Below are 57,671 nucleotides of genomic sequence, written 5' to 3'. Positions count from 1 at the left end.
ACATGGGGCAAACATGGACGCAAACAGCGACCATAAACGGTGCTAAGGGTTACGTAGGGCTAAGTGCTGATGGCTCAGCTATTTTACATACCCCGGAAGATACCAGTACGACCTACCGCAGCACCGATTTTGGTGCGAGCTGGACGCAAGTCGCCAGTTTGAGCGTACAAAATGCGCGTCCCTACGCCGACCCGGTTAATCCGGATGTGATGTATGTTTATAACTCCAGCGGTGGTGTTTTGTGGAAGAGTATCAACAAGGGTGCAACGTTCTCCAACGCCGGGCAACTTTTTAACAATGGTTCGCCAAGGCTGGGTATCGCGCCAGATCGCGAAGGTCATTTGTGGGTGGCACAGTGGTGGGGAGGCATGCAGCGCTCTAGCGATGGCGGCGCAACCTGGACACAAGTGAACAATTTGTCCTACGTTGAAGCGGTTGGCTTAGGCAAAGGGGCTGACGGAGCAAGCTACCCAGCCATTTATATTTGGGCCGACGTGGACGGTGTACGCGGGCTGTTTCGTTCAGACGACGAAGCCGCAACTTGGGTGCGCGTAAATGATGATGCGCATGAGTTCGGTGGGCCGGCTAATGGGGCGTTTGTTGTTGGTGATATGAATGTCTACGGGCGCGTGTACATGAGTACCGCCGGTCGCGGTATTGTGTTCGGTGAGCCCTCCGGTGCCAGTAGCTCTAGCTCCTCGAGCAGTTCCAGTTCGTCTACCAGTAGTTCCAGCTCGTCTAGCAGTAGCTCCAGTTCTTCGAGTAGCTCGAGCATCAGTAGCAGTTCCAGCTCTTCGTCATCGAGTAGTTCGTCCAGCTCCAGCTCCTCTAGCTCCAGTAGTTCTTCGAGTTCTGCTGGTGGCAGCTGTGACGGGGTGAATGTGTACCCAAATTGGACATCTAAAGACTGGGAGGGTGGAGTCTACAATCACGCCAGTGCGGGTGATCAAATGGTTTATGGGGGTGTACTCTATCAGGCGAACTGGTATACCAATACTGTTCCTGGCAGTGACTATTCCTGGTCGAGTATGTTCGCTTGTGGTGCGGCATCCAGTTCTTCGAGCAGCAGTAGTTCAAGCTCCTCATCCAGCAGTTCGTCGTCGAGTAGCTCTAGTTCTTCTTCCAGTAGTTCGTCTTCAAGCAGTTCCAGTAGTAGTTCGAGTTCGTCTTCTAGCAGTAGCTCCAGCTCTTCGTCTAGCGGAGCACAGGGGGTTACTTGCGAAGTGACCAACTTGAATCATTGGGGGGCGGGTTATCAGGTTGATGTCGCCGTAACCAACTCGGGTACTGAGCCTGTTAACGGTTGGACTATAGCGCTAGATTTTGGCGAAGACCCGCAGTTGAGCGGTGGCTGGAATGTAGATCTGAGTGCTTCGGGCAATATTGTTACCGCCAGTAATATTAGCTGGAATGGCAACCTATCGGCCGGTCAAAGCATCAGCTTTGGGTTCCAGGGTGGTTCCGATGGCAGCATGAACACGCCGGTGTGCACCAGCGTGCAGTAATTAAAACAGCTTTAATAAAGTAGCCCTAGCCCCTCCCCACGAGGGGCTTTTTTTTGCACAGGGAAGTGCTTATGCCGCGAAGGCCAAGGGCAGCTCTATTGCATTATTCATGCAATCGCTGCATCCCGTCGACGACCGGTGTTGGCAAGGCTGTGTGCGTACCAAAGAGTTAAGGGGAGCGATGCTGATCAGTGAGGGAGTAGAACCAAAGCCCAAGAGTTGGAGGCGAATTTTATTCTAGTGAAGCTATTAAAAATTTAAAAGGTAGGGTTTGTCGTGTTCGTACATACCGGCTTCAAGGTTGGTGTTTTCGATGACAAATTTTCGGCGGCTGGAAATGTCGAATCGTTTCATTTGGTGGCCGTAGTAAATATTGAATAGCCGGTCGAGTTCACCTGAAGCGTGCAGCGCTTTGAGGCCGAACTCCAATCGAGTTGCTAGTTGAGGTTGGTCTGGAGAAACGTAGTAATAGTTTGGCAGGAAGGTGTAGAGCACTATGTGTTCGTCGAAGGTGAGTGATGGAAATTCTTTGGAGAAGAGTCTCAGTTCTATCGGTATTTCGTTTAAGCCGCGTCCAAGCGTTGCGAACCTACCCTTTGCAAGCATATCGAACAGCGTTTTGTACCCCTGCGAAGTCACTACGTTAAAGCCGTGGTCTCGCAAAATACTGGTTGTGGACCAGCTGGCATTTGAGCCGGTTGGAATCATTTTAAGTTCTTCCAGGTTTTTGATGCTGGCGAGGATATTTTTATTCTGCTCCATTACAAAAAATAGCCGGTACCCGGAAACACCGCGCTGGATAGGAAAGGGGACTCGCAGTAGTTTATTGCGCCATTCTTTTTTGGGCGGTGATACGAGTATGGTTAAAGACTTACCTTTTTCTACCTGCGTAAACTGTCTGTCGCGCTGCATGACCTGCAGCGAGCGTTCAAGTTTGAATCCACCAAATTTTGCTTCCGAAGTCACCAGCGCGGCGTGAAGCAGCGCGTAGTTGTAATCCTGAAGTTTGTCGAATTTGTCTAGAGGTGCCTGTGCTATCGCATGATCTAGCGCTCTCACCTGCGTGGAGAAAGCTAAGGCCAGCGCAATCAGGAGGTGTATAGCACTTATGTGACCGTGGTGCATGGACAGTTTCTTCTCATAGGTTTCTACACAAGTATTGACCGTAGCGAATAGGTTCGCAAACCTTGGTCGATAATGCTAGTTCCCCTGTGCTACTGACTAGTCGGTACTCAGCGCTGAATAGAGTGTTTTTAACACTATATGCAGTAAAGAGAGTTACCGGTTTGACCTGTTGTACACGGGTGTACAGCCAATTAGGCCGTGTCAATTTACTTCAGTGCCGAAAACAAAAACGGCCATCCCCGTTGGGGTGGCCGTTGAAATTGCGGCTAAGCCTCTTTAATAGTTAAGAGGCTAGCAGGCTTTTAACGCCCCAGATAGTCCATTAACCAAGTCATGGCTGGGCGTTGGGTACCGTCGTCATAAATAAGTCCGGTATTGTCGCGCCAGGTAGCGCCAACAACGTAACCCCAGAAGGTAATTCCCGCCACTGCGCTGTGGTCAAAGAATACTGGGAATTGTTCCTGCATGATGCCCAGTTGTTCTTGGTCATCGGCAATATTAATGTCGTACTCAGAAACATAGATGGGGAGGCCTAGAGAGGCAATGCGATTGAGTGCGCTTTGCAGGTCGCCTGCTGTCATTGTTTCGAGGCCGTGGGCTTGCACACCAATAGCATCAACAACACCGGCATCAACTACTGGCTGCGCCATGGCTAGGAACTCGTCGGTATTCCAAATTAGCACGTTGTAGTCGTTAAGGATCAGTGTCGCACTGGGGCAATACTGTCGCGCCAATTCAAACGAGCGAATTATCCAATCACTACCGAATGCGTTTTCGGCAAAAGTCGCCGGCGCGTGGCCTGGAACTGCTTCGTTAACGACATCGATCATGGCGGTTGCGGGGTAGCGAGCACAATAGTCCTTTATCCACTCCTCGATTTCTTCTGCCTGCTCGGTTGCGCTTAAGCCGCCGATCCAATTTGGTGCTTGGCTACCCCAAACGAAAGTGTGTGCTTTAAACGGTATATTGTTGGCAACGGCGTAGGCGTATGCGCGATCCATTCCATCCCAATTGTACACATCACGCGTGCCTTCGATCGAGCCCCATTTACCTTCGTTCTCGGGTGTGAGTTGGTCCCAGAAATCCATGAAGTCGGACCCAACGTTGCCATTGGTGGTGATGTTGCCAACAAAGAAGCCGAAGTCGGGAATGACGACATCGGTTACCTGACCGCCAATGGAAAAATCGTCGGCATAGTAGCTAACGGTTTCGCTTTCTGACTCAATTACAAAGTACTGGAAGGGCGTAGTTTCAATATGCGTGTAGTAACCCTGCAGCAATGTCCATTCCCCTGCAGTAGCGGTGATGGTGCTTACACGAACGTACTCATCGTAGGTTGTGCCATCGTCATCATCAATTTTCTTGCCGGTAAGATTAATAACGCTATCGGGCTCTCCAGCGGCCAGCTTCACCCATACGGCAACGTCGTATTCGTTACCATCGGTTAATGGGTTAACGTTAACAGTGATACCGTACCAGTTTGCGGTGCGGTCGACGATAAGGGCACTGGCCGATCCTGTGCGACTGTCGGCGAAGCTTTGAGTGACTACACTACCTCTGGCACCCCAGCTGGTTATGCCGTCTTCAACGCCGCCGTTAACGGCAAAATCGTTTTCAGGCACTTCGTATCCGCCATCGGACGAAGAGCTAGAACTGGACGGGGAGCTAGAACTGGACGAAGAGCTAGAGCTGGACGAGGAGCTAGAGCTGGACGAGGAGCTAGAGGTGCCGTCACAGGAGCCTTGGTTTGTCCAAGAAAAGTCACTACCGGGCACTGTATTGGTGTACCAGTTAGCTTGATAGAGCACGCCGTCGTAGACCATCTGGTCGCCGGCATTGGCATGGTTATTTGTGCCGCCTTCCCAGTCTTTCGCGGTCCAGTTGGGGTAGACATTTACACCGTCACAAGTGCCTCCGGTAGAGGTGCTAGAACTTGAAGAACTGCTAGAACTTGAAGAGCTGCTAGAACTTGAAGAACTGCTAGAACTTGAAGAACTGCTAGAACTTGAAGAACTGCTAGAACTTGAAGAACTGCTAGAACTTGAAGAGCTGCTAGAACTTGAAGAGCTGCTAGAGCTTGAAGAACTGCTAGAACTTGAAGAGCTGCTAGAACTTGAAGAACTGCTAGAACTTGAAGAGCTGCTAGAGCTTGAAGAACTGCTAGAACTTGAAGAGCTGATAGAACTTGAAGAGCTGCTAGAACTTGAAGAGCTGCTAGAACTTGAAGAACTGCTAGAACTTGAAGAACTGCTAGAACTTGAAGAACTGCTAGAACTTGAAGAACTGCTAGAACTTGAAGAACTGCTAGAACTTGAAGAACTGCTAGAACTTGAAGAGCTTGAGCCGCCGTCGCAAAGCGCACCGGTTACTTGAGGAATTTCGATGGCGCTTCCGGAGTTTCCCTGAAAGCCGAATGAAGCCGTTTGGCCTGGCTGCAGGTTGCCGTTCCAGCCCATGTCACTGGCAGAATAGGGGTTGTTGCCCGATAAATTAGCATTCCACAGATTGGTGATTCGGTCGTCACCGGGGTATTCCCAAGAGACTGTCCAGCCATTTACGGCCGTTGACGTGTCGTTGGTAACGCTGATGCTCGCGGTAAAGCCGGAGCCCCAATCGTTGCTGATGGTGTAATCGCATGCAGCCAGTGCTGAGTGTGATATTGAGGCCAGCGCTAGGCTCGCACAGGCGTACCCAAGGCGTCGTATCAGTGCTGAGCACCTCGAGCCTGAGGGTTTGGTTGAGTTACCCATATTGTTCTCCTGTTATTGTTATTTAATCACTTGCAGTCATTATTGAAAGTGTTGTCGCAGGTTGCCTGCCTTCGTCAAAAGACGTAAGGCATACGAGTATGTCCGTAAAAAATCTATTACTTAGATGATGGCCTGCGGTTATGAAGCGGATAAAATGAGCCGCGTAGTACTACGTAGTACTAAATGAGTGTTTTTTTGGGTGTTACTATCGTAGCTACATAGGTTTTTTTATTATTTATATGTGCTACCCGGCGTAGAAAAGTGTTGATCCGAAAGCGGTTTAAACCGCGTGAAAAGTCGAATAATTACCGGAATAAAGTACTGCTAATGTATTTTTATTTTTCAGACTTAGTTTCTGCTATGCAGGTATACAACGCTCTGCGTCGGGCAAACTATACAATAAGTTTATGATAACTAATAGTCACTGGAACCATTATAGAATTTTTGTGCCTTCCGAGGTAAGAACTTGTATTGTTTAGGCGTTTGTTTTACTGGATTTTCTCGTGTTGTCACATTGGAGTACGAACACCATTGCATCCTGGTAAATTAGAGGTTCTTCTTGGCGATAATATTTATCGACTACGCTGTGCGGCGGCTATCACCGCTTGGCCCAGAGATAAGCCTCCATCGTTGGCCGGAAATTTCTCCGGGATCAATACACAAATATTTTTGTTCGTTAGGCTGGTATTTATCTGTTCTAGCAGTAATGGGTTTTGCATTACACCCCCGCTGAGTACAACCTTATTAAATACGTGTGTACTTAAGAGTTTTTCTACAACCGCCACGACGGCGTTGACAACGCTGTGATGAAAGCGCGCAGCAATTTTCGTGTTGGGTATTGCATTAGCCAAGTCTTCTAAGAGTTCGAGCCAAAGTGGCGTCCAGTCGATCACCAAGCGGGTTTCATGTTGTTGAATACTGAAGGCATACGCGTGTGAACGCTGCGCACCAAATTCACTGGTCGCGGTCGCTTGCAGTGCCATGGCTGCCTGCCCTTCAAAATTATTCTTTTGTCTACAGATGTTTAAGGCGGCGGCCACAGCGTCAAACAGTCGTCCGGCAGAAGAGCTTAGGGGGCTGTTGATATTTGCCTTTATCATCGACTCCATTAACGCAAGCGGTTGTTTTTGCAGGAAGCGCACAATGTCGACTTGCGAGTATTTTTTTTGAATTGCCTGCCATCTGCCGGTGGCGACTAACTGGGCGAAGGTATTGCGCCAGGGTTCGATATTCGATTGACTACCCCCGGGCATGGCAACGGGGTTGAACGATGCTAGTCGCTGGCACGATGTGTAGTTAGTCAATAAAAACTCACCCCCCCAGAGAGTGCCGTCGTCACCAAAGCCTAATCCATCCAGAGCAATACCTAGAGCCGGAGGTGCTTCCCGCGGTATACCGTGCTCAGCCATACAGCTGGCGATGTGGGCATGATGGTGCTGAACCTTCACAGTCCTTTTGAGGTTGTTTTTTGCTAGTGATTGACCGAGCTTACTGGAGTGGTAACCGGGGTGTTTGTCGAAAGCTATCAGCTCGGGTTCAAAATCATAAAGTTGCCGATACAGGAGTAAGTTGTGTTGATACTCTTGGTGGGTTTTTAAGTTTTCAAGGTCACCAATGTGCTGGGAGACAATGGCTTTGCCGTTTTTTAGTATACAAAAGGTATTTTTTAGGTCTGCGCCCATGGCCAAAATACCCGTGGAGTCGCCAAACCCTTCTGGAAGCTGGAGTTGTTTCGGCGTATATCCGCGAGCGCGACGCAGAACTCGGGGTTTGTCTGCACTGATGATTACGACGGAATCATCTAGACGGCTGACGATAGGGCGGTCGTGTAGTAGGAAGTAGTCTGCAATTTGATTTAACTGCTGAAGAGCGTCTTCATTATTGATTACTTGGGGTTCTTCGCTGCGATTCCCGGAGGTTAGCACAATGGGTGAAGTCATATTCTTCATTAGTAATACGTGCAGGGGGGAAGACGGCAGCATAAAACCCAGGGTGTTTTGTTCGAAGGCGATGTTTTGTGCAACCGCGAGCCCTGATTTTTGCACGACAACTATTGGGCTGGCGGTTGAAAGAAGGAGCGCCTTTTCTGCTGCGTTAACGGTAGCAAATTGGCGCACCATGTCTATGTCCTGAGCCATCAATGCTAAGGCCTTGTGGCGGCGGAATTTACGGGTCCTAAGTTCGCGCACAGCATCTTCGTTACTGGCGTCACAGGCCAGCTGAATACCGCCAATACCCTTTACGGCGACTATCAAACCTCGGCGAATGAGTGCCGCTGCCATTTCGATTTCATCGGTATATTGTGCGCAATCAACAAAACGTCCCTGGCGGTCTTCCAGCCACATTTTGGGCCCGCAATTTGGGCAGGCATTGGGTTGTGCGTGAAAGCGGCGGTCGTCGGGATTGTCGTATTCCTGTTGGCACTGTCTACACAGGGTGAAGGTTTTCATGCTGGTGTTACCGCGGTCGTAGGGTATTGCTTCAACAATTGACAGGCGAGGACCGCAGTGTGTGCAATTGGTAAAGGGGTAGCGGTAACGGCGGTTAGCTCGGTTGTGTATGTCGTCTATGCAGTGCTGACAACTGGCGGCATCGGCTGTGATACCTGTGTCTATTTGGCCATAGGTGCTGAACCGAATAGTAAAATCTGAGGGGGCTGCGGACGCCGTTTTAATTGGGGTGCGCGTTAGGGCGTCTAGGTAAGCTAATGGTGGGAGCGTGTGTTGTAGTTCCTGCAGAAACTGATCTATAGCACGGGTGGATGCCCATGCGAATATTTCTACGCCGAGATTGCTGTTTAGTACCCAGCCACGTAGCTTGTAGGTTTGCGCTAGGCGCCAAACGGTTGGCCGGAAGCCAACCCCTTGAACAATACCGCGTATACATATGTGTTCGGCAGGCATGGGGGCTCCACCGCTTTCGGGGTTTAGGTTAACATCAGTGGCCGTAACGGCTATGGATCAAAACCTATAAAATTGGATTCAGTCAATACTTTATGACAAGGCTTTGAGCTATAGGGCAGGGCCTTCCTGATGATCGATAACGCACTGTTTGTTTTGTAAGCTTTTTGGCCAGGGGCTAATCCAATATTTGTCGATATGTGTGGGTACCCAAGCTGGGGCAAATGGGTTGCATATTTTAAATTGGCGGCGTGTTTCCAGCTGAATTTTGTTGAGTGCGGCTACGGTTTCGGGGTGAGTGCTAAAAAACTGCTCAAAACTACCATCTTCAAAAGCTTGAATGAGCCCGTATTCAAGGCGCTCGGCGAGCGTCTGGTTATCTTTGTGTACATAGTAAGCCGAAAAGCTTGGATAGCTGATAACAAAGGATTTTTCGACCTCAATAGGGAGGTGCTCGTAAATTTTCAATTCGGGAATGAGTTGTAATGCACCTCGAGGTATATAGTCGAAGCGATTGTGCGCGAGCATATTCGGTAGTGGTTCAGCCGCATGATTTTCAATTACCTTTAGCCCCGCAAACCGCAGTATGTCGACATCCTTCCAGTATTCGCCTTGGCCTGCGACTAATACTTTTAATTGATTAATGTCCTTAATGTTGGAAAAACGCTCTTGGTCACCTTTGCGAATGAATGACAATCGCATACCCATTAAACCCTTATCTATAGGGATTTTTACCGGCATAAAACGTCGGTCTCTGGCCTGGGTAACGGTGAAATTAATCACTTCAACGTGCTTCTTGCTTTCCAGGTACCGCTCTACCCTACGGATGGGTAAGTTCAGTTTTAACAGGCGCGCTTCGCAAGGGCCGTATCTGTCTTCAGATTTAAGTAGAACCAGTTGCAGTAATTTGTAACTGTATTCTTCTGCCGGTGCTTTGCCTTTGAACTTTGGTGGGAACATAAGGGTCGGAACCGATTCTCCCGCTTTGAGTGTGCAGGCAAAAGAGAGGTTTGCAAACGATAGTGCGAATACCAGCCCTACAAGGGAAATAGCAGTATAGTTAAGGTTTTTACACAGTATTTTTATCACAGATGCCATTATGTTTTTTCTTTAAATCCTACGCTGGGGCGGGACGAAGGCCCTTGGATGTTTCGTTGCCTATTGGAAACACATTGGTTCATTAGGGTGTTGATGCTAAATTCCCCACAGTCGTTTGTTGGCACATTTGTCCTCATACTAGCCTATGAATGCAACTTGGGCATGCACAGCAAAGGATAATTGAGTGTAACTTGCGGCAAAACAATGCGTATTAACAGTTTGATTGACGGCTTAGCTAATTTTCTGCGCGGGGTTGCATAAATGTGCATGAGCGGCCAGTGCTTTGTCCATGGTGGCTATGTGGGTGAGGAACCACTCAGGGACAATAGTGGTGGCAAATTGTCTCCCCATTATGATGGCGCCTCGGCGTACCGCCAAATCCATTGTTTTCAGCTCGCTCAAAAAACGAGCGTGTTCGCTAAGGTGCTCGTTAATGCCTGAAAACTTGGTGTTCAGCATTAAGGTTTTCTCTTCGTTGAAGTGCGCTTCGGTTTGTGCGTAAAGGGCTGAAAAGAGGCGGATGAAGTCTACGGTATCGGCTTTATGCAGCTGGTTTACAAGCTCGCAGAATTCACGGTGATCGTGATCGAGCATGCCAACGCCAAGGGCGTATTTGGGGTTTAGCGTGTCGAGAAGTGTAGTCATACCTCACCTTCTAGTACTGACGAACTCATCAGGATTGAAATATCCATTTCAAAGTATATTTTGCATCACATTTTACTTGAGTGCAGTGAAATAATTCCCTACTGAATCGGCCCCCGTTACTTGCGTGATACTTGATCGGTGGTCTTCCTGAGGCACCGCGCTGGTGTGCGGGACCAGCTTGTAAATTGCGCATAAGCCGCACAAATTCATTTTCTGGAGGTGGCTTACTGAAGCGCTACCCTTGGATCTTTGGCGAACCAGGGTGATCAAGTAATAGAGGTGCCCTGTAGGGTGAATATTTTTCTCACTAATCGATATGCTAACGTCCGCCCTTGGAGGCGGGTTTCTTCGACTAGCAAAGCCTTGAGATGGTACTTTTGATCTAGTCTAGCTGAAAATTCTATACGATAAGGGGGTTACCGACAGCTGAGCCTAAAGAAGTAGTAGATGTCAGCGTTTCTATAACTCTTGGGTATAATGTTTATCTATAGTCGCGCTTTTTATCGTGCGATGGCGCCGTCGAACGGATTGTGAGGGGAGCTGTGCTTGATTGTCACTGGATGGATTGAATTTGCTGTTTGGCGAGGCGATGGGTACCCGTTAGAGGAATAGAGTTACAGATACTGCCCAGTGTGAACTTTCGATATAGAGCACAGCCGCTGTGGTGTTATGTTTTTTGGTGGGCAGGGTTTAAAAATCACGGTTAACGATGCCCGGAACAGTATCGATTTCAGCAAATACTTTTTTTAGCGTGGCACTTTCAATATGGGTTAAGTCGGTGGTGTTCACTTTGTTCAAGGGTTCATTTCCGGCCAGTAGCGCCTGAGCCTGTGCCCTAAAACGCATTTGCATCAGATAATTATAGGCGAGGCTTAGCTCGTCGTAAGTCTCTTGGCTGATGATGTCACTTTTGTGGAGTTTTTGTAGGCGCTGTAGAGTGTTGGTTTCACTATGTCCATAGCGCAGGCTGTACAGACGGCAATATTTGACGATGGGTGTCAGCGCCATCTTAATGTCGATGTTGTTTTCTTTTGAGGTTACATCATTGCCGACAAAATGACCAAATGTCCCCAGGGGAGATTTGTAATTACTCACTGATTCAGCCATACCCTGAAGAAAGGTGGTTTTGTTTCTGGCTTCTTTTGTCACGTATTCTCGTAAGCTTTGGGTTATTGATAGGTCACCGTAAATGCCCCTAAAATCAAAAAATATACTGGCCTCTACAATGTGTTCGATTTCGCTAGAATGCATCCATTCGTTAAAATAATTACTCCAGGTTGTGTAGGGTTGATTCCATTTGGGATTACAGGCCATGATACCGCCTTTACAATAGTTGTAACCTATTTCGTCTAGGGATATCGATAGGTAGTCTCCGAGCTTTAGAAAGTATTGAGTGACTTCGGGCAAACGGTTTTCTTCCACATCCTCAAAAATAATGGCATTGTCCTGATCTGTTGAAAGGGTTTGCTCCATTCGGCCTTCGCTTCCCATTACCATAAACACGAAACGACATGGCGGTTGGCCAAGGTTTTCAATGCCAAGCTCTATCACTCGGCGTGCGAAGGCATCAGAAATCGTGGTAATAATGTCGGTTATGTTTGAGGTTTTGTCTCCACTTTCGATGAGTGCAAGCACCATTGACGGTAACCGCTTATGTGCGTTTACCAGCGCTTGAATACTATTGGCCGATACGATTTTTTTCACAAAATAACTAACCGTATTTTGCTGAAGTTCAATGGTGTCGCGATAGGATATTACCCCGGTAATAGTCCGGCTGCTGTCGGTTACCGCTAGGTGCCCAACTTTGGCTTCACTAAATCTCAGTAGTGCTTCATATAAAGGGCTGTTTTCATCAATGGATATAATGGGGGATGTCATAATTTGGCAAATAGGCAGATGCATATTTTTGTCTTCTGCCAACACACGTTTCAGAAGATCGTTCTGCGTCACTATGCCCAGTAATAGATTGTTCTGTCGTACAAGCAGGCAGGGCTCGTTCTTGCGCGCCATTAATTTTGCTGCGCTTACAATGGTGGTGTTCGCGTCACAGGCGAGAGTTTCTCTAACGGCCGGCTTGATCGGTTGCGTCATGAAAAGTAGCGAGTTTTGCAGGTCGCCGGCGAATTTTTCATTTTCGGCGTCCAGTTCGGCTTTGCGGGTAACTTCTGACAAAGAAACTATATAACCTTCTTGGCCGGAGTATTGTACTTTGGAAATGGCCGCAATCACGGGCTTCAATTGCGCATGCTCACTGATGAGTGTTGTTTCAAATGTGGCACTTGTACTTGGTGGGCTAAGTTTGTGCTTTAGCGTCTCCCAAGAAAGCGCGAGTATGTCGGCTAAAGATTTTGTTTCTATTTGACTGGTACTGTAGCCGGAAAGCTGCGAGAAATTTGAATTACTGAAAATAATTTTTTCTTCAAAAAACATGAGGATGGCTTGATTAGATGCCTCGACGAGGGTTTTGTATTTTTTTCGAGATTGCTTCAGTTCAGTGGTTAGCCGTCGTTTCTTTTTTTCGATTAATAAGCTCTGACGAATAACAAACGATAGAATTAGCGTGATAACAATGGTGATGATTAGCGAAATGCGTAATAGGCCTTGCTTAAGCTGGGTGATTTCGGCTTGTACATCGTCCAAGTAAACGCCGGTGCCAATGATCCATCCCCAGGGTTCAAAGGCTTTTACGTAAGAAAGTTTGGGGGCTACCAAGGTTGAGTCATCTTTTCTTTGCCACATGTAGTGGATGAACCCGCTGCTTTGGGCTTGCACCACCATTACCGATTCCACAAAATGCTTCCTACCCTGAGGGTCGGCATATAGGCTTAAATCACTCCCTTCGAGATCGGTTCGGTAGGGGTGCATGAGCATTGTAGGGGTGTTATCTATTATCCAGAAATAGTCTTTCTGTTCGGCGCCGTAGCGCACCTTTGCGATGTGCTCCAGGGCCCGCTGTTGTGCGTTTGCTAGTGATAGCTGTTTGGCTGTGGCTTCATGCTCGTATTCGTCGATTAAACTCCATACGGTATGGGTAAGCTCGGCGATCATTTCTTTTTTATCGTCAAGTTTGGCCTTCTCGAACGCAGGTATAAAAATGGCGTAAATGGAAAGGATAAACAGCGATATCGCGATTACGGATGGCAGAACAATGCTAAGAAAAAATTTATTGAGTTTTTTGTTTGGCATTTAACCTGCTCGGTTTAGGTTTCGTAACGGCTTAAATTTACATGTCGAATCATAGTCTAGCGCTTTGACTGTTGGCAGTGCTTGCGGGTCGTCAAGCAATGGTTCATAGGGGGCTACCAGCTTAACTTCTGCTAACGCTAACCTGCTAGGGTGTTGCACAGGTAACATGCTTGCCGAATCAAATGTTAACAGACAAAGGGGCACTTCCATAAATCGCCCTGAAAACCCCGAAGGCCGAGGCCCGGCAAACCTTAGAGCAGCGTTGGTGCTTGGAAAGGCAGCCAGCTTTCCTCTGCGCAATCCGCCTTACACTAAGCTAAGGCTTGTTTGGTCACGCAGACGCTAAAATCAATGGGTAGAGCTACCGTTTAATTTGATTCGGCGGGTCAAGATAGTGGGAACTGGCCCGTTTAATCTCGGTCTACATTTTGCTCTTTGGCATTTTAAGGCAATATTTTGCAAGAATTAGTTCATCAGACCACGGCTTGGGCCGGCCAGCATTGGGTGTTGATGGCGCTGGCGATTATTGGTTTTTCTTGGATATGGGAAGACGCTGCGGTATTCCTAGCAGCGCTGTTGGCGTTAGATAACCAAATACCCATACTAGCAGCGGCATTCGCTGCTTTTGTCGGCATCACCTCGGGTGATTTGGCATTGTATCTACTGGGGCGTGTGGGTTATCGCTGGCGTTGGCTAAGGCGCTGGGCACTGGCTTCTCCGAAGGCAAGAGTTCTGCGCAAGCGGTTCCGGCGGAGGATAACCGCTAATATATTCCTTATTCGGTTTGTGCCGGGGTTGCGAACGCTAGGATTTACCCTGTGCGGACTGTGGCGAGTGCCGGTGGTCCGGTTTGCCTTGGTTATGGCAGCCAGTGGTGTTATCTGGGTTGGTTTTGTTTTTATTTTGATCAATGTAGCAGGCATGAGCGATTTGCTGCGAGAGACCCGCTGGAAGTGGACGTTAATGGCCGGCGCAGTAGTGCTTTTGCTGGCGAACAACTATTGGGCGTCGCGCATGATAGCGGCGGATGTTGCACGTGAATCCCAGGTTTCTTAATGACAATAAATAAAACGTATTCGGCTGCAGTTAAAGCTCCGTATACTGCAAATGAGCATTTGTCCGCAGACATATTTCAAGCGGGCGTGAACGCAGGTTTACCGACATTTGAATTTGATGAGAAAACCACGTCTTTTTTTGAGTTTTGGCCAGTTTGGCTAATTTACTTTCCTGTTGCGCTGTATTGGCTTGTTCTTTCTTTGCGATATCGAAGTTTTGGCTTGCCTATGGTGGTTAATCCACGGATTCCACTCGGTGGAATGGTGGGTGAATCCAAAAGCGCTATTTTGAACGACGCTGGGCCTACGCTGAAAGCCCACATTCTTCCCTATATCACCTTTAACGCTCAGCCTACCAAGGCGGCAGAACAAGCTCGCGAACTCGTATCTGAAGCGCAGGCTCGTGGGCTGGTTATGCCCATGGTGGTTAAGCCGGATTTGGGGTGTCGGGGTAGCGGTGTACAGTTGGTTCATTCGGTAGACCAACTAACCGTATATTTGAATAAGTCTAAGGACGGACAGGTGTATTTACTTCAGCAGTTGGCGCCTTTTGGCGCTGAAGCGGGTGTTTTTTATGTGCGTAAGCCTGGCGAGGCTCGCGGGCGTATTGTTTCTTTTACCTTAAAGTACCGTCCTACTGTTAGGGGTGACGGCTTTTCGAGTCTGCGTCAATTAATTGAACAGCACCCACGCGCGCGGAAAATGGCAAGGGTGCACTTAGCGAGCAATAGGGTTTTACTTGACACTGTGCCGATAAAGGGGGAAGAGGTTGCTCTCGCGTTCGCCGGCAGCCATTGTCGCGGTAGTATTTTTAGAAATGGCGCAGCGTATATTAGTACCGAGATGGAGTTGGTGTTCGATGCTTTACTCAAAGAGCTGCCCGGTTTTCATTATGGTCGATTAGATGTTAAGTTTCGCGATATACACTCATTCTCGACAGGCAAATATTTTCACATTATTGAAATCAATGGGGCCAGCAGCGAACAAACGCATATATGGGATAGCCGAACCCGTTTTGTTGACGCCATGGCCACTCTATTTGGGCAGTACAAATTATTATTTGAAATGGGCAGCGGCATGCGTTCGTTAGGTTATGCAGTGCCTTCGGTGGTCACGCTAATTCGTGTTTGGTTACGCGAACTGCAAAGGTAAAACGAATGACATTTGTCTCTAAGTACTATCGTTTGTGGCTGTCTATTTGGATAGCTTTTGTGTTTGTTCAGTCGCTATTTTTTAAGTTCACGGGTTCAAGCGAAACACAATATATTTTTGCTGTGCTGGGGGAGTGGTTGGGCATGAGTTGGTTTGCCTACTATGGTGCTTATATTGTAGGCACTATGGAGCTGATTGCCGCAATTGCGTTGTTTACTCGATGGCAGGCATGGGCTGCGTTACTCGCCTTTGAAATTATGAGTGGTGCAATTGTGTTCCACTTGTTTACACCTTTAGGCATTGTGATGCCTGCTTTTTCTGTCTCGGGGGAAATGGTGGGCAATGATGGCGGGGCACTTTTTTTTATGGCTTGTATAACCTGGGCCAGCGCTACCGGCTTAGTTGTTGCCGATGTGCTTTCACCTCATAGTCGTTTACGCTTTAAACATAAGGGGCAGTGAATGACTCAAACACCTGTGGTACAAGGGAATATTGAAGCGGTGAATCAGTGCTTGAGATTTCTCACGCGAATATCGAGTGAGCAATTTACCTGTGTTCATCGGCCCATTATGAGCAACTCAATAGGCTGTCATTTTCGGCATATCCTCGATATGTATCGCGCCTTGATTACGGCGATGGATAACTTACATGAAGGTGGCCCGGCAATTGTTGATTATGATATTCGCCGTAGAAATGCTGCCTGCGAACGTGAATTACAGTTGGCAAAAAATGAATTGGTAGAGGTGTTGGCGTGGCTGCAGGGGCTGGATATTTCAGACCAAAAAAGCTGCTGTACGGTGCGAACGGAGGTAACTCTGGAAGAAACCTATAGTGCCGAATTGGCGTCAGGTATGGTGCGTGAACTTGTTTTTGTTGCCAGTCATACGGTTCATCATTTGGCTATTATTTCAATCGCTGCTCGCCTTCAAGGTGTGCCAGTGGAAGAATGTTTGGGCGTTGCTCCGGCAACGGTTACCTTTTTTAAGGCACAAACCTCTTAGCGGTACGGGCTAGCAAATGTGTACGATTAGTTGGCTGTACGAAGCCGATAAATACCATGTTTTTTTTAATCGTGATGAACAGAAAACACGGGCTAGTGCGCGACCGCCAGAAAGTATCAGCGAAAATGGTGTGGTGGCCTTAATGCCCATTGACCCTGTAGGCGGGGGAAGTTGGATTTCAACTAATTCTGCCGGTTGTACGCTGGCGCTGCTCAACTTTTATCAAGGGCTCCCGCCCAAGGGCAAGCTGGTTTCCCGGGGGCGAATTATTAGAAGGCTCTGCACAAGTAAAAATGGAGAGGAGATAGAAGCTGAATTGGCGTTATTGACACTGCAAAAGTTCGCGCCTTTCACGTTGCTATTGTTTGAGACTGGTGGAGATAAGCGTGTGACGACGTGGCGATGGACGGGCAGAGCGTTAGAGTTGGGGTACAGCGAAAGCCCACTCATTTCTTCGGCTAAATACTATTTTGAAGTACAGGCTGCACGGCTAGAACGTTACCAAAAGCTCATTGCTGGTAAAAAAAATAATACGGCTGAGGATTTCTGCCGGTTACACCGAGACCATGGCGATAAGCCATCGGCGTTTAGTTTTTGTATGCACCGGGAGGACGCCAGTACGGTAAGCTTTTCTCATATTGAAGTAGGCAATACACGTACATTATTCCGCTACCAAACTGGAGCTCCATGTGAGCAGCGCGCTAGCGTGGAGTCTGAGCTTAGGCTTGCGCAATAGCACCCTTACCAATTCCTTCGAATGCTTTAACTTCAAAGTGATCATTCGGGTTCTCTTGCTTGAGCGTATTGGCAATGTGTTGGGCTATAAATTCTACTGTCGAGTCGGTGCCTATGAGATAACAACGGTTACGAGGGATAGACAGTGAAAATTCACCTTGCCCAGAACAGTAGAAAAAGGCGTAGTTATCGGGGTCGAAGGCCGATTCGCTGGTGGTACTGAGGTCTTCACGCGTACCGATATAGATATCTGCCCACTTTGCCGCCCATTGCGCCATGTCGGTGGGGTTAATCTTACCATTGCGTTTAATTTCTATTTTTGACCGGTGGCCGTGAGCAATACGCTGGCAGTTACCGTCGTGCTTTTTCAAACCGTGGCTGTAGTGGTAGCTGGGGCCAGCAATGACTTCCGATGTAAAATCTAATTTTAAGCTTTTTACAGTGCTGGGGAATTGTGAGCGCAACTGGGTGATACACCATTCGGCAACCGTTACTGGCGAGATGGTTTCTGCATCCACCAAGGTAATGGCCTGCAGAGGGGAAGCGCATTTCAAAATATTGCCGTCTTCGAGGTGCCAGTTAATACCGTGAGAGGCGTGGGTCCTTTGCAACTGTAACGCTGGACTTTTTTCTGGCACCAATAGGCAGTGATCCAGCGTTTGGTCCAGCCATTTACGGAGCTTTTTCTTTACTATACCAAAGTCGCAAACCATGCCTTGAGCATCAAGGGTTCCGTCCAGCTCAATGCTGGCGAGCCAAGTTTCGCCTACCAGCCCGCGCTTGGTGTCCAGATAACTAAAATCAACGTTGGTGAGGTTGTCGACAAATAATCGCATAATGGAAGCTGTGTGGTGGAAGGCGGTCGCTATGTTACACAGCCGTCGTTGCAAAAGTAAGAGAGGGAGGGCACTGAATAGCCATGTACCAGTTTGTTTTTTATGTTCCGGAATCCTATGTTGAGTCTGTGAAGCAGGCGGTATTCGATGCAGGAGGCGGAAGATTAGGTCATTACGATAGCTGCTGCTGGCAAACGCTTGGCGTAGGGCAGTTTCGTGCCAATGCTGGAGCCAACCCTTTTATCGGTGAGCAGGGCCAAATTGAAACTGTTCAGGAGTATCGGGTGGAGTTGGTGGTGCAACAGGAAAGCAAGAAGGCTGTGATTACCGCCATGAAGCAGGCTCATCCTTACGAAGAACCTGCCTGGTCAATGTGGGCGTTGGTAAGCGACTAGTCTACTTTGCGGGTGAAAATTAGCCTACGGGTGAAAATGGAATGACGCGAGCAGCTTCGTTAAGCGCTTTGACCTGTGTGGCGTCTGCGGCGCTGTGGTTGCGTTCAGCGTTAAGGTAGTGGTTCAGCTGGTTAAGAGAGTCGTGCATCATCTTGGATATAGCGACACAGGCGCCCATTGGGGTTTTGTGGATTTGACGTTGCGCATCTACTTGAAATTGCAGGCCGCGCAGGCGTCGCTGATAGCTTTCTGGAGCGCTATCGATCAAGGCCTCTATTTCACGTTTGCGGAAAGCCTCAAGCGCTTCGGGTTGATGCTCAGCCAATCGGATTAATTGGTCGAAATTTGGCCGTTTGTTCATCGTTGTCTGCCTCTTACGTAAACACTGGCAACAGCGGATATATCGCTGCGCCTAAATAAGTACTGCCCGGCAGTGTTGTTGGTTTGAAGCCCCCCAGCCGCAAACCGGTCACACCTCCTAATGATTCTGCTCTTTTTGATTGATATACAAACAAAAAAGGCTGTGTAAAATTTATGCTATCAAACATCTATGCGCTATGTGTATAGCTATATTTATATCAATTGGTTATATGTAGGGCTGGCGTGGTGTGGCGGCTATATCAACGAAAGGTGAAAATTTGTACGGTGATCGAAAGTGTGTTCAAGTTACAGCCTATGTTAATAACAAAGTGTTAGCATTCACTCATTAGAGGCTAGGCACTATGAGCAAGGCATATAATAAACAGGCTGCGGTGTTGCTGGCGGTTTCTGATAAGCCAACTGGGGAAGAGGAGGTGCTGCTCACTTTGAGGGCGGCACATCTCAGTAGCCATAGTGGTGAAGTTGCTTTTCCTGGAGGCAAGTGGGAACCAGGAGATTGCGACTTGTGTTTTACCGCGCTGCGGGAAGCAAGTGAAGAGGTGGGCTTGGAACCTGGTAAGGTTAAAGTGCTCGCAGAGTTGAAACCCAGCTATACCCGAATGGGCACGCGGGTAACTCCGTTTGTGGGCCGTGTACCGGCGAATAGTCGGCTTGAGCCTAACCCCGAGGAATTAACGGATCTTTTCTGGTTTCCACTGTCGATATTAAAAGCGGATAGGCGAGTGCGAACGGATGTGTTTGTTGTGGGCGGTAGGGAGTATTGGGCGCCGGTATATGAGTACGCAGGGTTTACCATCTGGGGGTTTACTGCCCGAGTTTTGGTAGATTTTCTCGCGTGCTTCTACAATATTACGTTAACCCGTAACCATCATGAAGCACCTGAAGTGATCAGATAGCAAGCTCAGATATACGCGCTTTTTCAATACGGGTTTCACTGAGTTCGGCGATTTCGAAGCGATATTTATCTATCTCAAAACTCACGTTTGCATCGGGAATATTTTCCAAATACTCGACTATTATGCCGTTAATGGTTTTGGGGCCATCGGTGGGTAGCTCCCAGCCCAAGTTGCGATTGATATCGCGAACAAATTCAGATGCATCGATCAAGTACCAGTCATCGGCGCATTCAACAATGCTTTCATGGGCATCTTCGGCGGCGTCGGTGGTGAAGTCGCCGACAATTTCTTCTAGTAAATCTACTAGCGTGGCTATTCCCTGAACTTCACCGTATTCATCTACTACCACTGCCATGCTGTGCTTGTCGTGCTGAAAGTTTTTCAGCTGAGTGGGGAGTGGGTTGGATTCGGGAATGAAATAGGGCTCTCGCAGATGCTTGCGGATATCGGCGGTGGTCAGTTTGTCGTCGTTGCCCGTGAGAAACTTGGGGGCATCTCGCAGGCGGAGGATTCCAACAATATTGTTAATGTCGCCGGTGTAAACCGGTAGGCGGGTGTAATCTGCTGAGCGAATTTTGGCCAGTATGTCTTTGATGTCATCTTCAAGGTCAATGCCTTCGACCTCGTTACGCGGCACCATAATGTCTTCGACAGTGGCTTTTTCCAAATCCAGCACATTCAGTAGCATGCCCTGGTGTTGGTCGGGAATAAGCTCGCCGGCTTCATCTACCACAGTGCGTAATTCGTCCATCCGCAGATGATCGGCTTTGCGTGCCTTAGATGGGTCTAGTCCGAACATGCGCGCCAGCCCGTTTGAAATGCTGTTTACCAGCAAGACTATGGGGTAAAGAATAAAGAGCAGCGGTAACAATATAAGGCTAGCGGTAAAAGCAATTTTTTCGGGATATACGGCTGCTAAGGATTTGGGCGTGACTTCCGCAAAGATTAAAATGACGAGTGTGAGGACAATCGGTAAAACCACAACCGTAGCCCATTCGCCAAACAGGTGTGTGGTCACGGCACCGGCGATAAGCGTGGCAAAAATGTTTACTAAGTTGTTGCCAATTAATATCACGCCAATTAGACGGTCGGGCCTTTCCAAGAGCTTGGCGGCGCGTACGGCGCCTTTATGCTTCTTTTTTACCAAGTGCCTCAGCCGATAGCGATTGAGCGATAGCATACCGGTTTCAGAGCTGGAGAAAAAAGCAGAGAGGAAGATAAGTGCGACCAGTAAACCTATTAGTAGGTCGGTAGGGAAGGTGTCCAAGGAGTTTATTGCCTGTCTAATCCGCGAGACGGTATCTTGAACGAGTTCTCAGAGGCATTCAAGGGCGGGGCTACACTCTGCCGAGAATGATCTCGAGTACTAGCTTACTGCCAAAGTAGGCCAGCATCAGTGCTGCAAACCCGCCTAGCGTCCAGCGAATCGCTGCTGCACCCCGCCAGCCAAGGGTGTGGCGGCCCCAAAGCAGTAATGCGTAGATGAGCCAAGAGATCATAGAGAATACAGCTTTATGGGATACATGCTGTTCTGAGAAGCTGTGGGTGAAGACTAAGCCGGTAACAATGGAAAGTGTAAGTAGAATCTCGCCTGCCCAAACCAGCTCGAAGAGCAGGGTTTCCATGGTTTGCAGAGGCGGCAAGAGCCCCATGACACCGCGTAGATGCTTGTGTTTCAGCTGGTAGTTTTGGTATGACAGCAGCAGGGCCTGTAGGCTGGCGATAGCTAGCAAGCTGTAGGCCAGAATAGACAGGAGGATGTGGGAGATAACCGGTAGGCTTAATTGTTCCGTCGTTTTCATTGCCGACTGCTCCAGTCCAGAAATCAAAATGGAGGCGACCGATAGCGGTAGAAGAAACAGGAATAGGTTGTGTAAAGGTTTGCGCATACTGCTGAGCAGCACAACCAAGTTGATTACCGCAAAGAAGAGCGACGGCACCTTAAAGAAGCCAAACTGGTAGGCCGAATTAAACTTAATGGATATGTAGGCAGCAGCAAAATGTACCAGTGTTCCCAGTGCAATAAACACCAGCAGCCGTTTTTCCTTCAGGCCTTCGCGGCGAATAGTGGCATGGAGGAGAAAGGCCCAGGCAGCTAAGTAAAGCATGATTGTTATGGCGCTAAACATAACCAAATAAGGTTCCTAAGGGTTTAAACATGATAGGTTAGTGCTTTCCGCCTCTACTGTGCAAGGCGGCAGGAGTCGTATTTGCCTTCGAGTGCGATTATACTTGCGCCCCGCTGCCGTCGGTGGCTTCAATATTCCATAATTTGTATAAGTTTTGCATTGACCTATGTTTGAGAACCTCTCAGATCGTTTGACGCGTTCGCTGAAAAAAATCAGCGGTAAATCTCGTCTCAATCACGACAATATTCAAGAGGCCCTGCGTGATGTGCGCAAGGCGCTGTTAGAAGCCGATGTTGCCCTGCCGGTGGTGAAAGAGTTTACCAGCCATGTGCGAAAGCGCGCTCAGGGTGTGGAAGTGTCGCGGGCTCTAAATCCCGGCCAGCAATTTTTAAAGGTGGTTGAAAGTGAGCTCACCCAGCTTATGGGTGAGGCCAATGAGCAATTAAACCTTGCCGCTAAGCCTCCAGCGGTTGTCTTGATGGCTGGCTTGCAAGGTGCGGGTAAAACAACCACTGTAGCCAAGTTGGCACGCTTTCTTCGGGAAAAAGAAAAGAAGAAGGTTATGGTGGTGAGTGTTGACGTATACCGCCCAGCAGCGATTAAGCAGCTTGAAACCCTTGCGGAGGAGGTGGAGGCGGAATTTTTTCCTTCCACTTCAGATCAGAAGCCTGTGGACATTGCCAAGGCGGCGTTGGCTCAGGCTAAAAAGACCCATATGGATGTGTTGCTGGTGGATACTGCCGGTCGACTGCATATCGACGACGAATTGATGAGCGAGATTCAGGGGCTGCACAAGTTCCTTAATCCGGTTGAAACCCTGTTCGTCATTGACGCAATGATTGGCCAGGACGCAGTAAATACCGCCAAAGCTTTTAATGAAGCCCTGCCACTTACCGGTGTTGTGCTGACTAAAACCGATGGTGATGCGCGAGGCGGGGCTGCGCTTTCGGTTCGCCAGGTAACGGGCAAGCCCATTAAATTTATGGGGGTTGGGGAAAAGACCGAGGCGCTGGAGCCATTCCACCCCGACCGCATCGCTTCCCGTATTCTGGGCATGGGCGACATAATGTCGTTGATCGAAGATGCTGAGCAAAAAATCGACAAAGACAAAGCAGAAAAGCTCGCTAAAAAGGTTCAAGCCGGCAAGCGGTTCAATCTGGAAGATCTGCGTGATCAATTACAGCAGATGAACAATATGGGCGGCATGACCGCGATGCTGGAAAAGCTTCCCGGAATGGGCAATATGGCTCAGATGGCCGAGCAGGCTAACATGGGTAGTCAATTTAAGCAGATGGATGCGATCATTGGCTCTATGACCCCTGGGGAGCGAAAGAACCCCGATATCCTGAACGGTTCTCGCAAGCGTAGAATTATTATGGGTTCGGGTACGCAAATACAGGATTTAAACCGATTGCTTAAGCAGCATAAGCAAATGGCCAAGATGATGAAGAAAATGAAGGGCGGTGGTTTGCAAAAAATGATGCGTGGCATGGGTGGAATGATGCCCGGCGGCGGCGCTGGAGGTATGCCCCCAATGGGTGGGGGTGGTGGCTTGCCACCTGGTTTTGGTCAGTAAAAACCCTTAAATTGGCGATGTAAAAAGAAGTCGAAAATTTACCCTATACAAGGGTATAGCTTTCCATTAAAATACGCCGCCTTTCGCAGGTGCCCTCTTTTGGTTCAGGGGTTTGCACTCGAATACAAAGAATTAAACGACAGGAAAGACTTACATGGTAAGCATTCGATTAGCACGTAGCGGTTCAAAGAAGCGTCCTTTTTATCACCTGACAGTTGCCGATAGCCGTACTGCACGCAACGGCCGCTTCATTGAGCGCGTAGGTTTCTTTAACCCCGTTGCCCGTGGCCAGGAAGAGCGTCTGCGCATCGATAGCGAGCGTTTAGCGTACTGGGCAGGCCAGGGCGCACAGATCTCTGATCGTGTAGCCAAATTATTGAAAGACGCTGCAGCTGCTGCTTAAAAACAGCCTCAGCGCGCTTACGCCAGTGACAGCCAAACGTTCAAATCTAATTTCGGTTGGCAGAATCACTGGCGTTTTTGGTGTTAAAGGGTGGGTGAAAGTTAAGTCTTCCACCGAGCCTTCGGAGCAAATATTACAATATTCGCCTTGGTGGTTGAAAACACGTCACGGTGTGAAGCCGGTCGAAATTGATGATCACCAACAGCACAATACTGGGCTGGTTGTTCACATTAAAGGTGTTGATGACCGTGATGAGGCCGCCGCGTATACGCTGGTGGATATAGCGGTTGAGCGCAGCCAATTGCCTGAGCTTGACACCGGGGACTACTACTGGCACCAGCTTATTGGCTTGAGTGTTATCAGTGAGTACCAAGGAGCTGAGTACGCGCTGGGTGTGGTAGACAAGTTACTGGAAACCGGCGCCAATGATGTGCTGGTGGTTAAAGCCAACGATGCCAGTATGGATGATCGCGAAAGGCTTGTGCCCTATGTGCCAGACGTCTACGTTAAAGCGATTGACCTAGAGGCTGGATCGATGAGGGTCGAATGGGATCCGGAGTTTTAACACCATGAAGGTGGTTGTGATTACTCTGTTTCCGGAAATGTTTCGGGCCATTACCGATAGCGGGATTACCCGCCGGGCGATAGATCAGGGTTTGATGAATATTCAATTTATCAACCCGCGTGAGTTTGCTCTCGATCGTCACAATACGGTTGATGACAGGCCTTTCGGTGGCGGGCCGGGCATGGTGATGAAGGTAGAGCCTCTCGCCGCTGCTGTAAATGCCGCCTACGAGATGTTTGAAGTTTCTCGTGAAAAGGTAAACGTTATTTACCTTTCGCCTCAGGGCAAAAAGCTCGATAGGGGAAGGGTTGAAGAGATTGGTTTAAGCACAAATTTAGTGTTAATAGCCGGTCGCTATGAGGGTATCGATGAGCGTTTTATCGATACCTACGTGGATGAAGAGATATCCATTGGCGATTATGTGTTAAGTGGTGGTGAGTTGCCTGCCATGGTGATGTTGGATGCCTTGATACGCAGGCTTCCGGGTGCATTAGGCGACCATCAGTCGGCGGAGCAAGATTCTTTCGAGAACGGCCTGCTGGATTGTCCGCATTACACCCGCCCAGAAGTAGTTGATGATAAGAGAGTGCCCGATGTGCTGCTCTCTGGTGATCACAAACGAATTGAAAACTGGCGATTGCAGCAGTCGCTAGGGCGAACATGGCAACGTAGGCCAGATTTGCTAGAGGCTAAAACGCTGAACCCGGTTCAGCAAAAACTGCTCGATGAGTTTGTCGACAGTAATGCAGGGCCTGGTGGGCTGAATAAGCCACAAAAGAACAATTGAATTAAACGTATTCGACTAGCCGAGAGGCTATATAGTTAACAGGAGCAAGCCATGAGTTCTAAGAACAACATTATTCAGGAGCTGGAAAACGAGCAGCTTAAGCAGGAGCTTCCTGAGTTCAGCCCCGGCGATACCGTGGTCGTTCAGGTTAAGGTAAAGGAAGGTAATCGCGAGCGTCTGCAGGCCTATGAAGGTGTTGTGATCGGTAAGCGTAATCGCGGCCTCAACTCAGCATTTACCGTTCGTAAAATTTCCCACGGTATTGGTGTTGAGCGTACTTTCCAGACCCACAGCAAGCAGGTCGATAGTGTTGCTGTGAAGCGTCGCGGTGATGTGCGCCAGGCCAAGCTTTATTACTTGCGTGAACTGACAGGTAAAGCTGCCCGTATTAAAGAGAAGCTTAAATAAGCGACTGTTCGGCGAGAGCCGCACAAGCGTTAGTGGTTCCATCGTAACGGCGCCATGTTGCTTTTCAATGATTTACCTAAACCTCAGCAGAATCTGCTGAGGTTTATTTTTATGTGCCTCCGGTTTTAGCCCAGCCCTCAAAATCTACCCCTGATCACAAACCCTTTAGGGAACCGTGATAAACTATCGCGTTCTAATGCTCAGCTCGTTCTGGTTTATTTCCCGATTGTGAGATCCAGTCTGTGGGCTTAAAGTTGTTCGATTAGGCTCAAGTCAGTTCAAATGAGTTCAAAAATGTCTGTCCAGAACAGGCGTAAACGTACACCATAACAACAAAAAAAATTACCCCCATGAGGTTAGTATGAAAGTCAGAATTCCATTTTTTCCGCAGTTGGCGGCGTTGATGACAGTATCGGTTGTGATGTCGTTGACGGCCTGTAATAGTGATGCCGATGCGGCAACTAAAGCTGAAGAGAGCAAGGCTGCTGTAGCCGGCGAGCAACAAAAAACGATTGCCGGTGATCACGCTAAAGCTGAGGAGGCTATTACCAAAGCTCTGACATCAGCCAATGCGAGCATTCAGGTTCGCTCTGTTAAACCCACAGTAATACCGGGTCTTTACGAAGTTCAGTTGATGGGTAAAGGCATTATTTATATGGAGCAATCCGGTAATTACTTCCTCGACGGTAAAATGCTGCAAATTGTTGGTCAGGAAATTGTAAATATTACTGATCAGGCAATGGATGGTGTGCGTGCTGACCTGATGGTGGGCCTGAAGAAGGAAGATTCCATCGTGTTCTCGCCCAAGGGTGAGGTGAAAGCGAGTATTGCTGTTTTTACTGATGTCGATTGTGGTTATTGTCAAAAACTGCACCAGGAAGTACCGGCATTGAATGAGCTGGGTATTGAGGTGCGTTACATGGCGTACCCTCGCGCCGGAATTAACTCGCCTTCATACAATAAAATCGCCTCTGCGTGGTGTGCGAGCGACCCACAGGATGCGCTTACGCGCCTGAAGAATCGTCAGGAAATTGCCATGAATGTGTGTGACGGTAACCCGGTTGCATCACACTATATGCTGGGTCAACAAATGGGTGTAACGGGTACACCGGCGATTGTGATGACCAATGGCAAGCTGATTCCCGGCTACATGCCAGCCGAGCGATTGGCCGAGCGTCTCGGCATATAACAGCAACTCAAACAAGCTGTTAAAAAGGGGCTAAGGCCCCTTTTTTTATGTACAGGATGTACGGTATCCGGCGGGCGCATGGATGCGCAGGAGCCGGGATGTGGATGTACGGTATCCGGCGGGCGCATGGATGCGCAGGAGCCGGGATGTGGATGTACAGACAGAAAATTGCTCCTGCATTTTCTGCACTTCCGCCATCCATGGCGGTCGTATCCGGCGGGCGCATGGATGCGCAGGAGCCCTAACGAGGTTTTGGTGTTAGGCTCGCGCCAAAAACATAATGGACGGAGTGGGGGTTTTGGGCGAGTTTGTCGAATCTCATGGTCACAGGGCCCACCGCATTGACAGCCCTGAGTGGCGTCAGTAAGGTTGCGGTTCTTTTTTGCTGGCACAGGCTGCCAGTTCAGCTATAAACGAGAGGAAATTGTTTTGAAACCGGTAAATGTCGGCATCTGTGGTCTTGGTACAGTTGGTGGTGGTACTTTAAATGTACTCACCAGAAATAAAATCGATATAGATGCAAAAGCTGGCCGCCAGATTACGATTACCCACGTGGGTGCGCGCCAATTGAATCCGGATTGTGATACCTCCTCTTTAAAGGTTAGTACCGACGTTTTCGACGTCGCCAATGACCCGGATGTGGATATTGTAGTAGAGCTAATTGGTGGTACTACTGTCGCTAAAGAATTGGTTCTGAAGGCAATAGAGAACGGTAAGCATGTTGTTACTGCCAATAAAGCACTCATAGCGGAATTCGGAAACGAAATTTTTGCTGCAGCGGTTAAAAACAACGTTACGGTTTCGTACGAAGCGGCCGTGGCTGGTGGTATTCCCATTATTCGCTCTTTACGCGAAGGGCTGGTGGCTAATCGAATAGAATGGCTGGCCGGTATTATTAATGGAACCGGCAACTTTATCCTCACTGAAATGCGCGACAAAGGTCGTGCCTTTGACGACGTATTAAAAGAGGCTCAGGCACTGGGTTATGCCGAAGCCGACCCAACCTTCGACGTTGAAGGTATTGATGCTGCCCATAAATTGGTTATTCTGGCATCAATAGCGTTCGGTATGCCGTTGCAGTTCAACAAAATTTTTACTGAAGGTATTACCAAAATTGCGCCGGAAGACGTGGCCTATGCTGATGAGCTGGGCTATCGCATTAAGCATTTGGGAATTACTCGCCGCTCTCCTAATAAAGGTATTGAGTTACGTGTTCACCCCACACTGATTCCATCTAGCTGTTTAATCGCTAATGTGGATGGGGTGATGAATGCTGTTTTGGTCAAAGGCGATGCCGTTGGGCCTACGCTTTATTACGGTGCTGGCGCGGGAGCAGAGCCAACAGCTTCAGCGGTGATTTCAGATATCGTTCATGTCAGTCGTATTGTGGGTGACAATAGCTCTGAGGTGGATTACAACACCAATGTACCGCACCTCGGTTTCGCTCATGATCATCTGTGCGAATACGACATAGTGCCAATTGAGGAGGTTGAAACAGCGTCGTATCTACGTATATCGGCATTAGATCGACCGGGTGTGCTTTCTAAAATCACCCAGATCCTTAGTGATGCCGGTATCAGCATTGAAGCGCTGATTCAGAAGGAGCCCGCGGAAGGTCAGAATCACGTCCCGGTAATCTTGTTGACGAATCAGGCTTTGGAAAAAAGCGTTATGTCAGCCATTGTTAAAATAGAACAATTGGAAAGCGTAACAGACAAGGTTGTGCGTATTCGTGTTGAATCGCTTAAGTAAATTTTGTTCAAGTAAAAATGTGAAGAGAGTTATCTTGTGAAATACATCAGTACCCGTGGCGAAGCGCCAAGCTTGAGTTTTGAAGAGGTAGTGCTTACTGGATTGGCAAGTGATGGTGGGTTATTTGTACCGGAAACCATTCCTCAATTTAGTCAGGAAGAAATTGCTTCTTGGGCGGGATTAAATTACAAAGAGCTGGCGTTAAAAATTATAACGCCATTTGTTGATGGTGAAATCCCCGAGGCTGATTTAAAAAGGCTGATAGATACCTCCTATAGCACTTCCAGTGGGAAGGGCTTTCGCCACGATGCAATTGCACCGCTGATTCAAACCGGGCATAACGAGTGGGTATTGGAATTATTTCAGGGGCCAACGCTAGCATTTAAAGATTTTGCTCTACAGTTCCTTGGCCACTTGCTCGACTATGTGCTGAAAAAGCGCAATCAAAAAGTGGTAATTATGGGTGCAACATCTGGCGATACCGGTTCTGCTGCTATCGAGGGGTGTCGCGACTGTGAAAACGTCGATATTTTTATTTTGCACCCTCACCAGCGTGTGTCTGATGTGCAGCGTCGGCAAATGACCACTGTATTGGAAGACAATGTACATAATATTGCGCTGAAGGGAAACTTCGACGATTGCCAAAATATGGTTAAGGCTAGTTTTGCCGATCAGTCGTTCTTGCCGCAAGGGCGTCAACTAGCCGCGGTAAACAGTATTAACTGGGCGCGTATCATGGCTCAGATTGTGTACTATTTCTATGCGGCGCTGGCGCTAGGTGGCCCGCAGCGGGCGGTGTCGTTTTCTGTACCGACGGGCAATTTCGGCGATATTTTTGCTGGTTATCTTGCCAAGCGAATGGGTTTGCCGATTGAGCAGTTGGTCATTGGGACCAACTGCAATGATATCTTGCATCGCTGCATTAGTGATAATGATCACTCTATGAAACCGTTAACGCACTCGTTGTCGCCGAGTATGGACATTATGGTATCCAGCAACTTCGAGCGTATGCTGTTTGATCTGCACAACCGTGACGGCGCCCTGATTAAAGCCAAAATGGAGGCCTTTAAAGCGGGTGAAGAGCTTAAGCTTTCGGATGAAGTGCTTGCGAAGGCGCGGGAATTGTTTAGTAGCTACCGGCTAGATGATGAAGAAACCATGGCAGTTATTCGCGATCTATTCGATTCCACCGAATACCTTGTTGATCCGCATACAGCCATAGGTGTGCAAGCGGCGCGCAAAATGCGTAAGTCTCTATCTACGCCTATGATCTGTTTGGCTACGGCTCATCCCGCTAAGTTCCCTGATGCAGTTAAACAAGCGGGGCAAGATGAAGAGCCTGCCCTGCCGCACCATATGCTTGACCTATTTGAAAGAAGTGAGCGCTATGAAGTGCTGGATAATCAGTTGGCTGATGTTCAGGCCTTCATTGCGGGAAAAATTTAGTTTGTGGGCGCGGTAGGAAGCTACCGCGCTTTTCCTTTAAAGCGTTAGGGTGATTGTTTTTTTGCTTCTGCGTGGTTCGGTTCTTCCCCCCCCCTACTTTTTCAGTTATTAGGACACCTCTAAGAACACGTTTATTTCTGAGTTTTTTCATAGACACAAAAATAAGTGTCGATCGGCACGATGATGATGTTGTATTTTGGGGCGCGGGCCTTGAGGTGACGGCATGCTTTGGTGCAGTGTTGGTAAACTTAAATGGTCGCTCGCAGTGATATCTATACCGTTGATCTCCCTATTAATGGAAAAGTGGTGGGGCGGAATGTTTATTGCGTTGTCTCTTTTTTCAGCTGTTTAAATTGAAGAGAGGTATAGCTTGGTGCCCCACGCCTATTTATTTGCCCTATGGCTTTCGTTGGCCGTTTTCATTCTTTCCCTGTCGGCGCTATTAGTCGTTCAAAGAGCGAAGAAGAAGCAACGCTGGATCTGTGCGATACAATTATTGCAAGCGGGCTGTATTTTATTGATGCATCTTCAGAAGCACCGAGGACTGCAGATGGCCTATTTGTCTGGCGAGCATAACTTGGGCGAGAGTGCGCATGCACTTAGAGACATCATAGTGCAGGATTTATATCGGGTGTCTTCATTGGATGGTTGGGTGGCTGAGCACCAGGATTGGCAAGCTCTAACTCGTCACTGGGCAAGCTTATCGGTAACCTGTGAGGCACTTTCTATAGAGGTCAGTTTTAGTCAGCATTCCCGGTTGATTGGGTCGCTGATGGCATTGTTGGCTTCAGTGGCCAGCCACTACGGTCTTGATGAGCACGTACGCTATACCGGCGTAAAGGTTGCGTGGAGGGAGTTTTTGGACATTGGTGAGCGCATTGGTCAGTGTCGCGCGCTCGGTGTGCGCATATTGGTGACTGGTGCGAGCGGTGAAGAAAGTAAAAAAATGCGAAAGCGTATTAAGGTAAACCTAGATGCTTTATTGGCGAATGTTAACAGTGCGCAGTGTTTGCGCCAGCTAAATCAACAGCAGAAAGAGCAGCTTGAGCTGTTTTTGGCGTTTGTGCGGTCGCAAATTTTGGAGCAAAGGGCGGTGGTGTCGACGAGGGAATACTTTGACATGGCAAGCAACGCGATGGCATTAGTCTACGAGCAATTTGAGTTTGAGATGATGCGGCTGCATCGTCGTATAGGTTAGAGACGGTAATCTATATGAATGCTATTTTAGCTTAATTTATTCGTTGAAACGATTGATTCAAGAAGAACAAGAAGGCGCTCCCAAAGAGAGTGTCTAAGCTAATGCTGAACGTACTCTGGTGTTTAAACCAGACAATAACCGTTAATATGCGTTACTGATGTTTCAGCTTTGAGCTCTGAAGTTTTGAGAACGCCCTTAAGCAGATAAGATCCAAAGTTAGGCAGAAAGATTTGCTCGGTAAACAAATCCGCCAACCTGAGGGTATTTGATCATACTCAGGGTGTGTGTGATTTGTGGCTGATCAAATAAATCCAGACCGATTCAGGTTATCCAAGATAAATTAAATGAAAAAAAACATACGCCATCGCTCTCCCATAAATGCAATTGATAATGCTTTGGAAAAGCTGCCACCACTTGTCCAGCGAATATTGATTAACCGTGACATTGTCAGTGCTGGACAAATTGATTATCAGTTGAAAGCGTTGCAGAGCCCTGAAAATTTTGGCGGTTTGGAAGATGCCGTCACCCTATTGAAAGAGGCCCTGTTCGCGCAGCAGCGGGTTTGCATCTTGGGGGATTTTGACGCGGATGGTGCTACTAGTACGGCGCTTGCGGTTCGTTGCCTTAGGGCTTTCGGGTTTTCAAAAATAGACTATTTGGTGCCGAATCGTTTCGAGTTTGGCTACGGGCTTACCCCTGAAATCGTGGTTGAAATCGCGAAACTCTCACCCGACTTACTCATTACCGTGGACAATGGTATTGCCAGCTTAGATGGCGTAGCGGCGGCACAGGCCCATGGTATTAAAGTACTGATTACAGACCACCATTTGCCGGGCGCGGTTTTACCTGCGGCTGAGGCTATTGTGAATCCGAATCAGCCAGGCTGTGCATTCGCGAGTAAAAATCTTGCGGGTGTGGGCGTTATTTTTTATGTGATGAATGCTATGCGTGCGGCCCTTAGATCTGAAGAGTGGTTTAGCCGCAACAACTTGTCTGAACCGCGCATGGCCGATTTTTTGGATTTGGTGGCCTTGGGGACCGTTGCCGACGTAGTGCCTTTGGATCACAACAACCGGGTGTTGGTGGAGCAAGGTTTAATGCGCATACGAGCAGGCCACTGTTGCCATGGTATTCACGCATTGTTTGATGTGGGTGGTCGTGCTCTTCTGCGGTTAACTTCAACTGATTTGGGTTTTGTAGCCGGGCCCAGATTGAATGCAGCTGGTCGGCTCGATGATATGTCTTTGGGTATTCGTTGTTTGCTCGCCGACAGCTATAACGAAGCCCGGCAAATAGCGAGTGAACTGGATGACTTGAATAAAGAGAGAAGAGTAATCGAGCGTTCCATGCAGGTTGAAGCGGAAAGATATTTACAGGCACTGCCGTTAGAAAATGCCCAGCACCCTTTTTCTATTTGTTTATACAAGGACGATTGGCATCAGGGCGTAATCGGTATTTTGGCATCGCGTATAAAAGATAAATTGCATCGACCTACCATCATTTTTGCTTCTAGTGGTGATGGCACTTTAAAAGGCTCTGGCCGCTCGATTACGGGTGTTCATTTACGAGATGTTCTTGACCGTATGGCTACGTCCTCACCGGGCCTGCTGACTAAATTTGGCGGTCACGCGATGGCTGCGGGCTTATCGTTAGACGAACACAGGCTAGAAGATTTTGAGCGAGCATTCGAGACCGTTGTGAGTGAAGTATTGTCTGGGCAGGCACCTCAGGCGGAGCTGCTAACAGACGGCTCTCTGGAGGATAGTGACTTTACCCTCGAAAATGCTTTTATGCTGGAACGTTTGGGCCCGTGGGGGCAGGGTTTTCCTGAACCGGCTTTTGATGGCCAGTTTCGAATTGTTTCTCAACGCATAGTCGGCGAGAAACATTTAAAATTACAGCTTACGCCTTCTGAGCACTCGGGGTTGGTGGTAGATGGTATTGCGTTTAATGTCGATTTGGATATTTGGCCCAATACCGCCATTCAAACGGCACAAGTTGTTTACAAGTTAAACGTAAATGAATTTAGAGGTGAGCAGAAACTACAATTGATGGTGGACTACTTGGAGCCCGTGGCATAGGCCGCCGTTTTGTTAGAGAAACCTTTTGGTGGCGGGTATATGGCTAGGCAATTTGCGCCCATTTTACGCCGGCTTTTCGTCGCTCCACGTACGCAAACTCCTGTTTGCCTGTGCGAGGGTGCAGGCGGTGGCGAAAGTGGTGGTGCTCACAGCTGGAGCCCATGTACTCCCAACAATTTCCCATAAAAAGACAAATTCCATTACCCTCGTTCATAGGGTAATTAGAAAGCTCTTCCCACATTTCCATCCATTCACGGTGATCGGCTTCGAGAAATTCCATGATTTTCGGGCTCGTTGAGTAGGTTTCAATGAGTTATTGTAGTTTTATGATGCTGTTTGTCAAGAAGATGTTCTATCTTGTTGATATTAAAGGGAATATTTAAAAGAAAGAAGCCGCTTTTTTGGAGCGGCTTCTTTTTGGCTGGTGTCTAGGTGTGTTATCAGGGTTCGATAACTTCCGGGTTAATAATAAGGGGGCCAGTCAAAGGCAGGCCGTCTAAAGCAAAAAATGTCACGGTTTGCTGAATAATCTCATTAAACACCGCAGCGCTGGTTAACGGATCGATTTCTGTATTGCCGGCAACCACAGGCGTTGAGTGGCTGCCTTCGATATAGCGGGTCAGCATTGCGACAGGCTCAGTGCCAGCTTCCACGTCGGCCATTTTTATGGCTTGGGCTTGTGCAAAGAGTGGTTCAGAGCCGGCAAGCGGTGCTGGGTAGTTATCAATTACAAAGCCGTTGCTCAGGGTTGTTGAAAGTGGACCGTTGTTGGCTCCCCAGAGAGTGTCTGCAGCATTGGGAATAACAACGTCGCTGGGAAGTGTACTGTCATTACCGATGATTTCACTGAAGAGAAGCCCTGTATCACCAGTGGCTGCCAGTGAGCCGACGAAGTTGATTGGGTCGGTGGAGTCGAAAATGCCCTGGTAAACACTTAGGTAAAGCTCTAGGGCGCTTTTACCCTGAACGAGCTCTTCGCTTGCCGTAGCTAGCCCGGGTAATATACGCGGACCAAAGGATTGTGAGTTCACTAGGAGGCGGGTCACTTCGCCACCGGGGAACATCGCCGATGCGGCTTGGATTTTTGGCAGTGCGCTAAACGGGCTGTTCTGAATGCTGGGGTCGTTGTTTACCGCGAGGAAGGTCAGGCCATCAATGCCGCCTAGGGAGTGGCCTATGAGGTAAACTTTATTGGTATCGAGGTCGTTGGCTTCACCGTCGCCATCGACATCCATGGTGGCGAGGCTGGCATTTAGGTTCAGCAGGTCTACGACCATCTGGCGCATGGTGTCACGGGAGTTGGCGAAGTGCTTTAGGTTAATAAACAGGCCGCCGGAATCGCCAATATTGGCGCTGTAGTCCATCGGTACGGGGTTTGAGGCAGCGTCTGCAGTGAAGTCATAGTGGCGCTCTGTAAGCTCTGCAGAGGGTTCCGTCAGCAGGTTGGAGACAGGCAGGTTGTCTGGGTCGGTCACGCTGAAAATACCCGGTACGGTGCCCCCGCCAGGGGTGGCACCATGCAGAGGCTGATCCAGTGCGATGGTGGCAAAACAGGGCGCGCCGGAAGGCCCGGAAAGATCTTGTGCAACACAGGCAAAGGCTAGAGCATCGGCCATTGGTAATGAAGTTGTACGATCTGTGGTAATACCGTGTACGAAGATCACAACGGGCCAGCCGTTAGCCGGTTTAGTCAGGCCGAAATTAGCGAGCGTTGTTGGTTCGGGCAGGGTTGCCAGTAATGGTACCGTTACATCGGTCGATTTGGTCGGGAAGGGGTAGCGATAGGTGATCATCTCTGATGGGGGTGTGGTACCGGGGTCATTACCGCCTGCTACGTCGAGAATACCACCAATGGCGATATCCGCTTTCCAGGTGCTGGTAGCGACATTGCTGCCGTCGGATTCAGAAACCGGTAGCGCTTGGAATACAGGTAAATTAATTTGCCCTTGATAAACCAGTGCCGGCGCCACCAGTGCGGGGTTTATATTACTGGCCAAGTCGACACGGTAAAAACTGTTTTCACGCGGCGCGGGGACAGGGAATAGCTTATTTACGGGTTGTTCGCTGGCCTGCGCCATGGCGGCTACTGTGCCCTGTGCTTCGGTAGCAATATCCACATAAGGTTCTATATCACCCATTTCGGCACTGCCACTGTTGTGAACGCTTATAGCGGCTTCGGCGGCGGCTCTCTGCATAATATGGGCGGCCGATGCGTCGGTTGAAAGGACTGGATAGGTCGCTCCGCCGGCAATCGCTGTGGCAATAGTGGTGTTGTAGAGCGGGTTGGGTGAGGTGTCTGGAAGTTGTGGTGATGTTAATAAAAAGGCTAAGGTGGAGTTGATAGCGTTATCGGTTATCGATGTCATGCCGGAGTTGTCACCCGACAAGTTGTAAGTGCCGCTCACCAGTTTACTTATGGCCTCTTGTTTGTAACGGGTTCTTAGTGACTTTTCAAAGAAATACTCGGGTGCGGCAACACTTTTGAGTACGGTGTCTGTGCCGGCTGTGGTGAAGGTTAGGGTAAAGATTATGTCTTCAGCGCCGGGTAAGTCTGCGGGTACACCGGCCGCTTCGTAAACGCTGCTAACAAAGCCTAGGTAACCTTCTGCCAATTGCTCCCAGCCGTTAATGGCGGCGCGCACGGGGTCGAGGCCCGTGTCTCCCAGGTTGCTGGTTGGGTCTTTAATATAGTCATAGGCAATGGACGGGTATACCGGGTTGCCCGCAGCATCTTCGAGTGCCGTTACCACAACCAGATATTTGGTTTCTGGCTGAAGCGGGTGAAGCGGGGTTATGCGAACGGTATTATTGGTGTCGCCGTCGAGGCTGATAAGCTCGGCCCTAGCGGTTGGCACTGCCAGTTGCGACAGCAAGGTGATATCACCGGTGGTGACCGCCGCTTGATATTGTGCCGCTTCGGCGAATGTCGGTATTTCTACGCTGGTACCACTTACTTCGGCTTGCAGTAATGCGTCGCCACTGGGGTAGCTAAGGGGGAGTAGAAAAATATTCTGGATGGGGTTGGGCAGTAGTGCCCCTTCTATCATCACAAAACTGGTCGCATCGATTACTTGTGCGTCATTTAAAGGCGCGGAAAACTGTATATCGATGGTACCGACAACCGAGTTACCGTCTAGGTAGTCGATACCGGTGATAACCGGGTTTGCCGGGTCGCTACCGGCAAACATGGTGCCATCTGCCGCTGGTTCTTGGCCAAACAAGATGTCATTGGGCAGCGGCATATCGCTGGTAGCGGGGCTGAAGACGACATAGGTTCGTTCAAAAGGAAGAGGCTGGTCTGTGGGAGTGTCGTTGTCGTTGTTTGAGCAGGCGCTCAATATGAGAGATATCGACATCAACACCAAAGACGTTAGTCTGCTGTTCACCATGTTTCTTAACCTCTGTGAGTTATTATTTTGATATTTGATAAGTGTAGACGAGGCTTAATTTTACCTTGGTTATTGTAGCGCCTACTGATACAGGCTTTTTAGCGGCACATTGATCTATAGTACCAAGCGGAGCTTGCATGACAACACTTCATTTGGTGAAAGAAGTACCGTGTTGTACAATGCGCGCGCATTTTTCACCCGGATTTAGCCGGTTTTCTATTGACTTTTTTTAATGGCAATTTTATGGAAATTAACCCTCTGTTGAACAAGCTGTCCGATCTACAGGCACGTACGGACGTGCTTAGGGGGTATCTTTGAATATGCTGAAAAGAAGGAGCGTTTAGCCGAAGTAGAGCTCGAACTTGCTGAGCCTGATGTTTGGAACGACGCAAGCCGGGCCCAAGCGCTGGGTCGTGAGCGGTCTTTATTGGAAGCCGTTGTTCAAACGATAGAAAACCTTGATCAGGGTGTGGTTGATTGCCGTGATCTGGTTGATATGGCCGTTGAAGAAAACGACGAAGAGAGCATTGGCGATGTTGAGCAGGAGGTAGATGGGCTTGAACAGCAATTGGCCAAGCTTGAATTCCGGCGGATGTTTTCGGGTGAAATGGATGCGAATAATGCTTACCTGGATATCCAGTCAGGCTCTGGTGGTACCGAAGCGCAGGATTGGGCAGAGATGATCTTGCGCATGTATTTGCGCTGGGGTGAAGATAAAGGCTTTAAAACGTCGCTGGAAGAAGCCTCCGCAGGCGACGTGGCGGGTATTAAAAGTGCCACTATTCGTTTTGAAGGTGAATACGCCTTTGGTTGGTTGCGCACCGAAACGGGTGTGCATCGATTGGTGCGTAAGTCGCCTTTCGATTCGGGTAACCGGCGCCATACATCGTTTGCCTCTGTGTTTGCATCTCCGGAAATAGACGACAATATCGAAATTGATATTAACCCCTCTGATGTTCGTACCGATACCTACCGTGCTTCCGGTGCGGGTGGGCAGCATGTTAACAAAACCGATTCGGCAGTACGTTTAACCCATGAACCTTCCGGGGTGGTGGCTCAGTGCCAGAGCGAGCGTTCCCAGCATGCCAACCGAGATAAAGCCTGGAAAATGCTGCGCGCGCGCATGTATGAGCAGGAGTTACTTAAACGTAATGCCGAAAAGCAGGCGCTGGAGGATACCAAATCTGATATCGGTTGGGGCAGTCAGATTCGTTCGTATGTGTTGGACGATCAGCGCATTAAAGATTTGCGTACCAGCGTACAAACCAGTAATTGCCAAGCGGTGCTCGATGGCAAGCTGGATGAATTTATCGAGGCGAGCTTAAAGGCTGGCCTATAACTATTGGGGCGTTTGGTGTTACAAACCGTATGCACTTGCACTGGTTGTTTTGAAAGCGTATAGGCCCACCCTTGGGGCTCCCCTCGTGTCCCTAGCGTGAGCGTTTCAGAACAGTTAGCCCAAGCACATGCTCACCCTTTTCCATGATTCATTTTTCTGATTTTTTGCAGGTTGTTTATTCATGAGTAATCAAAATACTACAGACGTTCAACAAGACGAAAATAAACTCATTGCTGAGCGTCGAGCCAAGCTGGCAGGGATTCGTGAGCAGGGTATTGCTTTCCCCAATGGTTTTCGCCCCAATGCTAAAGCGCAGGATTTACAAAATACCTATGGAGAGGAAACCAAAGTAGCTTTAGAAGAAAAAGCCCAAGTGTTTTCTGTGGCGGGCCGTGTTATTCGTAACCGCGGTGCTTTTATGGTGATTCAGGACGGCAGTGGCCAGATCCAGCTGTACGTTACCAAAGAAGCGCGGCCATTTGCCAAGGCCCTGGATTTGGGTGATATCGTCGGCGTGACCGGCGTGCTGCATAAATCTGGTAAAGGCGACTTGTACGTCAATCTCGACCAATACCAGTTGCTCACCAAAGCGCTACGACCATTGCCTGATAAGTTTCACGGCCTTGCAGACCAAGAAATGCGCTATCGCCAGCGTTATGTAGATTTAATTGCCAATCCAAGTGTGCGAGATACTTTTGTTATTCGTAGCAAGGTGGTGCAGTTTATCCGGAAGTATCTTGATGGCAACGATTTCCTTGAAGTGGAAACGCCTATGCTGCAGTCCATTCCGGGTGGCGCTACGGCCCGCCCGTTTGAAACCCATCACAACGCGCTGGATATCGATATGTACCTGCGTATTGCGCCAGAGCTGTACTTGAAACGATTGGTCGTTGGCGGCTTTGAGCGTGTGTACGAAATCAACCGGAATTTCCGCAATGAAGGGTTATCTACGCGCCATAATCCCGAGTTCACCATGCTCGAGTTCTATCAGGCCTACGCCGATTACAACGACCTCATGAATTTAACTGAAGACATGTTGCGTGAGCTTACCAAGACGGTATTGGGTTCTAGCGAAGTGGTTAATACCAAGCCGGCGAAGGAGGGTGAAGAAGCGGTAACAGTCACTTACGATTTCGCCAAGCCTTTCCAGCGTTTAAGTGTGTTTGATTCAATTCTGCACTTCAATACTGATTTGTCTGCCGACGACATTAACACTTTGGACTCGGCTAAAAAGGTGGCTGAGAAACTTTGCATACCGCTAAAAGATTTTTGGGGCTTAGGTAAAATTCAAATCGAAATATTTGAGAAAACCGTAGAGCACCGTTTGGAGCAGCCAACCTTTATTACCGAGTACCCTACAGAAGTCTCGCCTTTGGCCCGTCGTAATAACGATAATGCTTTTGTAACGGATCGTTTCGAGTTTTTTGTTGCTGGGCGTGAGCTCGCTAACGGTTTTTCCGAGCTCAACGATGCCGAAGATCAGGCCGAGCGCTTTCAAGCTCAGGTAGCCGAAAAAGATGCCGGAGATAACGAAGCGATGCATTACGATGCGGACTATATTCGAGCGCTTGAATACGGTTTGCCGCCTACCGCCGGTGAGGGTATTGGCATCGACCGCTTGGTTATGCTACTTACCGATTCCCCGTCTATACGCGATGTGCTGTTATTTCCGCACATGCGTCCAGAGTAGACTTTGTGGTGGATTTAGGTTCGGAAATCAATCTTCACCCCAGCTGGATGACGGCTGTGGGTGGGGAATTTAATAAGCCTTATATGCAGCAATTATGTAACTTCCTGCGTACGGAAAAGGAGGCGGAAAAAGCGATTTATCCCGATAGTAGCCTTATATTTAATGCGCTTAACGCAACTCCTTTTTCAGAAGTAAAAGTTGTAATACTGGGGCAAGACCCCTATCACGGACCGGGACAGGCGCATGGTTTATGCTTCTCGGTTTTACCCGGTGTGCGAATTCCGCCATCGTTGAGAAACATATTTAAAGAAATTAATCAGGAGTTGGGCATACCCATTCCAGACCAAGGTTGTTTGCAGGGTTGGGCCGCGCAGGGTGTTTTGTTACTTAACGCGACACTAACGGTCGAGCAAGCTCGTCCAGGCTCACATCAAGGAAAAGGGTGGGAAACCTTCACTGACGCGGTTGTTCAAGCACTTAACAAGCAAACAGATCGTTTAGTTTTTTTACTGTGGGGGGGGTACGCGCAAAAAAAAGGTCAAATTATCGATAATACGCGCCATTATGTTTTAACGTCAGCGCATCCTTCCCCGTTATCGGCGCACCGTGGTTTTTTGGGAAATGGACACTTCGCAAAAACGAATGAATTCTTAACTTCCCGAAATTTGTTGCCAATCGATTGGTCATTGTCATAATTCTGTTCTATCTTTTATGCAGCCTTGACGTGGCGCTCCATAATTCTAGCCTATAGTGTTTTGTGTTTTAGTGGTCAAAAATTATTTGCACGAAGTACATCCAATCCTTGACGTGCGTCAATTGGAAAATTTCCCTAAAAAAACTGGTATACATATAATAGGAACTGTCAAAAGGCGCCGAACTATAAGTCTACTGAATAATTCCGGTGCGGCCTGTTGTCTAAAATCCGCACTGTACTAAAGGATTTCTATTCACCCACTCTATTCTTGGGAGACAACATAATGGCTGTAAAGATTGACCTTTCTAAATATGGTATTTGTGACGTTAAGGAAATCGTCTACAACCCTTCTTACGATCAACTATTTAAAGAAGAGACGAATCCCGACCTCGAAGGTTTTGAACGAGGTGTCGTTACAGAGTCCGGAGCCGTCGCTGTACAGACGGGCATTTTTACCGGGCGCTCGCCAAAAGATAAATTCATAGTTTACGATGATGTTAGTAAAGAGCACCTATGGTGGGATTCTGACATTGCACACAATGATAATAAGCCTATTACGCCTGAAGCTTGGGCAGACCTAAAAAAACTCGTTGTTGAAGAACTTTCCGCTAAGCGTCTATTTGTCGTAGATACTTTCTGCGGTGCCAACGAAGATACCCGCATGAAAGTGCGCTTCATTATGGAGGTCGCCTGGCAGGCACACTTTGTCAGTAATATGTTTATTCGCCCCTCTGACGCTGAGCTGGAAGCTTATGGTGAGCCAGACTTCGTTGTCATGAACGGCTCCAAAACATCGAATCCAAATTGGAAAAAACACGGCATGAACTCTGAAGTTTTCACCGTGTTTAATATGACTGAAAAAATGCAGGTGATTGGTGGTACTTGGTACGGTGGCGAAATGAAAAAAGGCATGTTCGCCATGATGAATTATTACCTGCCACTTAAGCATATGGCGTCTATGCACTGTTCGGCCAATGTCGGAGAGCAAGGCGATGTTGCAATTTTCTTTGGCCTGTCTGGCACCGGTAAAACAACGCTTTCTACTGATCCAAAGCGCCAGTTAATTGGCGACGACGAGCATGGTTGGGACAACAACGGTATATTTAACTTTGAAGGCGGCTGTTACGCCAAAACCATTAACCTCGACCCAGAGAGCGAGCCCGATATCTATAAGGCTATCAGGCGTGATGCCTTGCTCGAAAATGTGACTGTGGATGCAAACGGTAAAGTAGATTACGACGACGGCTCAGTTACTGAGAACACTCGTGTATCTTACCCAATCGATCATATCGAAAATATTGTGCCACCACCTTCACGCGCAGGGCATGCCAAGAAAGTTATTTTCTTAACCGCTGATGCGTTTGGCGTATTGCCTCCTGTGTCGAAGTTGAGCCCAGAGCAAACCAAATATCACTTTCTTTCGGGGTTCACGGCGAAGTTGGCCGGTACGGAGCGCGGTATTACTGAGCCTACACCGACGTTCTCAGCCTGTTTCGGTAAAGCCTTCCTGACTTTACACCCTGTTAAGTATGGGGAGGAGCTGGTTGCTCGTATGGAGGCTGCAGGTGCAACGGCTTACCTCGTCAATACTGGCTGGAATGGTACCGGTAAGCGCATATCCATCAAGGATACTCGCGGTATAATCGATGCGATTCTGGATGGCAGTGTTGACAAAGCTGAGACAAAATCAATTCCGGTATTCAATTTGGAAGTGCCAACCTCACTGCCTGGCGTAGACGACAGCATTCTCGACCCTCGCGACACCTATGAAGATGTTGCCGGATGGAATGATAAAGCGGCAAAACTGGCAGGCTTGTTTGTCAAGAATTTTGAAAAGTTCACCGACAATGATGAAGGTAAGGCCCTTGTGGCCGCAGGCCCTCAACAGGCGAAGTCTGCTGAAGTGGCATAGCCACTCACATTTGTAAGAGCATAACGCCACCTTCGGGTGGCGTTTTTTATGGGCGTTTATTTATGTCCACGTCTATGAGCCGCACACAAAGCCCCTAAGGGTGCAGCCTAGCAAACCTTATTGCGGCGTTGGCCAGCTTGGAAAGGTAACCAGACTGCCGCTACGCAGCCCGCCTTACACTATGTCTTGTCAGGCCACGCAGAGGGTAGAGTCAATTAATAGAGGCGGCCCTTACGGGCATTGCTTTTCGGTAGCCGGTGATCTTACTTGTCAGACCATACGGCCAACTCGTTGCCGCTGGGTTCGCAAAAGTGAAAGCGCTGGCCTCCAGGGAAGCTGAATATGGGTTTTACAATACCCCCGCCAGCCTGTTCGACCTTATCCTGAGTGACCTCCAGATTGGCGCTATAGAAAACCAACAGGGCACTGCCGTTCGCTGTAGAGGAAGCTGTCTCCGCCGCATAAAAGCCTCCGTGAAGCCCTTGAAAATCGAAGGCTGTGTATTCCGGGCCGTAGTCGGTAAACGCCCAGCCAAATACTTCGGAGAAAAAGGCCTTGGTTGCGGTCAAATCTTGGGCGGGGAATTCAACATAATTGAGCTTTTCGTGTTCGTTCATAGTCTGCACTCCGGCTGGCAGGTCAGTTGACGTATTTACTGCTATGATAACGCGCTTTGAAATATGACTATAAGGATAAACAAATGCTGAGAAAACTGCTGCTAGTTACGTCGTTTGTGGCGTTAATTTTTGGTCTGCAAGGATGTGAAACTGCACCCGAGCAGATGGCAGGCGTAAAGGCCGAGAGTGCGCCCGCCGCTATACTGAAAAGTCCAAAAGATACGCGTCAATTCGCTACGTTAACGCTAGCCAACGAGATGGAAGTGTTACTGGTGCAGGATACCAGTAGTGATATCTCTGCAGTTTCTTTGGCGCTAGGTGTTGGCAGTTTCCAAAACCCGGCGAATCAGCAGGGGCTGGCGCACTATTTAGAGCACATGTTGTTTTTAGGTACAGAGAAATACCCTGAGCCCAATACTCTGCAGAAGTTTATCGATCATAATTCGGGAAGCTGGAATGCTTATACCGCAGCGGATCATACTAATTACTTTTTCTCTCTGCCTGCCGAAAAACTGGACGAAGCCCTTGATATGTTCAGTGATTATTTTAAAGCGCCGTTGTTCGACCTAGAATACAGTGACAAAGAGCGTAATGCTGTGAACAGTGAATGGTCTATGGGGCGCAGTCAAGATGGCCGCATTATTCACTACCTCAGCGGTATTACCGGCAACCCTCAGCACCCCGCCAGTCAGCTGGCCGTCGGAAATCTGGAAACCTTAGCGGATAAAGAGGGGTCAATATTAAACGAAGAGCTGGTTTCCTTTTTTAACCGCTATTACTCCTCCAATATTATGAAGTTGGTTATGGTCAGTAAGTTGCCACTGGATCAGCAGGAAGCTTTGGCGAGAAAACATTTTGGGGGCGTTGAAAATAAGTACATTGAAAAGCCTTCGGTAAAGGTTCCTGGTGTTACTGCGACTGAAATGGGCAAAAAAATTCATTATAAATCGGTGATGGATTTAAAAATGCTGGTATTGAGTTTCCCAATCCCGAACAACCTCGATCAGTGGAAATCCAAACCGAATAATTATATCGTTAGCCTTTTAGCGTCGGAAGAACCGGGTACAGTCGCCCAGCAGTTGCGTGAGAAGAATTTGGCAAAAGCGGTTTATGCTAGGGTGAATCCTTCCGCAAATGACTACGATGGAAATTTCGAGATTTACGCGGAACTTACCGACGAAGGCATGACAAAGCGTGATGAAATTATCGCGTCTCTATTTGCTTATGTAGACTTAATTCGCAAGCATGGTGTCGACGAAAAATATTTCCTAGAGCAGCAAGCGATTAACCAGAAAAAGTTTGCCAATATGGAAATGCAGCAACCTTTGCAGACCGCAATTGGTTTAAGTGCGACGTTGCTGACGTTTGAACCACAGTGGGCTATAGCCCACCCGTATGTGTATGAAAAATTTGACCGCAAAGCTGTTCGTAATGTACTTAAGCAGCTTGAGCCGGAGCGAGCACGTATTTGGTACATTAGCCAAACTGAAAGTGCAACCACTCCCGTGCCTTTTCATGAGGGTGCCTATGATGTGCAAGCTGTTGAATCGGCGGATATTAAACGCTGGAAAGCGCTCGCTGCAAGCATGCAGTATCAACTCCCGGCAGAAAATGATTTGTTTTCTAAATCGGCTGTCAAGGTTCTGCCATCAACGCTGGAGAAACCCAAGCTACTCAAAGATACTGATGGTGTAGAGGTGTGGCTTACGCACAGTAAACAGTTTCAGGGGCAAAAGGGCAAAATCGACATCTTGCTAAATACGCCCATGTCTAGTGCCAATGCGAAAAATCAAATGTTGGCGAAATTGTTTGCTTCAGCTATGAACTCACAGCAGCTCTCGTTGGTGGATCGTGCTGGACAAGCGGGTATAGGTATACAGTTTTTATTCAACAAAACAGATTTTGTTGTGAGCTTGAGTGAGTTTAATGCCAAGCACCCATTGCTGGTCGAGCGAATTTTTACGGAGTTGGCAGACTGGAGTATTTCCGATGCGGAGTTCGCCAAAGCGAAGGATAGCCTACGGCAGAACTTAATTAACCGGGAAAAGTCGCCACCCATTCGTCAGTTGGGAGATTTGCTAGGCCGACAGCTAATGGAAAATAGCTGGAGCCGAGAAGAAGAAAAAACAGTGGTTGACGGGCTGACTAAGCAGGAGCTGCTCGATTATAAGGGTCGACTATTTACCCATAACCGTCTGCGGGTTTTTGCCTACGGTAATTATGATGAAAGTACGGTTCTAAAAATAGCGGCTGATGTTGAGGGTCGTTTGCCAGTAAAGCGTAAAAGTTCTGAGCTTTATGTGCGCAAACCGATGGACCCCGTTGCAGGAAAAAATATCGTCTATAAGGAGGCGCTAACGGGACACACGGATAACGCCCTATTACAGCAGTTCAGCGTTGCAGAAAAAAGCATACTCAGTAAAGCTCAGCTCGTAACCTTGGATGCATTGCTGGGTAACAGCTTCTTCACTCAATTACGTACCAACGAACAATTGGGGTACGTGGTGGGTACCGCTGCTAGTACCGATGGCGACTTCGCCGGACTGTTATTTTACGTGCAGAGTAACAACAAAGATTTACCCGCAATAAAAACCCGTATCGAACGCTTTCAGAAAGAGTTTCTTTCTGAGCTGGAAGCAACCGCGCCAGAGGTTATCGAGCAGATTAAAACGTCGCAACTTGCACTGTTGAATAAGTTGCCCTCCGACTACCATGAAGAGATGGGGCCATTATTGAGCGATTTTTATGGCGGCAGGTTGGATTTCGATAGTAAAGAAAAACTGAAAGCCGAATTCCCAAATGTTACCAAGGAGGCTATTGTTGCTTTGTATAAAAGCTTGGTGCTAAACGCCGGTGGTAGAAATGCGGTTGTTCAATTAAAGGGTTCAAGTTTCGCGGATACGGAATTTGCGTCTGATTAAGCGTAAAAGCGCTTTATAAAAAAGCCTGCCGATTACGGCAGGCTTTTTTGTTTTTTATCTTTAATTCGATAGCATTGCCATTGCTGCTTCCATTTCTTCGCTCAAATTTTCTGCTTCTGCGGCTTCAATATTCGGGTCGAGATCCAAACGGTAAAACGCCTGCACGGTGGTTAAGTCTAGTTCGGCGAAGTAGTCACCCACGCCACTGGCCTGGTTTTGGAGCATGGCAACCGTCACAAGATCGGCATAATCCGGCTTATCGATTTTACGGGTGAAGTTTAAATAATCTACCGGTACGTTACGAAGTTCGGTTGGGAACTCCCAAGTGGTCAGAATTTTAACGCCTAGCTTTGGGTGGATAGCCTCAATAACACCATCCAACGCCATGCTGCTGGACATAAGGGAAGGGTTGTCTTCGGCGTAGGAGAGTACGGGTAGCACTCCGATTTGATGCACTAGGCCAGCCAGGGCGGCTTGGTCGGCTCGAAGATTTGTTCGGTGTTTGCATAATACATGGCACATTCCGGCTATTTCACTGGAGCGCGACCACACTGCGCGCAAGCGTTTGTCGATTAAATCCGACGTAGCTTGAAACATTTGCTCCATTGCCAGCCCGGTTGCAAGGTTACAGGTGTACTGCATTCCCAGGCGTGAAAGAGCCATATTCAAGTCTTCAATTTCTCGGCGGGCTCGAAACAGTGGGCTGTTGGCAATTTTTATCACTCTTGCCGTCAGTGCTGCATCTGAGCTGATGGCATTACCTAGTTGTCTAATACTGGCATCTGGGTCGTCGGCTACTTCCCGTACCCGCAGTGCAATTTCGGGTAGTGTTGGGAGTATTAGTTTGTCGTTATCGATGGCACCGTTGATATCTTGCAAAACCTGTTCGGCAAGGGCATTCATATTGGCTCTCTCATTCGCTGACGTTAGCAGAGTAAGGATGCAGCGAGCACCAATTTGGCCCGCTGAATTGGCGGGGGGATTATTTGGTTGCAGGAGAGGGGCTGGTGTTCGCTTTGTTAAGGTATAGCATATGGTAGGGGTAGCCATGTGATTTTTGGTTGTGACGGAACCTCGAGAATGACGTTTTCACTGGCGGTGGTTTCGTCTTTAACCAAGGCTAAAAATTCATAGTGCCCATCACCAAGATGCCCAGCATCAACTACAAAACCGCTGCTACGACTTGCTCCGGTAAGCATTATGCTGTTGCCGTAGGCGGGTGGTGTAGCGTCGTCGGGCAGCTTTAGTGTACCTCTGTAAAGATGTTTTTTGAGTGTGGCTTTGTAGTGCATGCGGGCGATGATTTCTTGCCCTGTATAGCAGCCTTTTTGGAATGCGATACCATTTCGTAGTTGAAAATTGAGATCCTGTGGAATCAGCTTTTCGGCTGATTCGACGCGTACCTCTGCAATGCCACGTTGAATATTTTGAATGGCCCACGCCTGTGGTTTTGCAGATAAACCATTTTCACACTGAGCGGCAATTATGGCCGCTAATCTCTTGTCGTTAATCCAGAGTTCGCATCGCTGTTCGTCTAGCCGCAGTATTGTAAGCCCTTCTATTGGGGTGCTGAAGTGACCTAGGGTAGGCAGCGCTGCATCGGTGGCGGGAATAATCTTGGTATCTTCCGAGACTATAAGTCCGTACACGGCAACCTCCGTGGCTTTAATGTCTGCTTTGGAAAATACAATGTATTTACTTAGCGCAGCTAAAGCTGAGTCTTTAATGCTGGTGTGCAACCGCAAGGCAATACTACCATCGCTTAAGCTTGCGCTGTAAAAGCTGCTGTGCATGCGCCCCTGAGCGTTACAGTGTGCGCCCAGCAACCACTCATGGGTTGTTAGACGGGTGAAATCACAGGTGCATTGCCCCTGAAGGAATTTTTCACTATCTTCACCCTGAACGGTGATGAGCGTGTAATGGGGTAGGGCGATAAGTTGGTTTTCTTGCCCTACGGGCGTTTGATTTTTAGTCATAACAGCGTTCTTGCGTATGGGGTTTTGTGGGCCTAGTGTTGGTTGGCGAATTCGTTCCTGCAGCCACATGCTACAATCGACCCCCGTATTTTTTCTACCCGGTATTTTTTATGGAATTAAATCGTCTACGTTGGGCCGCACGCCGAGGCATGTTGGAATTGGATCTGATTCTATCCCCCTTTGTGGAAAACGTATATTCATCGTTACCCGAACGGGAGCAGCAGTTGTTTGAAAAGCTGTTGGAATGTGAAGATCCGGATATGTTCCAGTGGTTTTTACACAAAGGTGAGCCTGAAGAGGCCGACATCCGTGAGATTGTAGTCATTGTCCGCAGCCACGCTACAAATGCAGGCGGGTAGTTATGCTTAGGCAGGGTGCCTCGGCATATTTTGAGCTCCAGCCTGCGGCAATACTTGTTTGGTGGAGTGTTGCCCTACATGTGCTGGTGTTTTGCCTACTTTTTACTTTTCAGGTTGACTGGTGGGTAAGGGGAGGTGCTGTAGCGGTCTGGTTGTTGAGTGGTTACTGGCAATGGCGGTTTTGGCAGCAAATGCGAGTTATTGTTGGATTGCAGATTCAGGATAACCAGCTTGTTTTCACGGATAAGCAAAATAACAGCACCTCGATAGCGGTTGGATTGGGTGCAGGTGCAGGTGTGCGCGAAATTTTCCTCACACGCTTTCTTGTGGCGCTAATGTTTCGCAAGCCTCGTGCGTTAGCTATTCCCAGTTCACTTATTCTGATTAGGCAAAGTTTTAAAGATGAAGACGCCTTCCGGCAATTACGCATTTTACTGCGCCAATTACCTCTGGGTGGCGTCAGTTCTGATGGACGATGATGTCCTGGCTGGCAAAATTATCAGGCACAAGTATAGTGTCGCGGGCTACTTCAGCCAGATTAGGGTAGTCGAGCGAGTAGTGCAGGCCACGGCTTTCCTTGCGGCGCATAGCGGAGCGAATTATGAGCTCTGCAACCACGGCTAAGTTGCGTAGCTCGATAAGGTCGTTGCCTACTTTGTAGTTGGAATAGTATTCGTTAATTTCTTTTTTAAGTAATTTTATTCGGTGGTCGGCCCTTTCGAGGCGTTTTTGTGTTCTCACAATGCCCACATAGTCCCACATAAAGCGGCGTAGCTCGTCCCAGTTGTGCGAAATAACAACATCTTCATCGGAGTTGGTTACGCGGGTTGCATCCCAACCGGCTATGGCTGTGTGAGGGGCAATGGCATTGATAGAAGACTCTATAGCGTTAGCGGCAGACTGCGCATAAACCACACATTCGAGTAGTGAGTTACTGGCCATACGGTTCGCGCCGTGAAGCCCGGTAAAAGAGGTTTCACCAATGGCGTAGAGGTTACTCAAATCCGTTTGTCCTGATTTATCGACTACAACGCCACCACAGGTGTAATGTGCGGCTGGCACCACTGGAATTGCTTCTTTGGTGATATCAATTCCGTAGCTCAGGCATTTCTGTTTTACGGTAGGAAAGTGAGAAGCAATAAACTCCGGTGTTTTGTGACTGATGTCAAGATAAACGCAATCGCTACCAAGCCGTTTCATTTCATGGTCTATTGCGCGTGCGACTACATCTCGTGGTGCTAACTCTCCCAGTTTGTGAAAGCGATCCATAAAACGTTCGCCGTTAGGTAGGCGTAATTTGCCACCTTCTCCGCGAACAGCTTCGGTAATCAAAAAGGATTTTGCCTTCGGGTTAAACAGGCAAGTAGGGTGAAACTGATTAAATTCCATGTTCGCCACGCGGCAGCCTGCTCGCCATGCCATGGCAATGCCGTCACCACTGGCGCCGTCGGGGTTAGAGGAGTAGAGGTATACTTTGCTGGCGCCGCCGGTGGCAAGAACCACGGTTTTTGCGGCAAAAGTATCCACACTGTCGGTATTGCGGTTGTAAACGTAGGCGCCTGTACAGCGGAGTTTTTTACTTGATGGGTCTGGCTGTGAAATTAGGTCTAGGGCGATAAAGTGGTCGTACAGTTTAATATTGGGGGCGGCTTCTACTTTTTCGATCAGCGTGGTATGTAGCGCCCGCCCAGTGGCGTCAGCACTGTGAATAATACGTCTTTGGCTGTGACCGCCTTCGCGCGTTAGGTGAAAGTCACCAGAGCTGGGTTTGCGAGTAAAATTGACGCCCAAGTCGATCAGCCATTGAATAGCCTGAGTACTGTGGCTCACGGTGAATTCTACCGCGTCTTTATGGCACAGCCCGCCACCGGCGTTGAGGGTGTCCGTGACGTGCGATTCAATGGAGTCGTTATCGTCCAGTACGGCGGCTATGCCGCCCTGGGCATACCAGGTTGAACCTTCATTGAGTTGGCTTTTACTGAGTACGGCAACGTTTAATTGTGGGTTTAGGTTTAGCGCCAGTGATAGCCCTGCAGCACCGCTACCGAGAATAAGTACGTCGTAACTGAACGGGCTGGCTGTTTGGTTTTTGATCATCGATAGCGGCGGTCTATGGTTGGGGATTATGGCTTAGAATGGACTATACCCTAAGTGCTTCACGAAGCAGTAATAATTGCCTAAAGGGCGATTCTACCATTGATATTTATTGATCTGGCCTAACCTTAGAGGCTGTGAACGCATCAGGGTATGCAGTAAAAAATCAGTGGCGTATGGAACTTTATTTTAGTCGATTAATCAGATATTCCTGAACTGCCGATCGGAAACAGGGTTGTCTGGTCTTTTGGTCCAGTGGCGAATACGCTCACTGGGCTAATATCAAAGCAATAATAGGTTTAAGTTGCTTCTGTATAGAAGCTTTGGGAGTAGTCAATGGCGGTTCAACCCGCTTCTCAAACAGATGAACAGCTGGTTGCCCGTGTACAGAAGGGTGATAAGCGCGCATTCGATCTGTTGGTGTTGAAGTACCAGCATAAAATTCTAGCAATCATTAGCCGGTTCGTTAAAGACAGTGCGGAGGTGCAGGATGTAGCCCAGGAAGCCTTTATTAAGGCCTATCGCGCGCTGCCTAATTTTCGTGGTGATAGTGCTTTCTATACTTGGATCTACCGCATTGCCATCAACACAGCGAAGAATCATCTGGTGTCTCGTGGGCGTAGGCCACCGTCTTCCGATGTTGATGTGGAAGATGCCGAGTACTACAGCGGCAGTGAGCAGCTTAAGGACTTGGGTTCGCCTGAAGGTCAAATGATGCGAGACCAGCTTGAGACCGTTGTACATAAAGCGCTAAGAAGCTTGCCAGAGGATTTGCGAACAGCCGTTACTCTAAGGGAAATGGAGGGTATGAGCTACGAAGAAATTGCTGAGGTAATGGGCTGTCCTGTGGGCACCGTTCGCTCGCGAATCTTTCGTGCAAGGGAGTCCATTGATAAGCAGATGGCGCCCCTGCTGAATTAGCTTGCGCCCTAGGGTTTGTTGTTCAGCGATGGCAGTAAAAAATTTAGTAATGTGTTGAAACAAAACGGGTGTAAGGGTGTCTGATTTGGTGAGTATGGTTTACTGTCTCTGGCAAGAGCAGGTAAATACTCCAGGCACAAAAAAATTGATTACAATGACAGCTTCAAAAGCTGCGATTTTAACTCCAGGCGTTATTTTATGAGTTCTCGTTCAGATCACGAAAAGCCATCGGGTATCAATGACGAAAAAGTACTTGATATCAGTGCAGCTGTTAGCGAATCCATTTCTGCCCTGTTGGACAACCAAGGCAATGACCTTGATGTGCGGCGCGTTCTGCGGGAGGCAGAAGACAGCGACCACGTTAGAGCAAAGTGGCAGCGTTATCATGTGGCCAGTGCCATTCTCAGAAATGAGCCGTCTGCGGCTATGCCTGTCGATTTATCAGAACATCTTCGTGCGGAAATTGCAGTAGAGCCTTCGCACTCCTCTACCTCTACTGGTGGTAAAGCCCGAAAATGGTTAGACGCCATGGCAAAGAGCAGCATTGCCGCGGCTGTTGCGCTTGGGTTATTGGTGGGGGTTCAGCAGTACTCAGAGCGCGTGGATGAACAGCCCCATGCGAATCTTGCCGATGTCGAGCCTTTCGTTGCTCCGGATCTTAATTCGGCAGTAGTACCGGCTGGTTTTGATGCCCCTCAGCTATCGGCTCGCACGGTCAGCACCGTGCAGAATGCCCCCCGTCAAAATTTACCCTCGCAGGGTCTTACACGCAGCATACCGGCTAGCGAGAATGGAACCCTGCCCATGGTTGCAGACCCTGAATTACAGGCACATTTCAGTCGTTTGATGATGATTCATGCACAGCAGGTGTCGGAAAATAGTGATCTTGGGGTGATATCCTTTGCCCGTCTTACCGATTTGAATGCGCAGGTTGATAGCATGCAAAGTGGTGCAGTTAATGACACCCCTGAAAAAACGCTAACGCCGAGCGAGGCTGAATAAACCTCATTTAAAGCGTGAAAAATTCTTTCGCTCCTTTCCAACATATCAAAAAGGTTGAGCGCTACGTGCTTTTTGATTATCTAAAGAACAGTTTTCGGGCGGGTATACTACTTGCCCTTTTTACTGCGCCACTTTTTGTCCACGCAGTGGAAACCGAGCCCTCTGCCGAGAAAATACTTGCCCAGCTAACCAATGCCATGCGCAAGCATAACTATCGTGGTGTGTTTACCTATGAGCATGGTGGCAGTTTAGAAACATTGGATGTTACCCATGCCGTCATCGACGGCGTTGAGCACGAGCGCTATGTGCAGCTTAATGGCCCGGAACAATCGCTTGCTCTAGACGGCCGCGCGGCCGCTTGTGAGTCACTGGGGGGGCGTATGATTCGCGGAGCAACGCTGGCAACCAGTAATGGCCGAGCGGTGGGCTTTAACGAATATTACCACCTGTATTTTAAAGGTTATGACCGCGTTGCTGGTCGCACAGTGGCCGTTGTGCAGCTTTTGCCGAAGGATAATCAGCGGTATGGCATGAGCTTGGGGGTCGATATTGAATCCGGTGTGTTGCTGAAAGTATTGATTATGTCGGCTAAATCAGTGCTGGAGCGTATGCAGTTCGTCGCTTTTGAATATAACCCGCAGTGGAGCGACGAAGAGCTTGATGCTTTTGTGGCAACGCCAAGGGATTCCCCTGTGTGTGGTGAGCGGGCAGCAATAATGACCAGTAAAACGCCTACCGAGGGCGAAAACCCACTCACAGAGTGGCTTCCTACTTGGGTGCCTTCGGGATTCACCCTAGCCAGCTCGCAATGGACTGAGCTTGACGGCTTGGTGCATACGTACACCGATGGATTGTCGGCGTTTTCTGTGTTTGCAAACCCAAGTTTAGTGCCCGAGAATAATGCGGCACAACGTATTCCCAGAGGTGTGGCTCAGCGTGGCGCGACCCTGCTGATGATGGATTTATTTCGTTTTGACGACACATTCTTGCATGTGACTTTGGTGGGCGAGCTGCCCGAAGCCTCGGCGCTGCGAATACTTCGCTCAATCGTTAATCCGGAGGCCAGCAAGGCTACCGCAGATTTACCGATTCCACAGTAATTGTGAAGCGCCCTAGGTTTTAGCATTACAATAGGTCGTATCTGTATGTCCTTCCCGGAGTAAGTTCTTTCATGTTGACTGAAATTGGCAGAGTTATTGCGCTAGATGAAGATGGTGTATGGGTTGAAACCCTGCAGCAGTCAGCGTGCTCTCAATGCAGGGCTCGGCATGGCTGTGGTCAGAAATTACTAGCCTCAGCGGGCAGTCAATTCACTCGTGTTAAGGCATTATTTTCATCCTCTCTTTCGTCGTCCGATCTGGTTGTGGGTGATGAAGTAACGATTGGTGTTGAAGAGGCCGCCTTCGTAAAAGGTGCTTTTTTCAGCTATGGTTTACCGATGCTCTCGATGCTGTTGGGGCTGGTGCTGTGCTCGCGGTTCACTGCGCACGAGGGCTGGCTTTTAGCGGCGACATGTTTGGGTTTATTTGCGGGGGGATTGATTGTCCGTACAAGCGCCCGAATATTAGTGTCTAGAGAATGCCTGCATGCAACCCTGCTGGAAGTGAATTCTACAAATCGGGAACCTGTTGTTAATCAGATGTTCTGAATTAAAGAAGATAGTCTTTCATATACAAGCGAAATATCGGAGAAATACGAATGATTGTAAGGTTTATGATTCTGCTGGTTCTTGTATTGCCTGCAGTTGCCTCCGCAGCCGGTTATAACCTTCCAGACTTTACACCGCTAATTGAAAAGTCCTCTCCTGCTGTAGTCAAAATTAATACGGTTACCAAAGTGAAACAGGGGGGCTTAAACCTGCCCCCTAGTCACCAAATTCCCGATATTTTTCGTCATTTATTCGAGCCCAGAGAAATGCCCGAGCGCAATATGCACTCCATGGGGTCGGGTTTTTTCATTTCTGCGGACGGCTACCTACTGACCAATAACCACGTCATAGAAGATGCTGATGAGATAGTGGTACGTTTGGTCGATCGGCGAGAATTTAAAGCAATGATCATCGGCTCTGACCCGCGATCTGATCTCGCGTTGTTAAAAGTCGATGAAGACGACCTGCCGTTTCTAGAGTTGGAGTCGAGCGAAGCGCTGAAAGTTGGCGAGTGGGTGGTGGCAATTGGGTCACCGTTTGGGCTCGACTTTTCTGCCAGTGCCGGTATTGTCAGTGCGATTGGGCGCAGTATTCCCACGGAAAAAAATGAAAACTATGTGCCCTTTATCCAGACCGATGTGGCGATTAACCCGGGTAATTCAGGCGGGCCGCTGTTTAATCTAGAAGGCAAAGTGGTCGGTGTAAACTCCCAAATATACACCCGTTCCGGCGGTTCAATTGGGCTCTCTTTTGCTATTCCGTCTGCGGTGGCTATTAACGTGGTATCGCAGCTTAAGGAGAAAGGTCGGGTTGATCGAGGCTGGTTAGGGGTTGTTATTCAGGAAGTCGATAAAAACCTTGCCGATTCATTTGGCCTGAAAAAGCCGCAGGGTGCACTGGTTGCGCAAATGGAGCGGGGCGGGCCTGCCGATAAATCGGGGATTCGGGTGGGTGATATTATCCTTAAGTTTGGCAAGAGCACCATCGTAACCTCCGGTGATCTTCCTCATGTCGTGGGCTCAACACCGCCAGATACTAAAGTACCGGTAGTGGTTATGCGTGAGGGTAAGAAAAAAACATTACGGGTTGTTGTTGGCCGGTTGCCCGGTGGCGCTGACGCGCCGCCGGCACTGAGTTCATCGCAGGATTCTGGTCTAGATCGCTTAGGTTTAGCGGTCGAAACTGTGGACGCAGCACTAAAAGACAAGTGGCGCTTACCTGGTGGGGTACGAGTAACCCGTGTTGATCCACAGGGCGCTGCTGCTGATGCTGGTGTTGCGCCTGGGGATGTTATTGCGCAGCTGGGTTTTGAGCAGATAAACACATTCGAGGATTACACTCGGATTACTGCAAAGTTACCCTCCGATAGTCTGCTGCCTATTCGTTTTTTCCGCGATGGTAGGCCAACCTTCCGCACCATTCGCTTACAGTAAGCTGTTTATCATGCCCTTCGCCCGCCGGTTCCAAGCCGCGGGCGGCTTCATGGCCTCTCCCCCTTAAATACTGTAGACTTGCGCCAAATTTTTCCGGCCTTAATCCATGCAGATGGATGGACTCATGTAAGGCTTGGGAATGGGTTTCAACGCAATATTATTGAGTAGCCAGCACTAGTGACAGATCTAAGTCGTATTCGAAATTTCTCCATCATCGCCCACATTGACCACGGGAAGTCCACTCTAGCGGACCGGTTCATCCAGCACTGCGGCGGTTTAGCCGCTCGTGAGATGGAAGCGCAGGTGTTGGATTCCATGGATATCGAGCGTGAGCGAGGTATCACCATCAAAGCTCAAAGTGTGACCCTTGATTACAAATCGAAAGATGGTGAAACCTATCAGCTCAACTTCATTGATACGCCTGGGCATGTCGATTTCTCCTATGAGGTTTCCCGGTCTTTGGCGGCATGTGAGGGCGCGCTTCTGGTTGTCGATGCCGCTCAAGGCGTGGAGGCGCAGTCGGTAGCCAATTGTTACACCGCGATCGAGCAAGGGCTGGAGGTGATTCCAGTGCTGAATAAAATGGATTTACCCCAAGTTGAACCCGATCGGGTGGCCCAAGAAATTGAAGATATTATTGGTATAGATGCCACCGAGGCCGTTCGTTGTAGCGCCAAATCGGGGTTAGGTATAGAAGAGGTGCTGGAAGTCCTAGTGCAGGGCATTCCTGCACCTGTAGGTGATAAAGATGCGCCACTGCAGGCGCTGATTATAGATTCCTGGTTCGATAACTACCTTGGTGTTGTGTCATTGGTGCGGGTAAACCAGGGTACTTTAAAAGCTAAAGAAAAGATTGTGGCCAAGTCCATCCGTAAAGCCCACGTGGTGGATGTTGTCGGTGTCTTTACCCCAAAACGTAAAGACACAGGGGTACTGCACGCGGGCGAGGTTGGGTTTATTGTCGCGGGTATTAAAGATATCCACGGTGCACCGGTGGGCGATACCCTCACCCATTCCCACACTTCAGATGTGGATTCTCTGCCGGGCTTTAAAAAAGTTAAACCTCAGGTTTATGCGGGTTTGTTCCCCGTCAGTTCGGATGACTATGAAGCATTTCGTGATGCATTGGCAAAGTTAACACTGAATGATGCTTCGCTATTTTACGAACCAGAAAGTTCAGATGCGCTTGGTTTTGGGTTTCGCTGCGGCTTTCTCGGCATGCTCCATATGGAGATTATTCAGGAGCGACTTGAGCGAGAATATGATCTTGATCTCATTACCACAGCGCCGACGGTAATCTATGAAGTGATTACTTCCGACGGTACAACCGTCCATGTTGATAATCCTTCTAAATTGCCGGATATAGGCTTTATTGAAGAAATGCGCGAGCCCATTTGTGAGGCCAATATTCTTGTGCCTTCCGAGTACCTTGGGTCAGTTATCACTTTGTGTGTAGATAAGCGTGGCGTACAGAAAAACCTTCAGTATGTGGGTGGACAGGTTGCCTTAACCTACGATTTGCCGATGAACGAAGTGGTTATGGACTTTTTCGACCGGTTGAAATCTGTTAGCCGGGGTTTCGCCTCTCTCGATTACAATTTTGTACGTTTTCAAGAGGCCAAGCTCGTACGTTTGGATGTGTTGATCAATTCGGAAAAGGTCGATGCTCTCGCTATAATTGTGCATAAAGACAATGCTCCGTACAAAGGGCGTGCGCTAGCCGATAAAATGAAAGAGCTCATTCCCCGGCAAATGTTTGATGTGGCCATACAGGCGGCTATTGGGGGGCAAATCGTTGCTCGTACAACGGTGAAGGCGCTGAGGAAAAATGTGACAGCCAAATGTTATGGTGGTGATATTTCCCGCAAGAAAAAACTACTAGAAAAACAAAAAGCCGGCAAGAAACGCATGAAGCAAGTGGGGCGGGTGGAGATCCCTCAGGAAGCCTTCCTTGCCGTTTTGAAAATGGATAACTAAACAGGACTACTATGGATATCAATTTACCGCTGATACTGCTACTTCTGGTTGGGGGTACTGGCGCAGTTTGGGTTTACGATTTTATATTTTTGCGTAAACCGAGGTTGCAGGCGATAACAGGTGTAAACACACAGTTTCCCGATTTGGCTGATGCCGAAAAACCTAATAACGAACAGTACATGAAAGCCTACGAAGCGGTTGCTGCCGAGCCTGCTTTTGTTGAGTACTCCAAATCTTTCTTTCCTGTTTTGTTCCTGGTATTTTTCCTGCGGTCTTTCATTATTGAGCCTTTTCAGATCCCGTCGGAATCCATGGTGCCGACTCTGGAAGTGGGCGATTTTATAGCCGTTAACAAATTTGCCTACGGTGTTCGTCTACCGGTGTTTCGCAATAAAATTATTCCCATAGGGGATCCTAAACGCGGTGATGTTATGGTGTTTTTCCCACCCCATGAGGACCGTTATTTTATTAAGCGCGTAATTGGTCTACCTGGCGATAAGATTCG

48 protein-coding genes (2 of these 48 cut by a window edge) are annotated in these 57,671 nt (G+C 48.6%); 32 read left to right on the top strand and 16 right to left on the bottom strand.

Annotation, left to right across the window (positions count from 1 at the left end):
* Positions 1 to 1,505 carry the 3' portion of a cellulose-binding domain-containing protein gene (locus H5336_RS03660; RefSeq protein WP_185231521.1) on the top strand. The gene continues 1,486 nt to the left of window position 1, outside the view, so only the last 1,505 of its 2,991 coding nucleotides appear in the window; its start codon lies off the left edge, out of view; it ends in the stop codon at positions 1,503 to 1,505.
* A gap of 249 nt (positions 1,506 to 1,754) precedes the next feature.
* Here the strand turns inward: H5336_RS03660 and H5336_RS03655 are convergent, their stop codons facing one another.
* The 6 genes from H5336_RS03655 to H5336_RS03625 form a co-directional block, all read right to left on the bottom strand.
* A complete protein-coding gene (locus H5336_RS03655; protein WP_185231519.1) occupies positions 1,755 to 2,630 on the bottom strand; it encodes a transporter substrate-binding domain-containing protein in 876 nt (291 codons plus the stop codon).
* A 302-nt stretch (positions 2,631 to 2,932) separates the two neighbouring features.
* Complete coding sequence (locus tag H5336_RS22840) at positions 2,933 to 5,380, bottom strand: endo-1,4-beta-xylanase (protein ID WP_246439016.1); 2,448 nt, start codon at positions 5,378 to 5,380, stop codon at positions 2,933 to 2,935.
* A 572-nt stretch (positions 5,381 to 5,952) separates the two neighbouring features.
* The gene (hypF, locus tag H5336_RS03640) at positions 5,953 to 8,283 is read right to left on the bottom strand and encodes a carbamoyltransferase HypF (RefSeq protein WP_185231517.1); all 2,331 of its coding nucleotides are present in this window, start codon (positions 8,281 to 8,283) and stop codon (positions 5,953 to 5,955) included.
* 108 nt (positions 8,284 to 8,391) lie between these two features.
* Positions 8,392 to 9,378, bottom strand: a complete 987-nt coding sequence (locus H5336_RS03635) for a transporter substrate-binding domain-containing protein (RefSeq protein WP_185231515.1) — start codon at positions 9,376 to 9,378, stop codon at positions 8,392 to 8,394.
* Positions 9,379 to 9,609: 231 nt separating this feature from the next.
* A complete protein-coding gene (locus tag H5336_RS03630) occupies positions 9,610 to 10,023 on the bottom strand; it encodes a bacteriohemerythrin (protein ID WP_185231513.1) in 414 nt (137 codons plus the stop codon).
* A 690-nt stretch (positions 10,024 to 10,713) separates the two neighbouring features.
* Complete coding sequence (locus H5336_RS03625) at positions 10,714 to 13,209, bottom strand: DUF294 nucleotidyltransferase-like domain-containing protein (protein ID WP_185231511.1); 2,496 nt, start codon at positions 13,207 to 13,209, stop codon at positions 10,714 to 10,716.
* A 456-nt stretch (positions 13,210 to 13,665) separates the two neighbouring features.
* On the opposite strand from H5336_RS03625, the gene H5336_RS03620 reads away from it, so the two are divergent.
* Genes H5336_RS03620 through H5336_RS03600 form a run of 5 tightly spaced genes read left to right on the top strand, consistent with a single transcriptional unit; the run spans position 13,666 to position 17,153 of the window.
* Positions 13,666 to 14,265 (top strand): DedA family protein, encoded by a 600-nt coding sequence (locus tag H5336_RS03620; protein ID WP_185231509.1) that lies wholly within the window; start codon positions 13,666 to 13,668, stop codon positions 14,263 to 14,265.
* A complete protein-coding gene (locus H5336_RS03615) occupies positions 14,265 to 15,416 on the top strand; it encodes a D-alanine--D-alanine ligase (RefSeq protein WP_246439015.1) in 1,152 nt (383 codons plus the stop codon). Before H5336_RS03620 ends, H5336_RS03615 begins: the two co-directional genes overlap by 1 nt.
* Positions 15,417 to 15,421: 5 nt before the next feature.
* Complete coding sequence (locus H5336_RS03610; protein WP_185231507.1) at positions 15,422 to 15,877, top strand: hypothetical protein; 456 nt, start codon at positions 15,422 to 15,424, stop codon at positions 15,875 to 15,877.
* On the top strand, positions 15,878 to 16,417 hold the full coding sequence (locus H5336_RS03605) for a DinB family protein (protein ID WP_185231505.1): 540 nt from the start codon (positions 15,878 to 15,880) through the stop codon (positions 16,415 to 16,417). It abuts the gene before it with no gap.
* Between the two features lie 16 nt (positions 16,418 to 16,433).
* Complete coding sequence (locus H5336_RS03600; RefSeq protein ID WP_185231503.1) at positions 16,434 to 17,153, top strand: NRDE family protein; 720 nt, start codon at positions 16,434 to 16,436, stop codon at positions 17,151 to 17,153.
* Here H5336_RS03600 and H5336_RS03595 read toward each other — a convergent pair.
* The gene (locus H5336_RS03595; RefSeq protein WP_185231501.1) at positions 17,137 to 17,988 is read right to left on the bottom strand and encodes a 6-pyruvoyl trahydropterin synthase family protein; all 852 of its coding nucleotides are present in this window, start codon (positions 17,986 to 17,988) and stop codon (positions 17,137 to 17,139) included. The two genes, H5336_RS03600 and H5336_RS03595, sit on opposite strands and share 17 nt — an antisense overlap.
* An 83-nt stretch (positions 17,989 to 18,071) precedes the next feature.
* Between H5336_RS03595 and H5336_RS03590 the strand changes: the two genes are divergently transcribed.
* On the top strand, positions 18,072 to 18,383 hold the full coding sequence (locus H5336_RS03590; RefSeq protein ID WP_185231499.1) for a YqfO family protein: 312 nt from the start codon (positions 18,072 to 18,074) through the stop codon (positions 18,381 to 18,383).
* Positions 18,384 to 18,402: 19 nt separating this feature from the next.
* Here the strand turns inward: H5336_RS03590 and H5336_RS03585 are convergent, their stop codons facing one another.
* Positions 18,403 to 18,744, bottom strand: a complete 342-nt coding sequence (locus tag H5336_RS03585) for a DUF3135 domain-containing protein (protein WP_185231497.1) — start codon at positions 18,742 to 18,744, stop codon at positions 18,403 to 18,405.
* A gap of 361 nt (positions 18,745 to 19,105) precedes the next feature.
* Here H5336_RS03585 and H5336_RS03580 point away from each other — a divergent pair, with 361 nt between their 5' ends.
* Positions 19,106 to 19,660: an NUDIX hydrolase gene (locus tag H5336_RS03580; RefSeq protein WP_185231495.1), complete on the top strand. Its 555-nt coding sequence runs from the start codon at positions 19,106 to 19,108 to the stop codon at positions 19,658 to 19,660.
* On the opposite strand, the gene H5336_RS03575 is transcribed toward H5336_RS03580, so the two are convergent.
* Together H5336_RS03575 and H5336_RS03570 are read right to left on the bottom strand one after the other, a co-directional pair.
* Positions 19,653 to 20,927, bottom strand: a complete 1,275-nt coding sequence (locus tag H5336_RS03575) for an HlyC/CorC family transporter (protein WP_185231493.1) — start codon at positions 20,925 to 20,927, stop codon at positions 19,653 to 19,655. The genes H5336_RS03580 and H5336_RS03575 overlap by 8 nt on opposite strands.
* A gap of 70 nt (positions 20,928 to 20,997) precedes the next feature.
* Positions 20,998 to 21,789 (bottom strand): cytochrome C assembly family protein, encoded by a 792-nt coding sequence (locus tag H5336_RS03570; protein ID WP_185231491.1) that lies wholly within the window; start codon positions 21,787 to 21,789, stop codon positions 20,998 to 21,000.
* Between the two features lie 166 nt (positions 21,790 to 21,955).
* Here H5336_RS03570 and ffh point away from each other — a divergent pair, with 166 nt between their 5' ends.
* From ffh to recJ, 10 genes are all read left to right on the top strand, one after another.
* The gene (gene ffh, locus H5336_RS03565) at positions 21,956 to 23,365 is read left to right on the top strand and encodes a signal recognition particle protein (RefSeq protein ID WP_185231483.1); all 1,410 of its coding nucleotides are present in this window, start codon (positions 21,956 to 21,958) and stop codon (positions 23,363 to 23,365) included.
* A 154-nt stretch (positions 23,366 to 23,519) separates the two neighbouring features.
* Positions 23,520 to 23,768, top strand: a complete 249-nt coding sequence (gene rpsP, locus H5336_RS03560; protein ID WP_185231481.1) for a 30S ribosomal protein S16 — start codon at positions 23,520 to 23,522, stop codon at positions 23,766 to 23,768.
* A 25-nt stretch (positions 23,769 to 23,793) separates the two neighbouring features.
* On the top strand, positions 23,794 to 24,333 hold the full coding sequence (rimM, locus tag H5336_RS03555) for a ribosome maturation factor RimM (RefSeq protein ID WP_185231479.1): 540 nt from the start codon (positions 23,794 to 23,796) through the stop codon (positions 24,331 to 24,333).
* Between the two features lie 4 nt (positions 24,334 to 24,337).
* Positions 24,338 to 25,120 (top strand): tRNA (guanosine(37)-N1)-methyltransferase TrmD, encoded by a 783-nt coding sequence (gene trmD / locus H5336_RS03550; protein ID WP_185231477.1) that lies wholly within the window; start codon positions 24,338 to 24,340, stop codon positions 25,118 to 25,120.
* Positions 25,121 to 25,171: 51 nt separating this feature from the next.
* Complete coding sequence (gene rplS / locus H5336_RS03545) at positions 25,172 to 25,528, top strand: 50S ribosomal protein L19 (RefSeq protein ID WP_185231475.1); 357 nt, start codon at positions 25,172 to 25,174, stop codon at positions 25,526 to 25,528.
* A gap of 361 nt (positions 25,529 to 25,889) precedes the next feature.
* Complete coding sequence (locus H5336_RS03540) at positions 25,890 to 26,717, top strand: DsbC family protein (protein ID WP_185231473.1); 828 nt, start codon at positions 25,890 to 25,892, stop codon at positions 26,715 to 26,717.
* Positions 26,718 to 27,146: 429 nt separating this feature from the next.
* Positions 27,147 to 28,469: a homoserine dehydrogenase gene (locus H5336_RS03535; RefSeq protein WP_185231471.1), complete on the top strand. Its 1,323-nt coding sequence runs from the start codon at positions 27,147 to 27,149 to the stop codon at positions 28,467 to 28,469.
* A gap of 36 nt (positions 28,470 to 28,505) precedes the next feature.
* Complete coding sequence (gene thrC / locus H5336_RS03530; protein WP_185231469.1) at positions 28,506 to 29,915, top strand: threonine synthase; 1,410 nt, start codon at positions 28,506 to 28,508, stop codon at positions 29,913 to 29,915.
* A 373-nt stretch (positions 29,916 to 30,288) separates the two neighbouring features.
* Positions 30,289 to 31,113 carry a hypothetical protein gene (locus H5336_RS03525; protein ID WP_185231467.1) on the top strand — a complete coding sequence of 275 codons (825 nt, stop codon included), beginning with the start codon at positions 30,289 to 30,291 and terminating at the stop codon, positions 31,111 to 31,113.
* 344 nt (positions 31,114 to 31,457) lie between these two features.
* Positions 31,458 to 33,194 carry a single-stranded-DNA-specific exonuclease RecJ gene (gene recJ / locus H5336_RS03520; protein ID WP_185231465.1) on the top strand — a complete coding sequence of 579 codons (1,737 nt, stop codon included), beginning with the start codon at positions 31,458 to 31,460 and terminating at the stop codon, positions 33,192 to 33,194.
* Positions 33,195 to 33,237: 43 nt separating this feature from the next.
* Here the strand turns inward: recJ and H5336_RS03515 are convergent, their stop codons facing one another.
* Positions 33,238 to 33,474, bottom strand: a complete 237-nt coding sequence (locus H5336_RS03515) for a 4-diphosphocytidyl-2C-methyl-D-erythritol kinase (RefSeq protein WP_185231463.1) — start codon at positions 33,472 to 33,474, stop codon at positions 33,238 to 33,240.
* Positions 33,475 to 33,634: 160 nt separating this feature from the next.
* Positions 33,635 to 36,583: an MECDP-synthase gene (locus tag H5336_RS03510; protein ID WP_246439014.1), complete on the bottom strand. Its 2,949-nt coding sequence runs from the start codon at positions 36,581 to 36,583 to the stop codon at positions 33,635 to 33,637.
* Between the two features lie 243 nt (positions 36,584 to 36,826).
* Here H5336_RS03510 and prfB point away from each other — a divergent pair.
* From prfB to pckA, 4 genes are all read left to right on the top strand, one after another.
* A protein-coding gene (gene prfB, locus H5336_RS03505) for a peptide chain release factor 2 (protein WP_185231461.1) occupies positions 36,827 to 37,922 on the top strand; the annotation gives its coding sequence in 2 pieces (ribosomal slippage) (positions 36,827 to 36,898 and positions 36,900 to 37,922; 1,095 coding nt in all).
* 181 nt (positions 37,923 to 38,103) lie between these two features.
* Positions 38,104 to 39,612 (top strand): lysine--tRNA ligase, encoded by a 1,509-nt coding sequence (lysS, locus tag H5336_RS03500; protein ID WP_185231459.1) that lies wholly within the window; start codon positions 38,104 to 38,106, stop codon positions 39,610 to 39,612.
* A gap of 8 nt (positions 39,613 to 39,620) precedes the next feature.
* Positions 39,621 to 40,307, top strand: a complete 687-nt coding sequence (gene ung, locus H5336_RS03495) for a uracil-DNA glycosylase (protein WP_185235618.1) — start codon at positions 39,621 to 39,623, stop codon at positions 40,305 to 40,307.
* A gap of 282 nt (positions 40,308 to 40,589) precedes the next feature.
* Entirely contained in the window at positions 40,590 to 42,218 is a 1,629-nt protein-coding gene (pckA, locus tag H5336_RS03490) for a phosphoenolpyruvate carboxykinase (ATP) (RefSeq protein ID WP_185231457.1), read from the top strand.
* A 263-nt stretch (positions 42,219 to 42,481) separates the two neighbouring features.
* Here the strand turns inward: pckA and H5336_RS03485 are convergent, their stop codons facing one another.
* Positions 42,482 to 42,835, bottom strand: a complete 354-nt coding sequence (locus H5336_RS03485; RefSeq protein WP_185231455.1) for a VOC family protein — start codon at positions 42,833 to 42,835, stop codon at positions 42,482 to 42,484.
* 83 nt (positions 42,836 to 42,918) lie between these two features.
* On the opposite strand from H5336_RS03485, the gene H5336_RS03480 reads away from it, so the two are divergent.
* Positions 42,919 to 45,756 (top strand): insulinase family protein, encoded by a 2,838-nt coding sequence (locus H5336_RS03480; RefSeq protein WP_185231453.1) that lies wholly within the window; start codon positions 42,919 to 42,921, stop codon positions 45,754 to 45,756.
* A gap of 60 nt (positions 45,757 to 45,816) precedes the next feature.
* Here the strand turns inward: H5336_RS03480 and H5336_RS03475 are convergent, their stop codons facing one another.
* Both H5336_RS03475 and ygfZ read right to left on the bottom strand, forming a co-directional pair.
* Entirely contained in the window at positions 45,817 to 46,659 is an 843-nt protein-coding gene (locus tag H5336_RS03475; protein ID WP_185231451.1) for an HDOD domain-containing protein, read from the bottom strand.
* 116 nt (positions 46,660 to 46,775) lie between these two features.
* Positions 46,776 to 47,732: a CAF17-like 4Fe-4S cluster assembly/insertion protein YgfZ gene (gene ygfZ / locus H5336_RS03470; RefSeq protein ID WP_185231449.1), complete on the bottom strand. Its 957-nt coding sequence runs from the start codon at positions 47,730 to 47,732 to the stop codon at positions 46,776 to 46,778.
* 110 nt (positions 47,733 to 47,842) lie between these two features.
* On the opposite strand from ygfZ, the gene H5336_RS03465 reads away from it, so the two are divergent.
* On the top strand, positions 47,843 to 48,091 hold the full coding sequence (locus H5336_RS03465; protein WP_185231447.1) for an FAD assembly factor SdhE: 249 nt from the start codon (positions 47,843 to 47,845) through the stop codon (positions 48,089 to 48,091).
* Between the two features lie 2 nt (positions 48,092 to 48,093).
* Positions 48,094 to 48,570, top strand: coding sequence for a hypothetical protein (locus tag H5336_RS03460; RefSeq protein WP_185231445.1), 477 nt, complete (start codon positions 48,094 to 48,096; stop codon positions 48,568 to 48,570).
* Here H5336_RS03460 and nadB read toward each other — a convergent pair.
* Complete coding sequence (gene nadB, locus H5336_RS03455) at positions 48,551 to 50,188, bottom strand: L-aspartate oxidase (RefSeq protein ID WP_185231443.1); 1,638 nt, start codon at positions 50,186 to 50,188, stop codon at positions 48,551 to 48,553. The two genes, H5336_RS03460 and nadB, sit on opposite strands and share 20 nt — an antisense overlap.
* A 333-nt stretch (positions 50,189 to 50,521) precedes the next feature.
* On the opposite strand from nadB, the gene rpoE reads away from it, so the two are divergent.
* The 7 genes from rpoE to lepB form a co-directional block, all read left to right on the top strand.
* Complete coding sequence (gene rpoE / locus H5336_RS03450) at positions 50,522 to 51,106, top strand: RNA polymerase sigma factor RpoE (protein ID WP_185231441.1); 585 nt, start codon at positions 50,522 to 50,524, stop codon at positions 51,104 to 51,106.
* Between the two features lie 198 nt (positions 51,107 to 51,304).
* Positions 51,305 to 52,108 (top strand): sigma-E factor negative regulatory protein, encoded by an 804-nt coding sequence (locus H5336_RS03445; RefSeq protein ID WP_185231439.1) that lies wholly within the window; start codon positions 51,305 to 51,307, stop codon positions 52,106 to 52,108.
* Positions 52,109 to 52,173: 65 nt separating this feature from the next.
* Entirely contained in the window at positions 52,174 to 53,208 is a 1,035-nt protein-coding gene (locus H5336_RS23585; RefSeq protein WP_185231437.1) for a MucB/RseB family sigma factor regulatory protein, read from the top strand.
* A gap of 71 nt (positions 53,209 to 53,279) precedes the next feature.
* The gene (locus tag H5336_RS03435) at positions 53,280 to 53,756 is read left to right on the top strand and encodes a SoxR reducing system RseC family protein (RefSeq protein ID WP_185231435.1); all 477 of its coding nucleotides are present in this window, start codon (positions 53,280 to 53,282) and stop codon (positions 53,754 to 53,756) included.
* Between the two features lie 50 nt (positions 53,757 to 53,806).
* Positions 53,807 to 55,189, top strand: a complete 1,383-nt coding sequence (locus tag H5336_RS03430) for a Do family serine endopeptidase (RefSeq protein WP_185231433.1) — start codon at positions 53,807 to 53,809, stop codon at positions 55,187 to 55,189.
* A gap of 177 nt (positions 55,190 to 55,366) precedes the next feature.
* Positions 55,367 to 57,166, top strand: a complete 1,800-nt coding sequence (lepA, locus tag H5336_RS03425) for a translation elongation factor 4 (RefSeq protein ID WP_185231431.1) — start codon at positions 55,367 to 55,369, stop codon at positions 57,164 to 57,166.
* Positions 57,167 to 57,177: 11 nt separating this feature from the next.
* A protein-coding gene (gene lepB / locus H5336_RS03420; protein WP_185231429.1) for a signal peptidase I crosses the window boundary here: on the top strand, positions 57,178 to 57,671 show its 5' portion. It continues 367 nt past the right edge of the window; the window shows 494 of its 861 coding nt (coding positions 1-494); its start codon is at positions 57,178 to 57,180; the stop codon falls past the right edge of the window.

Origin of the sequence: Teredinibacter franksiae, from assembly GCF_014218805.1 — a bacterium.
GTDB classification, from domain to species: Bacteria; Pseudomonadota; Gammaproteobacteria; order Pseudomonadales; family Cellvibrionaceae; genus Teredinibacter; species Teredinibacter franksiae.
The sequence above is the reverse complement of the archived record's forward strand: the minus strand, read 5'-3'. Positions and strand labels throughout refer to the sequence as shown.

Excerpts from the sequence above, each read along its gene's own strand:
- H5336_RS03655 (WP_185231519.1), bottom strand. The coding sequence starts at position 2,630 with ATGCACCACGGTCACATAAGTGCTATACACCTCCTGATTGCGCTGGCC.
- H5336_RS22840 (WP_246439016.1), bottom strand. The coding sequence starts at position 5,380 with ATGGGTAACTCAACCAAACCCTCAGGCTCGAGGTGCTCAGCACTGATA.
- hypF (WP_185231517.1), bottom strand. The coding sequence starts at position 8,283 with ATGCCTGCCGAACACATATGTATACGCGGTATTGTTCAAGGGGTTGGC.
- H5336_RS03635 (WP_185231515.1), bottom strand. The coding sequence starts at position 9,378 with ATGGCATCTGTGATAAAAATACTGTGTAAAAACCTTAACTATACTGCT.
- H5336_RS03630 (WP_185231513.1), bottom strand. The coding sequence starts at position 10,023 with ATGACTACACTTCTCGACACGCTAAACCCCAAATACGCCCTTGGCGTT.
- H5336_RS03625 (WP_185231511.1), bottom strand. The coding sequence starts at position 13,209 with ATGCCAAACAAAAAACTCAATAAATTTTTTCTTAGCATTGTTCTGCCA.
- H5336_RS03615 (WP_246439015.1), top strand. The coding sequence starts at position 14,265 with ATGACAATAAATAAAACGTATTCGGCTGCAGTTAAAGCTCCGTATACT.
- H5336_RS03610 (WP_185231507.1), top strand. The coding sequence starts at position 15,422 with ATGACATTTGTCTCTAAGTACTATCGTTTGTGGCTGTCTATTTGGATA.
- H5336_RS03605 (WP_185231505.1), top strand. The coding sequence starts at position 15,878 with ATGACTCAAACACCTGTGGTACAAGGGAATATTGAAGCGGTGAATCAG.
- H5336_RS03600 (WP_185231503.1), top strand. The coding sequence starts at position 16,434 with ATGTGTACGATTAGTTGGCTGTACGAAGCCGATAAATACCATGTTTTT.
- H5336_RS03595 (WP_185231501.1), bottom strand. The coding sequence starts at position 17,988 with ATGCGATTATTTGTCGACAACCTCACCAACGTTGATTTTAGTTATCTG.
- H5336_RS03590 (WP_185231499.1), top strand. The coding sequence starts at position 18,072 with ATGTACCAGTTTGTTTTTTATGTTCCGGAATCCTATGTTGAGTCTGTG.
- H5336_RS03585 (WP_185231497.1), bottom strand. The coding sequence starts at position 18,744 with ATGAACAAACGGCCAAATTTCGACCAATTAATCCGATTGGCTGAGCAT.
- H5336_RS03580 (WP_185231495.1), top strand. The coding sequence starts at position 19,106 with ATGAGCAAGGCATATAATAAACAGGCTGCGGTGTTGCTGGCGGTTTCT.
- H5336_RS03570 (WP_185231491.1), bottom strand. The coding sequence starts at position 21,789 with ATGTTTAGCGCCATAACAATCATGCTTTACTTAGCTGCCTGGGCCTTT.
- ffh (WP_185231483.1), top strand. The coding sequence starts at position 21,956 with ATGTTTGAGAACCTCTCAGATCGTTTGACGCGTTCGCTGAAAAAAATC.
- rpsP (WP_185231481.1), top strand. The coding sequence starts at position 23,520 with ATGGTAAGCATTCGATTAGCACGTAGCGGTTCAAAGAAGCGTCCTTTT.
- trmD (WP_185231477.1), top strand. The coding sequence starts at position 24,338 with ATGAAGGTGGTTGTGATTACTCTGTTTCCGGAAATGTTTCGGGCCATT.
- rplS (WP_185231475.1), top strand. The coding sequence starts at position 25,172 with ATGAGTTCTAAGAACAACATTATTCAGGAGCTGGAAAACGAGCAGCTT.
- H5336_RS03540 (WP_185231473.1), top strand. The coding sequence starts at position 25,890 with ATGAAAGTCAGAATTCCATTTTTTCCGCAGTTGGCGGCGTTGATGACA.
- recJ (WP_185231465.1), top strand. The coding sequence starts at position 31,458 with ATGAAAAAAAACATACGCCATCGCTCTCCCATAAATGCAATTGATAAT.
- H5336_RS03515 (WP_185231463.1), bottom strand. The coding sequence starts at position 33,474 with ATGGAATTTCTCGAAGCCGATCACCGTGAATGGATGGAAATGTGGGAA.
- H5336_RS03510 (WP_246439014.1), bottom strand. The coding sequence starts at position 36,583 with ATGGTGAACAGCAGACTAACGTCTTTGGTGTTGATGTCGATATCTCTC.
- lysS (WP_185231459.1), top strand. The coding sequence starts at position 38,104 with ATGAGTAATCAAAATACTACAGACGTTCAACAAGACGAAAATAAACTC.
- pckA (WP_185231457.1), top strand. The coding sequence starts at position 40,590 with ATGGCTGTAAAGATTGACCTTTCTAAATATGGTATTTGTGACGTTAAG.
- H5336_RS03485 (WP_185231455.1), bottom strand. The coding sequence starts at position 42,835 with ATGAACGAACACGAAAAGCTCAATTATGTTGAATTCCCCGCCCAAGAT.
- H5336_RS03480 (WP_185231453.1), top strand. The coding sequence starts at position 42,919 with ATGCTGAGAAAACTGCTGCTAGTTACGTCGTTTGTGGCGTTAATTTTT.
- H5336_RS03475 (WP_185231451.1), bottom strand. The coding sequence starts at position 46,659 with ATGAATGCCCTTGCCGAACAGGTTTTGCAAGATATCAACGGTGCCATC.
- ygfZ (WP_185231449.1), bottom strand. The coding sequence starts at position 47,732 with ATGACTAAAAATCAAACGCCCGTAGGGCAAGAAAACCAACTTATCGCC.
- H5336_RS03465 (WP_185231447.1), top strand. The coding sequence starts at position 47,843 with ATGGAATTAAATCGTCTACGTTGGGCCGCACGCCGAGGCATGTTGGAA.
- H5336_RS03460 (WP_185231445.1), top strand. The coding sequence starts at position 48,094 with ATGCTTAGGCAGGGTGCCTCGGCATATTTTGAGCTCCAGCCTGCGGCA.
- nadB (WP_185231443.1), bottom strand. The coding sequence starts at position 50,188 with ATGATCAAAAACCAAACAGCCAGCCCGTTCAGTTACGACGTACTTATT.
- rpoE (WP_185231441.1), top strand. The coding sequence starts at position 50,522 with ATGGCGGTTCAACCCGCTTCTCAAACAGATGAACAGCTGGTTGCCCGT.
- H5336_RS03445 (WP_185231439.1), top strand. The coding sequence starts at position 51,305 with ATGAGTTCTCGTTCAGATCACGAAAAGCCATCGGGTATCAATGACGAA.
- H5336_RS03435 (WP_185231435.1), top strand. The coding sequence starts at position 53,280 with ATGTTGACTGAAATTGGCAGAGTTATTGCGCTAGATGAAGATGGTGTA.
- H5336_RS03430 (WP_185231433.1), top strand. The coding sequence starts at position 53,807 with ATGATTGTAAGGTTTATGATTCTGCTGGTTCTTGTATTGCCTGCAGTT.